At 66.6% G+C, this 57,671-nt stretch carries 44 protein-coding genes and 1 other RNA gene (2 of these 45 cut by a window edge); 19 read left to right on the forward strand and 26 right to left on the reverse strand.

The window, feature by feature from the left end:
* Positions 1-3,220: the 5' portion of a DEAD/DEAH box helicase gene (locus LL962_RS08835; protein WP_228316631.1), read on the reverse strand. The gene continues 1,175 nt to the left of window position 1, outside the view; only the first 3,220 of its 4,395 coding nucleotides appear in the window; its start codon is at positions 3,218-3,220; its stop codon lies beyond the left edge, outside the window.
* Positions 3,221-3,684: 464 nt separating this feature from the next.
* Between LL962_RS08835 and LL962_RS08840 the strand changes: the two genes are divergently transcribed.
* Positions 3,685-4,050, forward strand: coding sequence for a DUF3301 domain-containing protein (locus LL962_RS08840; protein ID WP_104586903.1), 366 nt, complete (start codon positions 3,685-3,687; stop codon positions 4,048-4,050).
* A gap of 169 nt (positions 4,051-4,219) precedes the next feature.
* Here the strand turns inward: LL962_RS08840 and LL962_RS08845 are convergent, their stop codons facing one another.
* The 8 genes from LL962_RS08845 to LL962_RS08880 all read right to left on the reverse strand — a co-directional run bounded on the left by LL962_RS08845 (position 4,220) and on the right by LL962_RS08880 (position 11,384).
* Entirely contained in the window at positions 4,220-4,552 is a 333-nt protein-coding gene (locus tag LL962_RS08845; RefSeq protein ID WP_104586902.1) for a hypothetical protein, read from the reverse strand.
* Positions 4,553-4,574: 22 nt separating this feature from the next.
* A complete protein-coding gene (locus LL962_RS08850; protein ID WP_104586901.1) occupies positions 4,575-5,015 on the reverse strand; it encodes a ClpXP protease specificity-enhancing factor in 441 nt (146 codons plus the stop codon).
* 78 nt (positions 5,016-5,093) lie between these two features.
* A complete protein-coding gene (locus tag LL962_RS08855; protein ID WP_104586900.1) occupies positions 5,094-5,729 on the reverse strand; it encodes a glutathione S-transferase N-terminal domain-containing protein in 636 nt (211 codons plus the stop codon).
* Between the two features lie 652 nt (positions 5,730-6,381).
* Complete coding sequence (locus LL962_RS08860) at positions 6,382-7,140, reverse strand: cytochrome c1 (RefSeq protein WP_167395278.1); 759 nt, start codon at positions 7,138-7,140, stop codon at positions 6,382-6,384.
* The gene (locus LL962_RS08865; RefSeq protein WP_228316632.1) at positions 7,133-8,392 is read right to left on the reverse strand and encodes a cytochrome b; all 1,260 of its coding nucleotides are present in this window, start codon (positions 8,390-8,392) and stop codon (positions 7,133-7,135) included. The genes LL962_RS08860 and LL962_RS08865 overlap by 8 nt, the downstream gene beginning before the upstream one ends.
* Complete coding sequence (gene petA, locus LL962_RS08870) at positions 8,392-9,036, reverse strand: ubiquinol-cytochrome c reductase iron-sulfur subunit (RefSeq protein WP_104586897.1); 645 nt, start codon at positions 9,034-9,036, stop codon at positions 8,392-8,394. The genes LL962_RS08865 and petA overlap by 1 nt, the downstream gene beginning before the upstream one ends.
* A 350-nt stretch (positions 9,037-9,386) precedes the next feature.
* Positions 9,387-10,370 carry a lytic transglycosylase domain-containing protein gene (locus LL962_RS08875; RefSeq protein ID WP_228316633.1) on the reverse strand — a complete coding sequence of 328 codons (984 nt, stop codon included), beginning with the start codon at positions 10,368-10,370 and terminating at the stop codon, positions 9,387-9,389.
* Between the two features lie 48 nt (positions 10,371-10,418).
* Positions 10,419-11,384, reverse strand: coding sequence for a helix-turn-helix transcriptional regulator (locus tag LL962_RS08880; protein WP_228316634.1), 966 nt, complete (start codon positions 11,382-11,384; stop codon positions 10,419-10,421).
* Between the two features lie 100 nt (positions 11,385-11,484).
* Here LL962_RS08880 and LL962_RS08885 point away from each other — a divergent pair, with 100 nt between their 5' ends.
* The 8 genes from LL962_RS08885 (at position 11,485) to LL962_RS08920 (ending at position 19,691) form a co-directional block, all read left to right on the forward strand.
* A complete protein-coding gene (locus LL962_RS08885; protein ID WP_104587153.1) occupies positions 11,485-12,126 on the forward strand; it encodes a glutathione S-transferase family protein in 642 nt (213 codons plus the stop codon).
* Between the two features lie 40 nt (positions 12,127-12,166).
* The gene (gene miaB / locus LL962_RS08890; protein ID WP_228316635.1) at positions 12,167-13,621 is read left to right on the forward strand and encodes a tRNA (N6-isopentenyl adenosine(37)-C2)-methylthiotransferase MiaB; all 1,455 of its coding nucleotides are present in this window, start codon (positions 12,167-12,169) and stop codon (positions 13,619-13,621) included.
* A gap of 685 nt (positions 13,622-14,306) precedes the next feature.
* Positions 14,307-15,293, forward strand: coding sequence for a PhoH family protein (locus tag LL962_RS08895; RefSeq protein WP_228316636.1), 987 nt, complete (start codon positions 14,307-14,309; stop codon positions 15,291-15,293).
* 123 nt (positions 15,294-15,416) lie between these two features.
* Complete coding sequence (gene ybeY, locus LL962_RS08900) at positions 15,417-15,902, forward strand: rRNA maturation RNase YbeY (RefSeq protein ID WP_104586891.1); 486 nt, start codon at positions 15,417-15,419, stop codon at positions 15,900-15,902.
* The gene (locus LL962_RS08905) at positions 15,902-16,420 is read left to right on the forward strand and encodes a hypothetical protein (RefSeq protein ID WP_228316664.1); all 519 of its coding nucleotides are present in this window, start codon (positions 15,902-15,904) and stop codon (positions 16,418-16,420) included. Before ybeY ends, LL962_RS08905 begins: the two co-directional genes overlap by 1 nt.
* Positions 16,421-16,516: 96 nt before the next feature.
* Complete coding sequence (locus LL962_RS08910) at positions 16,517-17,395, forward strand: HlyC/CorC family transporter (RefSeq protein ID WP_104586889.1); 879 nt, start codon at positions 16,517-16,519, stop codon at positions 17,393-17,395.
* Positions 17,392-18,675 (forward strand): lipoprotein N-acyltransferase Lnb domain-containing protein, encoded by a 1,284-nt coding sequence (locus LL962_RS08915; RefSeq protein ID WP_228316637.1) that lies wholly within the window; start codon positions 17,392-17,394, stop codon positions 18,673-18,675. Before LL962_RS08910 ends, LL962_RS08915 begins: the two co-directional genes overlap by 4 nt.
* A 14-nt stretch (positions 18,676-18,689) precedes the next feature.
* Positions 18,690-19,691, forward strand: coding sequence for a magnesium and cobalt transport protein CorA (locus LL962_RS08920; RefSeq protein ID WP_104586887.1), 1,002 nt, complete (start codon positions 18,690-18,692; stop codon positions 19,689-19,691).
* A 279-nt stretch (positions 19,692-19,970) separates the two neighbouring features.
* On the opposite strand, the gene LL962_RS08925 is transcribed toward LL962_RS08920, so the two are convergent.
* Entirely contained in the window at positions 19,971-21,362 is a 1,392-nt protein-coding gene (locus tag LL962_RS08925; protein WP_425509942.1) for an NAD-dependent succinate-semialdehyde dehydrogenase, read from the reverse strand.
* 236 nt (positions 21,363-21,598) lie between these two features.
* On the opposite strand from LL962_RS08925, the gene LL962_RS08930 reads away from it, so the two are divergent.
* A complete protein-coding gene (locus tag LL962_RS08930) occupies positions 21,599-22,009 on the forward strand; it encodes a hypothetical protein (RefSeq protein WP_228316639.1) in 411 nt (136 codons plus the stop codon).
* Between the two features lie 153 nt (positions 22,010-22,162).
* Here the strand turns inward: LL962_RS08930 and LL962_RS08935 are convergent, their stop codons facing one another.
* From LL962_RS08935 to LL962_RS08975, 9 genes are all read right to left on the reverse strand, one after another.
* A complete protein-coding gene (locus tag LL962_RS08935) occupies positions 22,163-23,011 on the reverse strand; it encodes an ABC transporter permease subunit (RefSeq protein WP_228316640.1) in 849 nt (282 codons plus the stop codon).
* Positions 23,008-23,919 (reverse strand): ABC transporter permease subunit, encoded by a 912-nt coding sequence (locus tag LL962_RS08940; RefSeq protein WP_228316641.1) that lies wholly within the window; start codon positions 23,917-23,919, stop codon positions 23,008-23,010. Before LL962_RS08940 ends, LL962_RS08935 begins: the two co-directional genes overlap by 4 nt.
* Positions 23,911-23,986, reverse strand: a non-coding RNA gene (locus LL962_RS08945) — sX9 sRNA. Before LL962_RS08945 ends, LL962_RS08940 begins: the two co-directional genes overlap by 9 nt.
* A gap of 61 nt (positions 23,987-24,047) precedes the next feature.
* On the reverse strand, positions 24,048-25,178 hold the full coding sequence (locus tag LL962_RS08950) for an ABC transporter ATP-binding protein (RefSeq protein ID WP_228316642.1): 1,131 nt from the start codon (positions 25,176-25,178) through the stop codon (positions 24,048-24,050).
* 172 nt (positions 25,179-25,350) lie between these two features.
* Complete coding sequence (locus LL962_RS08955) at positions 25,351-26,841, reverse strand: efflux transporter outer membrane subunit (RefSeq protein WP_228316643.1); 1,491 nt, start codon at positions 26,839-26,841, stop codon at positions 25,351-25,353.
* A gap of 4 nt (positions 26,842-26,845) precedes the next feature.
* Positions 26,846-28,432 carry an MDR family MFS transporter gene (locus LL962_RS08960; protein ID WP_104586882.1) on the reverse strand — a complete coding sequence of 529 codons (1,587 nt, stop codon included), beginning with the start codon at positions 28,430-28,432 and terminating at the stop codon, positions 26,846-26,848.
* On the reverse strand, positions 28,429-29,619 hold the full coding sequence (locus tag LL962_RS08965; RefSeq protein WP_228316644.1) for an HlyD family secretion protein: 1,191 nt from the start codon (positions 29,617-29,619) through the stop codon (positions 28,429-28,431). Before LL962_RS08965 ends, LL962_RS08960 begins: the two co-directional genes overlap by 4 nt.
* Positions 29,620-29,941: 322 nt before the next feature.
* Positions 29,942-31,057 (reverse strand): polyamine ABC transporter substrate-binding protein, encoded by a 1,116-nt coding sequence (locus tag LL962_RS08970; protein ID WP_228316645.1) that lies wholly within the window; start codon positions 31,055-31,057, stop codon positions 29,942-29,944.
* A 452-nt stretch (positions 31,058-31,509) separates the two neighbouring features.
* Positions 31,510-32,895, reverse strand: a complete 1,386-nt coding sequence (locus LL962_RS08975; RefSeq protein ID WP_228316646.1) for a glutamine synthetase family protein — start codon at positions 32,893-32,895, stop codon at positions 31,510-31,512.
* Positions 32,896-33,280: 385 nt separating this feature from the next.
* On the opposite strand from LL962_RS08975, the gene LL962_RS08980 reads away from it, so the two are divergent.
* The 3 genes from LL962_RS08980 to LL962_RS08990 all read left to right on the forward strand — a co-directional run bounded on the left by LL962_RS08980 (position 33,281) and on the right by LL962_RS08990 (position 37,367).
* Positions 33,281-34,660 carry a glutamine synthetase family protein gene (locus LL962_RS08980; RefSeq protein WP_228316647.1) on the forward strand — a complete coding sequence of 460 codons (1,380 nt, stop codon included), beginning with the start codon at positions 33,281-33,283 and terminating at the stop codon, positions 34,658-34,660.
* Positions 34,660-35,970, forward strand: a complete 1,311-nt coding sequence (locus LL962_RS08985) for an NAD(P)/FAD-dependent oxidoreductase (RefSeq protein WP_228316648.1) — start codon at positions 34,660-34,662, stop codon at positions 35,968-35,970. Before LL962_RS08980 ends, LL962_RS08985 begins: the two co-directional genes overlap by 1 nt.
* Positions 35,971-36,068: 98 nt before the next feature.
* Positions 36,069-37,367 (forward strand): diguanylate cyclase, encoded by a 1,299-nt coding sequence (locus tag LL962_RS08990; protein WP_167395275.1) that lies wholly within the window; start codon positions 36,069-36,071, stop codon positions 37,365-37,367.
* Positions 37,368-37,535: 168 nt separating this feature from the next.
* Here the strand turns inward: LL962_RS08990 and LL962_RS08995 are convergent, their stop codons facing one another.
* The 5 genes from LL962_RS08995 to LL962_RS09015 all read right to left on the reverse strand — a co-directional run bounded on the left by LL962_RS08995 (position 37,536) and on the right by LL962_RS09015 (position 44,564).
* A complete protein-coding gene (locus tag LL962_RS08995) occupies positions 37,536-38,816 on the reverse strand; it encodes an MFS transporter (protein ID WP_228316649.1) in 1,281 nt (426 codons plus the stop codon).
* Between the two features lie 603 nt (positions 38,817-39,419).
* A complete protein-coding gene (locus tag LL962_RS09000) occupies positions 39,420-39,698 on the reverse strand; it encodes a hypothetical protein (protein ID WP_054593001.1) in 279 nt (92 codons plus the stop codon).
* Positions 39,688-42,036, reverse strand: a complete 2,349-nt coding sequence (locus tag LL962_RS09005; protein WP_228316650.1) for an FdhF/YdeP family oxidoreductase — start codon at positions 42,034-42,036, stop codon at positions 39,688-39,690. The genes LL962_RS09000 and LL962_RS09005 overlap by 11 nt, the downstream gene beginning before the upstream one ends.
* Complete coding sequence (gene fdhD, locus LL962_RS09010) at positions 42,033-42,878, reverse strand: formate dehydrogenase accessory sulfurtransferase FdhD (RefSeq protein ID WP_228316651.1); 846 nt, start codon at positions 42,876-42,878, stop codon at positions 42,033-42,035. The genes LL962_RS09005 and fdhD overlap by 4 nt, the downstream gene beginning before the upstream one ends.
* Positions 42,879-42,884: 6 nt before the next feature.
* Positions 42,885-44,564, reverse strand: coding sequence for an OFA family MFS transporter (locus LL962_RS09015; RefSeq protein ID WP_104586872.1), 1,680 nt, complete (start codon positions 44,562-44,564; stop codon positions 42,885-42,887).
* 367 nt (positions 44,565-44,931) lie between these two features.
* On the opposite strand from LL962_RS09015, the gene LL962_RS09020 reads away from it, so the two are divergent.
* The 6 genes from LL962_RS09020 to LL962_RS09045 all read left to right on the forward strand — a co-directional run bounded on the left by LL962_RS09020 (position 44,932) and on the right by LL962_RS09045 (position 56,276).
* A complete protein-coding gene (locus tag LL962_RS09020) occupies positions 44,932-46,284 on the forward strand; it encodes an aspartate aminotransferase family protein (protein WP_228316652.1) in 1,353 nt (450 codons plus the stop codon).
* Between the two features lie 243 nt (positions 46,285-46,527).
* Positions 46,528-47,400 (forward strand): plasmid replication/partition related protein, encoded by an 873-nt coding sequence (locus LL962_RS09025; RefSeq protein WP_228316653.1) that lies wholly within the window; start codon positions 46,528-46,530, stop codon positions 47,398-47,400.
* 146 nt (positions 47,401-47,546) lie between these two features.
* On the forward strand, positions 47,547-48,851 hold the full coding sequence (locus LL962_RS09030) for a DUF445 domain-containing protein (protein ID WP_228316654.1): 1,305 nt from the start codon (positions 47,547-47,549) through the stop codon (positions 48,849-48,851).
* 144 nt (positions 48,852-48,995) lie between these two features.
* The gene (locus tag LL962_RS09035; RefSeq protein ID WP_228316655.1) at positions 48,996-53,090 is read left to right on the forward strand and encodes a CHASE domain-containing hybrid sensor histidine kinase/response regulator; all 4,095 of its coding nucleotides are present in this window, start codon (positions 48,996-48,998) and stop codon (positions 53,088-53,090) included.
* Between the two features lie 36 nt (positions 53,091-53,126).
* Entirely contained in the window at positions 53,127-54,119 is a 993-nt protein-coding gene (locus LL962_RS09040) for an HD-GYP domain-containing protein (RefSeq protein ID WP_228316656.1), read from the forward strand.
* A gap of 729 nt (positions 54,120-54,848) precedes the next feature.
* Positions 54,849-56,276, forward strand: a complete 1,428-nt coding sequence (locus LL962_RS09045; protein WP_228316657.1) for an MFS transporter — start codon at positions 54,849-54,851, stop codon at positions 56,274-56,276.
* A 238-nt stretch (positions 56,277-56,514) separates the two neighbouring features.
* Here the strand turns inward: LL962_RS09045 and LL962_RS09050 are convergent, their stop codons facing one another.
* Together LL962_RS09050 and LL962_RS09055 are read right to left on the reverse strand one after the other, a co-directional pair.
* Positions 56,515-57,138, reverse strand: a complete 624-nt coding sequence (locus tag LL962_RS09050; RefSeq protein ID WP_228316659.1) for a hypothetical protein — start codon at positions 57,136-57,138, stop codon at positions 56,515-56,517.
* Between the two features lie 40 nt (positions 57,139-57,178).
* Positions 57,179-57,671, reverse strand: part of the annotated coding region (locus LL962_RS09055; RefSeq protein WP_228316660.1) for a hypothetical protein (this coding region is incomplete at its 5' end). Its footprint extends 2,400 nt past the window's final position; 493 of its 2,893 annotated nt are in view.

Here is a 57,671-nt window from a genome sequence, read left to right on the forward strand (position 1 = left end):
CGAACAGGAAGCGCGCATAGTCGCGTTGCGACACCGGCTCGATCTCGCGCCGCAACCGCCCCAGGGTATAGCGATGGATGCGCGCCAGCAGGTGGCGCTCGCACCACTCTTCCTGCGGCGCCTGAGCCGTGAAACGCCCGGCCATGACATAGCCCTCGCGCTGCAGGGCCGCCAGCGCAGGCACGATCTCGCTCTCGGACAGGCGCAGGGCGCGCGCCAGGTCCGACACCTGCGCCGGCCCGACCGCCGCCATGCGGCCGCGCAACACTTCGCGCACCGCCCGGTCGCGCTGCCAGTCGGTCACCTGGCAATCCGTTGGTGCCTGCAGCGGCGGCTGCGCCGATGCATCCGGATACAACGGCATGCACCACGCAATACGCTCCGCACTGACCCACAGTGCGGGCGCCGCACCGATCGTCAGGCAGCTCGCGCGGCCATCGGCGGCAAGTGCGGCCAACCAGCCCTGCCACGACGGATCGGTGGCTTCTTCGATCGGCAACACGCCAAGGCCGACCAGCGCTTCGTGCATTTCCTCGGCATCGCGCGGTTGCGGCCAGGCCTCTTCGCGGACCGCGTCGATCGCCTGTGGATCCAGTCGGCCGAGATCGTCGCTGCTCTGCGGCGTGTAGCGACGGCCCTGCACGGCCTGGGTGCGTCGCTCTTCCAGCGGCGCATCGTCCAGAAACGCATACGGGCGTGCATTCAAGGCCTCGGCCGCCAACGGCGAGGGCGCGGCCAGATCGCGTGCCAGCAGCGTGATCGCGCCGGACTCCAGACCGCGCAACACCTGCAGCCACCCCTCGCTGTCCATGGCCTGATGCAGGCAGTCCTCCAGCGTCTGCGCCACCAGCGGGTGGTCCGGCACCTCGCGTTCGCCGACCAGGTTCTCCGCACACGCCACCTGGTCCGGAAACACGGTGGCCAGCAGGTCTTCCGACTTCATGCGCTGCAGCTGCGGGGCCACCTTGTTGCCGCCGGTGAAGCGCGGCAGCGCCATCGCATTGGTCGCGTTCCAGCGCCAGCGCACTCCAAACAAGGGCGCATCCAGCAGCGCCTGGATCAGTACATGCTCGGCCGAGGACGAATGCAGGTAGCGGCCCACGTCCTCCAGCGCGAAACTGTGGCTGGTGGACAGCGACAACACGATCGCATCTTCGGTGGCGGCCGCCTGCAGCTCGAAATTGAAGGTGCGGCAGAAGCGCTTGCGCAGCGCCAGCCCCCAGGCGCGGTTGATGCGGCTGCCGTAGGGCGAATGGATCACCAGCTGGGTACCGCCGCTGGCATCGAAGAACCGTTCCATCACCAGACACTGGCGTGTGGGCATGGCGCCCAGCGCCGCGCAGGCCTGCGCCAGATAATCCACCAATTGCCGGGCCACTTCCGGCGCCGCACCCAGTTCGCCGCACAGCCAATCGCGTGCTGCCTGATGTGGGCCGTGATCGAGCCGGACCGCGATCTCACCGCGCAGGCGCGACACCGCCACCGACAGCTCATCGCTGCGGCCTGGCGCCTCGCCCAACCAGAACGGAATGTTCGGCGGCGCGCCCTTGGCGTCTTCCACGCGCACGCGCCCGGCTTCCACCCGCAGGATGCGGTAGCTGGCATTGCCGAGCTGGAATACATCGCCGGTGAGGCTCTCTACCGCAAAGTCCTCGTTCACGGTGCCGATCTTGTCGGCCTGCGGCTCCAGCACCACGCTGTAGTCACCGGTTTCCGGGATGGTGCCGCCAGAGGTCAGAGCGGTCATGCGCGCACCGCGCCGCGCATGCAGCCGGCGATGCACGGCGTCGCGATGCAGATAACCCGCGCGTGGGCCAAGCCGGGTGCTGAAGCCCTCGCACAGCATGCGCACCACGCTGTCGAAGCTGGCGCGGCTCAGCTGCGCGAACGGCCATGCCCGCCGTACGAGCGCAAACAGCGCATCTTCGTCCCAATCCTGGCAGGCGGCTTCGGCCACGATCTGCTGGGCCAGCACATCCAGCGGCGCTAATGGCACACGCAAGGCATCCAGTTCGCCGCGCCGCACGCTGTCCAGCAACGCGGCGCATTCCACCAGCTCGTCGCGGGTCTGCGGAAACAGACGCGCCTTGGGCGTACCGCCGACCTTATGGCCCGAACGACCGGCGCGTTGCAGGAAGGTGGCGATGGAACGCGGCGAGCCGAGTTGGCAAACCAGATCGACATCGCCGATATCCAGCCCCAGTTCCAGCGAGGCAGTGGCCACCAGCACGGTCAGTTCACCGGCCTTGAGCCGTTGTTCGGCCAGCAGGCGGGTCTCGCGCGACAGGCTGCCGTGGTGCGCGGCCACCCACTGCTTGCCGAGCAGATCGCCCAGATGCCGCGCGGCGCGTTCGGCCATACGCCGGGTGTTGACGAACACCAGCGTGGTGCGATGCTGCTGCGCCAGCGCGGCCACGTCGGCGTAGACCTGCAGCCATTGATCGTTGGACATCACCACACTCAGCGGCGTGGGCGGCAATGCCAGGGCCAGGTCGCGCGCACGCGCATAGCCGATGTCCACGATCTCGCACGGCGGCGCCGCACCGTCCTCGCCCACCCCGACCAGGAACTGCGCCACCGTCTCGATCGGCTTCTGCGTGGCCGACAGGCCCACGCGCACGATCGGACGCTCGGCCAGGCGCTGCAGCCGCTCCAGGGTCAGGCTGAGGTGGCTGCCGCGCTTGTCGGCCGCCACCGCGTGGATTTCATCGACGATGACGGTGCGCACATGCCGCAGCGCATCGCGCCCGGATGCCGACCCCAGCAACACGTAAAGGGATTCGGGCGTGGTCACCAGGATATGCGGCGGCACCCGCCGCGCCTGGGCGCGCTCGCGCTGCGGCGTATCGCCAGTGCGCACCGCCGTGCGCACCGCCACATCCGGCAGCCCTTCGGCGGCCAAGGCCGCGCGGATCCCTCGCAGCGGCGCCTCCAGATTGAGGTGGATGTCATTGGACAAGGCCTTCAGCGGCGAGACGTAGACCACGCGGGTTTCGTCGGGCAACGCACCGCCGTGCGCCAGGCCGTCGCGGATCAGACCATCGATGGCGGCGAAGAACGCGGTGAGCGTCTTGCCCGAACCGGTGGGTGCGGCCACCAGCGTGTGCCGCCCGCCCTGGATCGCCGGCCACGCCGCAATCTGCGCCGGAGTGGGCGCGGCGAAGGTCTGCGCGAACCAGCCGGCGACCACGGGGTGAAACTGCTGCAGAACAGGATGCATGGACGGTACCGGTCGCGGATGGCCAGCCTGACGGCGTGGGACGGATGTCGACGCGAAGACGTGCCTGGGAAATGGCGCCGCCAGGGCATCGATGCAAGTCGGCGTTTGCGGCGGGAGTGAATGGATTCACGCGCGCTCGGCGGGGGCTCCATGGCGGCGCGCAGCCTTGCCCCGTCCACCAGATCCTGCCGAACAGCAAGTTGGCAGCATAACGACGCGTCCTGCGCCACCACGGGCCTGTCGATCGTTCCCCAGGCGCCGTGGCGAGCACTACGGCATCCGGCGTTGCATCGCCGTTGCAGGCTGATGCCATTTGACGACCATCGCCCCGACCATCGATGGCAGGCGAGCGTCCTCGCCGGCAGCGCAAAGCAGCATTCGCAAGGCGGCGCAGGCCATCGACGCCGAACAGCAGCCGCCACCACGCGGAGCGCATCGAGGCGTTCGCGATTGTCGTGCCAGCGATGGCGTGGCACATTGGCAGCATGCCTAGCCTCATCGTCTTCATGATCGTCGGCGCCGCGGTGGTCGCGTTGTGGAACGCGTCGCGCGCCGCCGCCGAGCGCGCCGAGATACTCGGCCGCAACGCCTGCCGCGCAGCCGATGTGCAGTGGCTGGACCAGAGCGTGCATGCCACCGGCATGCGCATCTGCCGGATGCCCAACGGCTGGCTGGGGTTCGAGCGTACGTTCCGCTTCGACTATTCCTATGACGGCGCGGACCGCCATAGCGGCAAGCTGGTATTGCGCGGCGACCAGCTGGTTGCCTTCACCGGCCCACAGGTGGCCACCGTGCGGGCGCTGCATCCGGACCAGCCGCGACTGGAATGATGGGGCATGCCGGGCAACGCGGCTTGCGTCCACGTCTTGAGTCCAGAAGTCTGGGCGTAGCAGCAGCAAGCGGACGCCCGACCGTAGCCCGCCGTTGAACGGCGCGTGGCTGCACGCGGGCGGCGGCGATAGACACCGAACGCTTGGCAGCTTCCCACATCGAGCCAGCTCACCGCTCCAGCGCGGAATCCCCGGGCACCGGCTCATAGCCATCGCCCCGGCCGCTCAGCCAGCGTATCTCCCGTTTGCCTTCCCGGCGCAGATACGCCTGCGCGAGTCCGCATAGCCGATGCGCAAGATCGGCTGGCTGCAACAGCCGCGACTTACCGGCTACCTCGATGCTGAGAAAATGCACTTCGGCCGGCGTGTCGGTATAGCTGCGCGCAACCAGGCACGTCGCAGCATCGCTGAAGCGGTAGATGTCGTATTCGTACTCGTAGTCGTACATGCCGGACGCGTCCGGCTCGCCGCGATCGACATGACGAACGCGCTCCACCTGCATCGGAGCGCCGCCGGGCATGCGCCTACTTGACCACGCGCAGATGCGGACGCTTGCCGCCACTGGGCGGCTCGTCCGGAGACGGCGTACTCGGCGGCGGCGCGCCGGGATCCGGCGGCTCGCTGCTGGTGCCAGGGATATCGTCCGGCAACGCCATGCCCTGCCCGGTCTCGCGTGCGTACACCGCCAGGACGGCCGCCATCGGCACCATCACCGGATGGCTCACACCGCCGAAACGCGCGGTGAAACTCACGCCTTCATTGTCGACCTGCAGCCCGACCACGGCACGTTCGGCAATGTTCAACACTACCCGACCGTCCTTGACGGCGCTTGCGGGCACCTGCACGCCGGGCAGTCCTGCATCCACCAGAACGTGCGGCGTCATGCCGTTGTCGTTGATCCATTCGACCAAGGCCCGCAGCAGGTACGGGCGATGGCTGGTCATGCGGGGGAAATCTTCGCTCATGACGTCATGTTACCCGGACACGACCTGCAACGGCGGCAATGCATGCGCACGCCGGTCTGTTGGCATACAGTCGTCGCATCAGCCCGGCAGGTCGCGCAGTTTCTTTTCTTGCTCGGTGAGGCTGCGGATGAAACCGGGATTGCGGAAGATCCGGTTGCCGTAGTCCTCGATCGCCTTGCCGTCCTTGGGCAGGCTGATCTCCAACGCCTCCAGTCGCCAGATGATCGGCGCCATCGCGCAGTCGGCCAGACTCATTTCCGGATTGAGGAAGAACTTGCTGGCCTTGAACAACGGGACCGATGCGGTCAGCAGCTCGCGCAGACGCTTGCGGCCCGCTTCTGCCTGGGTCTTGTTGCCGAGCTGGATCGCCTGCACCTGCGGCACCCAGTCGTGTTCGATGCGCAGCATCGCCAGACGCAGACGCGCGCGTGACAGCGGATCGACCGGCATCAGCGGCGGGTGCGGATAGCGCTCGTCCAGGTATTCGCTGACCACCGATGCGGCGTACAGCACCAGATCGCGTTCGACCAAGGTGGGCACCGAGTGGTACGGATTCAGGTCGATCAGATCTTCGGGAGGATTTTGCGGGTCGACCGGCACCAGGTCGTAGGTCACCCCTTTTGCCGCCAGGACCAGACGGACCCGGTGGCACAACACGTCATCGTTGGACGAAAACAAGGTCAAGGTATTGCGCATACGCACACTCGTCGCCATTCAAGGCTCTCCGACGACCGGAATCCGCCGGCCGCATCGGCGCGGCCGGCCCAACGCCGACCATCACCACGGTCCATCGAGTGTGCAATCACGTCACGCAAAAGCCAAGAGTGCTAGGGCCGATTCATGCCGGGGCAGCGTATCGACATGAGGAGCGCGCCAGGCATCGCTGGGATCCGGGCGGAGGCCGGCAGCGCATGCCTGCCAGGAGGCGAACGAGATGGCAGCAGCATGATGCGAAGCCCGTTGACCCGATACCGATGTCGCAACGATGCTGACAAAACGGCGAAGCGGGATCTGCCGGGCGTCAGGCCTGGACGTCAGCGCGCGCGCCGCGCAGACACGGTGTGGATGGCGGGGCACGGCGCATCGATGCGGATGCGATTGCCACGCATGGCTTTCGCCGCGATAACCGCCGGCCAATGCCGCCGGTCGCATTCGATGCGTCATGCAGGCACGCACCGGCACACGCGATCGCCGCGGTGTGACCGCATCGCGTAACAATGATGGGTCGGCAACGCCGGCCTCGTGCGCTGCCTTGCCCTCCCCCCTACCCCGTAGGGGAAAGGGGGAGGGCGATACCTGCCTGATGCACCTCACGTCCGTCACCCGTCGGCTGCTGCGCACATCCCAGGCTGGACGCCTGCGGCCATCAATGCACGTCCTTCCAGTACTCCTTCTTCAGCAGATAGGCGATGAAGGTGAGAAACGCCAGGAACAGCACCACCCACACGCCCATGCTCTGCCGCTTCAGCGCAGCCGGTTCGCCTGCATACTCGAGGAAATTGGCGATGTCGCGCACGGTCTGATCGAACTCCACCGGCGTCTGCCGCCCGGGCTGCCCCAGCTTCAGCGCCTGCACCGGCTTTTCGCCGGTGGCCTTGTCGACCGGACCGAACTGCGCCTGCTGCAGGCCCTGCATCTCCCACAGCGGGTTGGGCATCGAGGCATTGGGGAACAGTTGATTGTTCCAGCCCAGTGGACGGGTCTGGTCCAGATAGAACGACTTGAGGTAGGTGTAGACCCAATCGGTGCCGCGTACGCGCGCGATCAAGGTCAGGTCCGGCGGTGCCTTGCCGAACCACTTGGTGGCCGCATCGTGCGGCATGGTGCCTTCGATGTGCTCGCCGATCTTGGCGCCGGTGAAGTTGAGATTGGTCATGACCTCCGCTTCGCTCAACCCCAGATCGCTGGCCATGCGCGAGTACCGCAGATACTTCAGCGAGTGGCAGCCCGAGCAGTAGTTCATGAACAACTGTGCGCCGCGCTGCAACGACGCGCGGTCGCCCAGGTCGTTGCCTGCCTGCTGCACTTTTCCGCCTTCGGCCGCGATTGCTCCTGTGGCCAGGGTGAGGCCGCACAGCAGCGCGACCGCGCGCGACTTCCATGACGTCACGTTGGGATTAGTCATGCGTGGTCACCCGCTCCGGTACCGGCTTGGTCTTGTCCAGCCGTGTCCACACCGGCATGGTGATGAAGAAGGCGAAGTACAGGAAGGTCAGCGCCCGCCCGACGTAGGTCTCGTGCGCATCGGTCCCGGGACCAGAGCCGATCACGCCCAGCCATACGAAGCAGACCACCAGCACGCCAAGCGCCACCTTGGAGATCCAGCCGCGATACCGGATGGAGCGCACCTTGGCGCGATCCAGCCACGGCACCAGGAACAGGATGGCGATGGCCGAGAACATCACCAGCACGCCGCCGAGCTTGTCCGGCACCACGCGCAACATCGCGTAATACGGCGTGTAGTACCACACGGGTTTGATGTGCTCCGGCGTCACCAGGCGATTGGCTTCGGTGAAGTTGTCGTGCTCCAGGAACAGGCCACCGAAGGCCGGCGCGAAAAAGATGATGAAGGCCGCGATCACCAGCAGGAACCCGACCCCGACCAGATCCTTCACTGTGTAGTACGGATGGAACGGAATGCCGTCGGCCGGCTTGTGCGCATCCCAGCGATTGCCCTTGGGCCCCTTCTTGATCTCCACGCCGTCGGGATTGTTGGAGCCCACTTCGTGCAGCGCGCCGATGTGCAGCACGATCAGCAGCAACAGCACCAGCGGCAAGGCGATCACGTGCAGGGCGAAGAAGCGGTTCAGCGTGGCATCGCCGGGCAGGTAGTCGCCCATGATCCATTCGGTCAGCCCGTTGCCGATCACCGGAATGGCGCCGAACAGCGAGATGATGACCTTCGCGCCCCAGAACGACATCTGCCCCCATGGCAGCACGTAGCCCATGAAGGCTTCGGCCATCAGCACCAGGTAGATCAGCATGCCCAGGATCCACACCAGCTCGCGCGGCTTCTGGTAACTGCCGTACATCAGGCCGCGGAACATGTGCAGGTACACCACGATGAAGAACAGCGAGGCGCCGGTACTGTGCATGTAGCGGATCAGCCAGCCCCACTCCACGTCGCGCATGATGTATTCGATCGAGGCGAATGCATCGGCGGCGCTGGTCTTGTAGTGCATCGTCAGGAAGATGCCGGTGACGATCTGGTTGACCAGCACCACGATGGCCAGCGAACCGAAGTAGTACCAGATGTTGAAGTTCTTCGGCGCGTAGTACTCGCTGATGTGCTTGCGGTAGGTGGGCATCAGCCCGGGGGCGCGTTCGTTGACCCAATCGAGCACGCCGTTGGCGGTACGGACCAGGATATTGCTCATCACGCAGCCCCCGTACTATTGGCCGACTTGCCGGCAGCGTCCGGATCGACGCCGATCACCAGGGTGTTGTCGTCGACGTAGTGGTGTGGGGGCACCAGCAGATTGATCGGTGCCGGCACGCCGTCGAAGACCCGGCCGGACATGTCGAAGCGCGACTTGTGGCAAGGGCAGAAATAGCCGCCTTTCCACTGCGGGTCGTAGGGCTCGGGGCGGATCTCGGCCACCATCTCGGGCGAGCACCCCAGGTGCGTGCACAGCCCCACCAGGACCGAGATATCGGACTTGATGGAGCGGTACTCGGGGTTCTTCAGCACGTAGTCCGGCTGCTGGTCCTTGTTCTCGGACTTGGGATCCTTGAGCCGGTCGTCCAATGAGGGCAAGGCATCGAGCATCGCCTTGGAACGTTTGACGATCCAGATGGGCTGACCGCGCCATTCCAGAACCAGCCGCTGCCCTTCCTGCAAGGCGCTGATGTCGGCGGTCACCGGTGCGCCGGCCAGCTTGGCGCGTGCACTGGGATTCCACGACTTCACGAACGGAACTGCAACAAATCCTGCTCCGACCGCACCGACCACGGCGGTTGTCGCGGTCAAAAACCGACGACGCCCGGTATCGGCAGGTGCGTTAACCCCATCGTTGGCCATCCGGCTCTCCGATCTTGATTAGGTAGCGTGAGGCTGCCAACGGCTGGCGGGGGGTCCAGCCGCGATGAATCGACCGCAGTGTAGCGGAACGCTTAATGCACAGACAATGCAATGTACGCAGTCGGACCTGTGCGATGCAATGGCCGGTGTGCACGGCGCTGTGCAGGCCATGCATGACCGGGCGTGTGCGCGTGCGTGTGGCTGTGACGCAGTGCGCGCCGACGACCACCGCGACTGTTGCCTGCGCATCTGCAGATACCCGCAGCGATGACTCGGCCCGGCATCGCCACTGACGATCGCCGCAGCGCGTGGACGGCCTGCGGCGGCGATGCCGACAGCCCGCACGCCACTCAGTTGGCGGTGGCGACCTGCCCGCGATAGCGGCCGGCCAGCACGCCGACGCGTTGCACGTACCGCTGCGTCTCGCTATACGGCGGCACGCCGCCATAGCGATCCACGGCACCCTCGCCGGCGTTGTAGCCTGCCGCGGCCAGGGTGAGGTCGCCATTGAAGCGCTTCAGCAACCACGACAGGTATTGCACGCCGCCACGGATGTTTTGCGATGCGTCATAGGCATCGCTGACCCCGAAGCGTCGCGCGGTTCCCGGCATCAACTGCATCAGGCCCTGCGCGCCGGCACGGCTGAGCGCCAGCGGGTTGTAGGCGGACTCGGCATGAATGATGGCGCGCACGATGGCTTCTTCGACGCCGAACTCGCGCGCCGCCGAAGCGATCTCCTGTTGATAGGCGGCGGTGTTGAGCCGGATCGCGCCGAAGTTGACGCCCGGCTTTGCAGCGCAGGCGTAGCAGGTCTCGATGAAACTGTAGTGGATGGTGCGCAGGCCTTCGATGCTGGCGACCTGGCGTGGACGGGCGCTGGTGTAGTGGCGCACGCCGTCCTTCATATACGAGTAGACCTGCCCGCTGACCACCCGGCGCGGGTTGCCCCCGGTAGCCGGTGCCCGACTCGGCGCGATGGCAGTGGCGCTTTCGGCCGGAGGCACTGCGCGCGGCCCCGCCACAGCGGTCTCGGCCGCGCGCCGCGGCGGCTGGCTGATGATGGTGGCGGGCGCGCCGCTGTCGATCGTGGCGGCAGCACCGGACGCCGCATGCGACAGCGCAGGCGCCGGGGCAACGGTCGCGGGCGCTGCTCGCCGGGCCGAACGATCGGGGGTATAGCTGCTGATGACGCTGCAGGTCGCCCCGCTCTGGCGCTTGCTGAGGTAACTGGTGATGCCGTCGCCGCTGACGCATTTGTACAGGGTGCCCGCGCTGGCCGGCGCAGCCGACAACGTCACCAGCAACAGCCCCAGCGATCTTGACATCCCCTTCATGCGGCGGAGTGTCCCAGCTTGCCACGGGCTTGCCAAGAGGTGCCGCCCCTACCCCGACAGCCGGTCCAGTCGCGTCCGCAAGTCGTCCAGGGCATCGAGCAGCGGCTTGCGCATGTCGGCGGGCGCGAGGGTCTCGAACGGCAATTCGAGCAGCAGCAGGTTGGCCGCCAGCGCGGACATGCTCGGGGCGCCCAGTCCGAGCCAGCAATGCCCCGCTCCATCGGCTTCCAGCGCGCCCAGCCAGGGCGGGATCTGCGCCGCCAGCGTGTCCAGCGCCCCGCGCAGGCGCACGCGGGCACGGCAGGGGTACGGTGCTTGACCGATGGCCTGGCGCAGCAGCTGCAGCGGCTCTTCCGGCAGTGCGCGGGCAGCGAACCGCGCGCCAGTGGCCACCGCCCGATCCACGCGATCGGCACGCAGCGTCCGCCAGTCCTGGCGTTCGCAATCCCAGGCCAGCAGGTACCAACGCCGGCCATAGTTGACCAGCAACGCCGGCTCGACGCAGCGGACGATGGCCACGCCGGAATGGCGCCGATAGTCCAGCCGCAGCGTGGCACGGTCGCTGCAAGCGCCCGCCAGTTGCGCCAGCACCGCCGCGTCCACCAGGCCGTCCGGCTCGACCAGCGGCAGGCTCGCCGTGGCCGCATGTGCGGCGCTGGCGCGCTGGCCGCTCCGCCGCGGCAAGAGCGGATCGAGCTTGGTCAGCACGCGGGTGGCGGCCGCATCCATGCCGCGGATGGCGGGGGCAGCCGCGCGCAAGGCGATCGCCACGGTCAGCGCCTCTTCTTCCTCGAACAGCAACGGCACGGCTGCGGCGCCCTGCCCCAACCGGTAGCCGCCACCGGTTCCCGGTGCCGCATGGATCTGGTAGCCGAGGTCGCGCAGCCGGTCGATGTCCCGCCGCAGGCTGCGCGGATGCACCTCGAGGCGCTCGGCCAGCGCCGGGCCCGACCAACTGCGGCCACCTTGCAGCAATGACAGCAGACGCAGCAGGCGGGCAGCAGTGGAAGCCATGGCGCGACGGTATTGCGGACAGAATCTGTCCGCAAGCCCTCCGTAGCATCCGGGCTGCAGCCATCCCGATCACCCACCCGACGCAACCATGGAGACCGCAATGTCCGACGACCGCCACATCACCCTGTTCCACAATTCCCGTTCGCGCTCGCGTGGCGTGCTGGTGCTGCTGGAAGAACTGGGCGCCAGTTACAGCCTGCAGATCATCGATCTGGAGAAGGAACAGCAGCGCTCGCCGGAATTCCTGGCGATCAACCCGATGGGCAAGGTGCCGGCCATCGCCCACGGCACCAGCGTGGTCACCGAGCAAGGAGCCATTTATCAATATCTGGCCGAGCTGTACCCGGAAGCCGGCCTGTCGCCGGCGCCGGGCGACCCAGACCGTGGTGCCTACCTGCGCTGGCTGGCGTTCTACGGCTCGGCATTCGAGCCGGCGATCCTGGATGTCGCACTCAAGCGCCAGGCTCCGCCGCGCGCGATTTCGCCCTATGCCGACTGCGATACCGTGCTGGCGGTGCTGCATGCGCAACTGGCGAAGGGCGATTACCTGCTGGGCGCACGCTGCAGCGCCGCCGACGTGCTGTGGGGCAGCGCCCTGGCGTGGATGACGGAGTTCGGCGTGATCGACCCACCGGCCCCGACCCGCGCCTACATCGCACGGATGGCGACCCGCCCGGCGGTGGCCCGCGCCGAAGCCATCGACCGCCAGAACGTCGCGGACGCCGCCAGCCCGAACGGGTAAACTGCGCGGCTTCGTTCACCACCCGCCTGGAATAAGCGCCATGCCCGGGACATCCGTTTCCGACCTGTCCACGGCCGCCGCCGTGGACGCCCCCGCCCTCGTGCCACTGCCGGTCGCCCGCCCGGCAGCGCCTGCCGTGGTGCGCGGCAAGCTGTACATCAAGACCCACGGCTGCCAGATGAACGAGTACGACTCGGCGAAGATGGCCGACGTGCTCGCCGCCTCCGAAGGACTGGAGCTGACCGACAACCCCGAAGACGCCGACGTGGTGCTGGTCAATACCTGCTCCATCCGCGAAAAGGCGCAGGAGAAGGTGTTCAGCCAGCTGGGCCGCTGGAAGGCGCTGAAGGCCGGCGGCAAGCCGGTGATCATCGGCGTGGGCGGCTGTGTGGCCTCGCAGGAAGGCGAGGCCATCGTCAAGCGCGCTCCCTACGTGGACCTGGTGTTCGGCCCGCAGACCCTGCACCGGCTGCCGGAGCTGATCCGTGCCCGCCGCGAGTCGGGCAAGTCGCAGGTGGACATCAGCTTTCCGGAGATCGAGAAGTTCGACCGCCTGCCCGAACCGCGCGCGGAGGGGCCGTCGGCCTTCGTCTCGATCATGGAAGGCTGCTCCAAGTACTGCTCGTTCTGCGTGGTGCCCTATACCCGTGGCGAGGAAGTCAGCCGGCCGTTCGAGGACGTGCTGGTGGAAGTGGCGCAGCTGGCCGCGCAAGGCGTGCGCGAGATCAACCTGCTCGGCCAGAACGTCAATGCCTACCGCGGCGCCTATGGCGCCGATGCAGGCGAGGCGGCGCAGTATGCAGACCTGGGCCTGCTGATCCGCACCATCGCGCAGATCGAAGGCATCGGCCGCATCCGCTTCACCACCTCGCACCCGCTGGAGTTTTCCGATTCGCTGGTGGACGCCTACCGCGACGTGCCTCAGCTGGCCAACTACCTGCACCTGCCGGTGCAGGCCGGCAGCGACCGCATCCTGTCGGCGATGAAGCGCGGCTACACCGCGCTGGAATTCAAATCCAAGATCCGCAAGCTGCGTGCGGTGCGCCCGGATATCTCGATCAGTTCGGACTTCATCGTCGGCTTTCCCGGCGAAACCGAAGCGGACTTCGAGAAGACCATGAAGCTGATCGAGGACGTGGGCTTCGACCAGAGCTTTTCGTTCGTGTATTCGCGCCGTCCGGGCACGCCGGCTTCCGACCTGCAGGACGACACGCCCGAGGCGGTCAAGCAGGCACGCCTGGCGCGCCTGCAGGCGCACATCAACGCGCACGCGGCAGGCATCTCGCTGTCGATGGTCGGCAGCGTGCAGCGGGTACTGGTGGAGGGCCCGTCGCGGCGCGATCCGAACGAGCTGACCGGCAAGAGCGAGAACATGCGCCCGGTGAACTTCCCCGGCAATCCGCGCCTGATCGGTCAGTTCGTCGATGTGCTGATCACCGAGGCGATGAGCAATTCGTTGCGCGGGCGCATCCATCTGGACGACGCCGCCGGGTGAGACATGCGCGGCGCCGCAGCGCGCGCGCCGCGCCACTCGGGCTGATTCTCCATCAGAGAAAAACGGCCGAACCGGGAACAGGCGCGCATAGGCCTGCCCTCGATCCACGCGTTGCATGCCGGCCATGCCGGCGGCACCGGCCAGGTGCGCAATCGGACACCTTGCACAGACTGCACTGCCCGACACATCGTCCGCGCCTGCAACGGCACCGGCACTTCTCCGCGAATATGCAGCACCACGCAGGCCTCCCTGCGCGAGACTCGTGCTGCCTGCGCGGCAGCGGCTGCGCAAGCACGCACAAAGACGTGTCCGGCAACAACGCGTGCACCTCGAAAACGCGTTGATCAAATTTTCACCAAGCCGATGCAAGGCCTTGCTGCATCAGGCGCCATCGCAGTTGTCCACAGGCTTTGCCGAATTCGATCCACATCGGCTGTGGACAAGCGCACACGGCCTGGCGCTTTTTTCGCCACACACCCCGCAAGCCTTACGTCAGTAGGGCTGGCGCACTCTATCCACAGGTTAGTGATGCGCAACTCCACAGCCGGTGTGGAAAACCTGGCGGGGTGTCCGCCCGCACGTTTCCGCCATGCTGCGGCGGACATGTTGTTGGTGGGATCACGCCCTGCGCGCTACCCTCCTCTGCCGTCACATCAACGCCGCATGCGCGCTGTCCGATCCGACCATGAACGCACCTGCCTATCGCGACTTCACCCTGCTCCCCGAAGACACCGAGCGCCTGGCCAATCTGGCCGGACCGTTCGATGCGCATCTGCGCCAGATCGAGCTCAAGCTGGGCGTGGAGATCGCCAACCGCGGCAACATCTTTCGCGTGACCGGCCCGGAAGCTGCGGTCGCCGCGGCTCAACAGGTGTTGATCGCGCTATACGACGAGGCCGCGTCGGTCACCTTCGACAACCACGCGATCCACTTGCGCTTGAACGATGCCAATGTCGAGCGGGTCGCCGAGCGCGCCTATCAGCCCCAGGACGTGGCGATCAAGGTCAAACGCGGAACCGTGCGTGGCCGCGGCGCCAACCAGGCCAGGTACCTGCATGCCATCGCCACCCACGACATCAATTTCGGCGTGGGCCCGGCCGGTACCGGCAAGACCTTTCTGGCGGTGGCCAGTGCGGTGGAAGCCCTGAACGAATCGCGCGTGCAGCGGCTGATACTGGTGCGCCCGGCGGTGGAAGCCGGTGAGAAGCTCGGCTTCCTGCCCGGCGATCTCAGCCAGAAGGTGGACCCCTATCTGCGCCCGCTTTACGACGCACTCTACGAGATGCTCGGCGTGGAAAAGGTGGTCAAGCTGCTGGAGAAGAACGTCATCGAGATCGCACCGCTGGCGTATATGCGCGGCCGTACGCTCAACGACGCTTACGTGATCCTCGACGAAGCGCAGAACACCACCATCGAACAGATGAAGATGTTCCTGACCCGGCTGGGCTTCGGCTCCACCGCGGTGGTGACCGGCGACCTGACCCAGATCGATCTGCCCAAACACGTCAAGTCGGGTTTGCGTGATGCGATCGACGTGCTGCGCGATGTCGAAGGCGCCAGCTTCACCTTCTTCGAAGCGCGCGATGTGGTACGCCATCCGCTGGTGCAGCGCATCGTCACCGCCTATGAGAAGCGCGATCTCGCCGAAAAGCCTGCCGAACCGGCGGCGTGAGCCGCCGCTCCCAGGTACTGCGCCCGGGCCGGCACGCAGCCCTGTCGATCGCGGAAGAGTCGCAGCGAGACAACACACGCGCGATACTGTCGGTCCTGTCCGAACTGAATTGCTGGTGTTGCCATGACCAAAGGTCCGGTCCGCCTCGACGTCGCCGTCAGTTATGCGCTGCCGCGCGCCGGCCTGCCGTCGTCGGTGAGCTTTCGCAAGTGGGTGGCGGCGGCCCTGAAGGGACGCATCCGCGAGGCCGACCTGGCGGTACGTGTGGTCGACGAGAAGGAGGGCCGTTCGCTCAATCACCATTACCGCGGCAAGGACTACGCCACCAACGTGCTGAGCTTTCCGGCCGAGCTGCCGGAAGGCCTGCCCAAGGGGGTCAAGATGCCGTTGTTGGGCGATCTGGTGATCTGCGCACCGGTGGTAGCGCGCGAGGCGGCCGATCAGGGCAAGTCGCTGGCCGCGCACTACGCGCACCTGACCGTGCATGGCACCTTGCACCTGCTCGGCTGGGATCACGAGGACGACAAGGAGGCCGATGCAATGGAACAGCTGGAGCGCGAGATCCTGGCCGACCTGGGCATCGAAGACCCGTATGCGGAGGAGCGATGATGCGCGCCCTGCTCGCCGCCGCCTGTCTGCTGCTGAGTCCGGCAACCGCGCTGGCGCAGACCACGCCGGTACGCCCCGACCTGCCGGCGCTGATCGAATGCCGCCAGCGCATCGGCGATTTCAACGCGCTGGCGCCCGTGCTGGCCGACCCGCTCAAGGCGGTGGCGCTGGGGTGGACGCCGCTGGATCAGTCCAACCTGTTCATGACCGAGTACACGCTCAATACGCCGATCAGCGTGTTCGGCCATACCACCAACCACATCGCGTTTTCCGGCGCCAGCATCATGGCGATCCTGGACCTGCCCGATCCGCGCCCGCTGGCCAAGCAGCTGGCGCTGGAACTGGGCGTGGATAACGCCGACAAGGTCATGTACGGCCGCGAGCTGGTCAGCGACGACACCACCAACCCCAAGACCGGCGAGGCGATGATCGAATCGATCGTGCTCAGCGTGACCAACGTCAAATCCCACCCCGGCAAGACCGTGGTCGGCTGCGGCTATAGCCTGGACCTGCCCTGAGACCCGGGGCAGGCGCTGCCTCCACAGCGTGCGCGCTTGGCTTCCTGCTAGACTGCCGGCCAATGCCTGGTTCTCCGGGTGCCGTTCCCCGTCACGATGTCCGAAGACGACAGTAGTTACAGCTCAGATCCCCCAGAAAAACGCCGCAGCTGGCTCGAACGCCTGAGCGCGGCCTTCTCCGGCGAACCGCACACCCGCGACGAACTGGTCGCATTGCTGCGAACTGCCGAACAGGACGGCCTCATCGCCGCCGACACCCTGCGCATGATGGAAGGCGCGATCGCCGTCGCCGAACTCACGGTGGGCGATGTGATGATCTCGCGCTCGCAGATGGTGTCGCTGCCGGTGGAGGCGCGCTTCATCGACCTGATGAAGCAGGTGGTCGAATCCGGGCATTCGCGCTTCCCGGTACATGGCGAGAACAAGGACGAGGTGCTCGGCATCCTGCTGGCCAAGGACCTGCTGCGCGGCGTGGTCGCCGACAACGGGCCCGGTAACATCCGCGAGCTGCTGCGCCCGGCGGTGCTGATTCCCGAGTCCAAGAAGCTCAATGTCCTGCTCAAGGAGTTCCGCCTCTCGCGCAACCACATGGCGATCGTGGTGGACGAATACGGTGGCGTCGCTGGCCTGGTCACCATCGAAGACGTGCTGGAGCAGATCGTCGGCCAGATCGACGACGAGCACGACGATGCCGAGGAAGAGAATTCGCTGATCGCGATCCAGGCCGACGGCCGCTACGTGGTCGATGCGCTGACCCCGATCGAGGACTTCAACGAGCGCTTCGGCGCCGAATTCCCCGACGACGAGTACGACACCGTCGGTGGCCTGGTCACCGATGCGATCGGGCATCTGCCGGAAACCGGCGAGGAACTGACGCTGGGACGGTTCGCATTCCGCGTGGCCAAGGCCGACGCGCGCCGCGTGCACGCCTTCCACGTCACCATCCTGCCGCCAGACCCGCAGGACGACGCTTGAACCAGCCCACCCGCAGTACCTGCACGGCGCCGCAGCGCGCTGGCGCCTGGCGATGGGCCGCTTGCTGCGCGCTGCTCCTGCTGACGCTGCTGGTGACCCCGCTTGCCCTGGCCCAGGCTGCCCAAGGCCAGACTGCGCAAGGCGTTGCTCCCGCCCCCGCAGCGACACCACGCGTCGGCGTGCTGACCATGCAGCCGGGCGAAGTGTTCTTCGAGCGCTTCGGACACGACGCCATCGTGGTGATGGACCCGGTCAGCGGGCAGGCCACTTCGTACAACTTCGGCTTCTTCGACCCCAGTGAGCCGGACTTCGTGCCGCGCTTCGCGCGTGGCGAGATGATGTATTACCTGGTGGCGCTGCCGCTGGAAGAAGACCTGTCGCAGTATCGCAACGCCGGCCGCGGGGTCAGCATCCAGTGGCTGGATCTGCCACCCGAGCAGGCACGCGCGCTCGCCGATGCCCTGGCGGTGCGCAGCCGACCCGAAAACGCGCGCTACCACTACGACTACTTCGAAGCCAACTGCGCCACGATGGTGCGCGATGCGCTCGATCGCGCCATGGGCGGCTCGCTGCAATCGCAACTGGCCGGCCGCTCGCGCGGCAATACCTACCGCAGCGAAGCGGTACGCCTGGCCTCCCCCGCGCCGTGGATGTGGCTGGGCTTCGATCTCGGGCTTGGCCCCTACGCCGACCGCCCGCTATCGCGCTGGGAAGAGGCCTTCGTGCCGATGCGGCTGGCCGACAGCCTGACCCAGGTGCACAACAGCGCCGGCCGGCCGCTGGTGCAATCCACCCAGGTCCTGCTGCCGCACCGGATCGCGCCCGAGCCTGCCGAACAGCAGCGGCACTGGTGGCCTTGGCTGCTGGCCGGCACGCTGGTCGCCGCCGGCGTGCTGGCATTGCGCCGCCGGCAGCGGCTGCTGGCCGGGCTGGCACTGCCGTTCTGGCTGTTGTGCGCCGTCGGTGGCGGCCTGCTGGTGTATCTGTGGGGCTTTACCGCACATCAATCCGCGTGGGCCAACCGCAACCTGTTGCTGGTCAACCCGCTGTGCGTGCTGCTGTGGTTCGGTGGCATCCGGCTGCAGTTGGGCCACCGGCCGGGACGCTGGTTCAATGTGCTGTCCTGGCTGGTGGCAGCCGGGGCGCTGCTGGCATTGGTGATCCACTGGCTGTCGTTCCAGGCCCAGGACAACCTGCAGTGGGTGATGCTGCTGTTGCCGATCCACGCCGCGCTCGCGATCGCCCTGCGGCCGCACGCATTGCCGTTGCGCGGGCGCTGATCCAGGATGCGCCCATGAACAGCCACGGCCGCCATCCGGACAACCCGTCCTGCGTCATCACCTGCGCCTACTACGACGGCGAGGGCAAGCGCCACGACATCAGCCTGGAACAGATCAGCGATGTATTGCAGCTTGCCGACGGCTTCGTCTGGGTGGGGCTGTACGAGCCGCAGGAATCGGTGCTGCACAAGCTGCGCGACGAATTCGGGCTGCACGATCTGGCGATCGAGGATGCGTTGAAGGCGCACCAGCGGCCCAAGGCCGAGAGCTATGGCAACTCGCTGTTCGTGGTGGTCAATACCGCGCAGCTGGTCAACGAACGCATCCGCTATGGCGAAACGCATGCGTTCCTGGGCAAGCGGTTCCTGCTGACCGTGCGCCACGGCGCATCGCTGTCGTACGCGCCGGTACGTCATCGCGTGGAACGCGAGCCGGCCATGTTGCACATGGGCGCATCGTTCTGCCTGTACGGCGTGCTGGATTTCGTGGTCGACAACTATCTGCCGATCATGGACGAGTTCCGCGACACGCTGGAGCGCCTGGAAAAGGACATCTTCGCCGACGACTACAAGCGCGAGACGGTGGTACGCCTGTACGAGCTCAAGCGCGAACTCAACAAGATGCGACTGGTGGTGGCGCCGCTGCAGGACGTGCTCTCGCACCTCAAGCGCAACCCTGGCTCGCTGATCCACGCGGAGGTGGGCATCTACCTGCGCGACGTGCTCGATCATGCAGTGCGCATCAACGACGCCATCGACACCCTGCGCGAAATGCTGGGCACCGCACTCAGCGTCAATCTGTCGATGGTGACACTGGCGCAAGGCGAGACGGTGAAACGTCTGGGCGCCTGGGCTGCATTACTGGCCGCGCCGACCCTGATCACCAGTTGGTACGGCATGAACTTCACCCACATGCCCGAACTCGACAAGCCCTACGCCTACCCGTTGCTGGTTGGCGGCATCGTCGCCTCCTGCCTGGTGCTGTATCGCCTGTTCAAGCGGGCGCGGTGGCTTTAGGGCCGCTTTGCGGCCCGGGATTTGGGAGTCGGCATTCGGGATTGGTTGAGCGGGCTTGCTGATCGCGGATCCAGCTTGAGCGACGGTTGTGTTTCGATCGCTGTTGCATTGATCGTTTCGCCCAGACTATTCAATGTCTGCTGGTTTCTTTTTGCCCAGGCGTAAGCCAAGCAGCGCCTCATGCGCCCCTCATCCGCCCTCCGGGCACCTTCTCCCGGCAGGAGAAGGAAGCGCACTGGCCTTTGCGAATCCCGAATCCCGAATCACCAATCCCGGCCCTCAAGCCACATAGATCGTCTTGATGTTCATGAACTCATGAATGCCGTGGTCGGCCAGTTCGCGGCCGAAGCCCGAGCGCTTGATGCCGCCGAACGGTAGGCGTACGTCGCTCTTGACCACGGAGTTGACGAAGGCGGCGCCGCATTGCAGTCGCTGGGCCACGCGCTCGCCGCGCCCGGCATCCGCGGTCCAGACGCTGCCCCCCAGGCCGAAGCTGGTGTCGTTGGCCACGCGCACCGCTTCTGCTTCGTCGGCAACGCGGATGATCGACGCCACCGGGCCGAAGAATTCCTCCTCGTACGCCGGCATGCCCGGCGCGACGTGGTCGAGGATCGTGGCCGGATACCCTGCATGCGAGCCGGCCACCGGTTCGCCGCCCAGCAATACCTTGGCGCCCTTCTCCACACTGGCCTGTACCTGCTTGTGCAATTCGTCGCGTAGGTCGGCCCGCGCCATCGGTGCCAGGGTGGTGCTTTCCTGCTGTGGATCGCCAACCACGCGCCGAGATGCCGCGGCGACGAAGCGTTCGATGAAGCGGTCGGCGATGGCGTCCACCACGATGAAACGCTTGGCCGCGATGCAGGTCTGCCCGCTGTTGTCGAAGCGCGAGCTCACCGCCGAGTCCACCGTGTGCTCCAGCTGCGCATCGTCGAGCACGATGAAGGCATCGCTGCCACCCAGTTCCATCACGCACTTCTTCAGTTGATCGCCGGCATTGGCGGCGAGCGAGCGTCCCGCGCGCTCGCTGCCAGTCAAGGTCACCGCGGCGATGCGCTCGTCGCGCAGGACGTCCGCGGCCTGATCGTTATCGATATGCAGGACATCGAACACGCCTGGCGGAATACCGGCCGCATCCAGCACGTCCTTCATTGCATCGGCGCAGCGCGGGACATTGCTGGCGTGCTTGAGCAGGGCGACGTTGCCGGCCATCAAACCGGGGGCCAGGAACCGGAATGCCTGCCACAACGGAAAATTCCACGGCATCACCGCGAACACGCAGCCCAGTGGCTCGTAGCGTACGTAACTCGATTGTGCTTCGGTGGGAATCTGGCGCGGCGCCAGGTAGTCGGCCGCGTGCTCGGCATAGTACGAGCAGGCCTGCGCGCACTTGTCCACCTCGGCCAGGGCTTCGGCGCGCAGTTTGCCCATCTCCGCAGTCATGATGCGCTGCAGGTCTTCGCGCCGCCGGGTCAGCTCTTCTCCTACACGGCGCAGCAGCGCGCCGCGCTCGGCCAGCGGCAAGGCCGCCCAGGCGGGGAATGCCTGCGCCGACGCGGCCAGGCGCGCTTCGATGCCCGCAGCGTCCAGGGTGTGCTGGGTGTGCTCGACCTGGCCGGTGGCCGGGTTCACGGTGTCGTAGGACATGGCGGTCTCCAGTAGCAAGGCCGCCATGCTAGTCGCCGGAAAGTTGCAGCCGCGTCACAACCGCCTGAAATCGGTGCAACGCTGTGTTTGTCGGCGCCGCAGCGCGCGGCCGCACCTCCAGCGTGCAACGCGAGCCTCATGGGCATCCGGATGCCACTTCCAGGACGACGTCACCGAGCGAGGCCAGACCTATCCATGTTCCGACCATGCAAAGTGTTCTAGCATCGCGCTATCGGCAGATCCATTCATGGAAGTCCACCACGATGCGCCGGAATCTCGTTGCCCTGGTCGTCCTTGGCACCAGCACCTACCTGCCTGGATGCGCCTTCGTTCAGGACCTCTTGCGGGGCCCGCGGCCCGGCCCGGCCGGGTTTGTGACGGTCAGCTGTACCAGCCTGCAGCCGGATCCCGGACACCCCTGCGAGGAAGAGGCACAGCGTGCCTGCGCGGACACCGCGATCCGCCAACTCATCGCTGCGCGTTCGTCGCCGAACATGGTCGCGCTCTTTCCCGAAAAGCGAAAGTCCAAGGACGACGACAAGAACAATCGTAAGGACCGCGCCGACGAGCAACCCGGATTCGAGCAGCACGGCTACGCCATCAGGGCCGAGTATCAGTGCTACCTGGCCAAACCGCAGCCCTGGGACAACGGCTATACGCCACCCGCCAAGTAGGCGCCGCCGATCGAATGGTCGCGCTCATCGGCCGGCAAGCACAGTCGGCATTCGGAACCGACCTGCCGCCTTCGTGCATGCCGGTGGCTCAGGCACTGCGTCCATCTGGTGGCCGACTGCCGGAGTGCATTCGGTGCCCCAAGGCTGGCGCGCTCAGCCAATGGCTTGTTGCGCCAGTTGCGCATCGCGCAGGCGGCGTTTTTCGCTGCGCGCCAGCAGCCACCAGCCGATCACCGCTGCGATCGAGACCGCCAGCACCATGACTGTGGCCAGCGCATTGATCTTGGGGCTGATGCCCAGCCGCACCGAGGCGAACACCTTGATCGGCAGTGTGGTGGAACTGGGCCCGGCCAGGAAACTGGCGATCACCACGTCGTCCAGCGACAGCGTGAATGCCAGCAGCCAGCCCGAGGCCAGGGCCGGTGCGATGATCGGCAAGGTGATCAGGAAGAACACCTTCAGCGGGGTGGCGCCCAGATCCATCGCCGCCTCTTCGAGCGAGCGATCCAGTTCCCGCAGCCGCGAAGAGATCACCACCGTCACGAACGACACGGTGAAGGTGACATGCGCCACCCAGATCGCCACCGCACCGCGCGGGGCGATGCCGAGCACGCCACCCATCGCGACCAGCAGCAACAGGGTCGACAGGCCGATGATCACCTCCGGCATCACCAGCGGCGCGGTGATCAGCGCGCCGAACAGCGTTTTTCCCGGGAACCGACGCAGACGCACCATCGCCATCGCCGCCAGCGTACCCAGCACCGTCGCCGCGCATGCGGTCCAGAACGCCACTTCCAGGCTGACCCAGGCCGCGTCCAGCAACTGCCGGTCGCGCAGTAGCTCGCCGTACCAGCGGGTGGAAAAGCCGCCCCACACCGTGGCCAGACGCGAGCCGTTGAACGAGTAGACCATCAGCAACAGGATCGGCAGATACAAGAATCCGAACCCCAGGGCGAGGATGCCGCCCCCCAGTACGCGCCCGCTGCGCGAGGCGCGCATCATGTCAGCCGCCCTTCCAGCTCGCGCTGCTGGTAGCGGTGGAAGATCACGATCGGCACCAGCAATACCGACAGCATGACGGTAGCCACCGCCGCCGCCACCGGCCAGTCGCGGTTGTTGAAGAACTCGCCCCACAACACACGACCGATCATCAAGGTATCCGGGCCGCCAAGCATTTCCGGAATGACGAACTCGCCTACCGCCGGAATCATCACCAGCATGCAGCCGGCCACGATGCCGTTGCGCGACAGCGGCAAGGTGATGCGCACGAACGCCTGCCACGGCCGCGCGCCCAGGTCGTAGGCCGCCTCCAGCAGGCGGCGATCGTGCTTGACCAGGTTGGCGTACAGCGGCAGCACCATGAAGGGCAGATAGCAGTACACGATGCCGATATAGGCCGCGACCGGCGTGTACAGCAACTGCAGGGGCTGTTCGATCACGCCGGTTGCCAGCAACGCCCGGTTGAGCAGGCCAGTGCCATCGAGAATGCCGATCCAGGCGTAGACGCGGATCAGGAACGATGTCCACGACGGCAGCACCACCAGCATCATCGCCACGTTGCGCGTGGCCGGCGGCAGGCGCGCGATCACATACGCCATCGGGTAGCCGATCAGCAACGCCAGCGCGGTGGAGATGGCCGCGATCCTGATCGAACTCAGGTAGGCGGCCACGTACTGGCTGTCGCGCAGCAACGCCAGGTAGTTGCCCAGGTGCAGCTTGACGCTGAGCGCACCGTCGGCCGCGTACGCGAACAACGGCGTGTACGGCGGCATCGCGGTGACGCGCTCGGCGAAGGAGATCTTCAGCACGATCAGGAACGGGACCGCGAAGAACACCAGCAGCCACAGATACGGTGCGGCGATCACGCCCCAGCGCGCACCCGGCAACCCGCGGCGGAGAGTGGTTAGCAAAACGTAGCGAGCAGTCGCCAGGGGGGTGCGGACGGCGCGGAGGAACCGCAGTGTACGGTTGGTACATGAGGATTCCGAGCACCGGCTGCGCCCTTCTGGCGGCTGCGCAGTAGTTTTGCTGGCCGCTCTCATGCGGTGAGCACCACGCCGTCGTCTTCGCCCCACTCCACCCAGACCGCATCGCCCCAGCGCAGCGCCTCGCTGGCCCAGCGCTGGCGATTGGCGACATGGACCATCAGCTTGATGCCGCTGGGCAGACGCACGTGGTACACCGAATGGCTGCCGACATAGGCGATGTCCTCGATCGCGCCCTGCGCCTTGTTGCAGGGCTGCAGCGGCTCCTCCTTGGCGATGGCGAGCTTTTCGGGACGCAGCGCGAATGCCACCGCCTGACCTTCGAAACCGGTGATGCCATGGCCGATGCGGATGGGGGCGGCGAATGCGGGCGTCTGCAGGACGACGTGATCCGGCGCATGGTTGGCGATCACTGCATCGATCAGGTTGACCGACCCGATGAACTCGGCCGCAAAGCGGTTGGCCGGCTGTTCGTAGATTTCGTCCGGCGTGCCGACCTGCCGGATCCAGCCCTGGTCCATCAACGCGATGCGCGTGGCCATGGTCATCGCCTCTTCCTGGTCGTGGGTGACCATCACGCAGGTGACGCCGGAGCTTTCGATGATAGTGACCAGCTCCAGCTGCATCTGCGCACGCAGCTTCTTGTCCAGCGCGCCCATCGGCTCGTCCAGCAACAGCAGCTTGGGTCGCTTGGCCAGCGAGCGCGCCAGTGCCACCCGCTGCTGCTGGCCGCCGGACAGCTGATGCGGCTTGCGCCGTGCCAATGCCCCCAGTTGCACCAGCTCCAGCATTTCGCCGACGCGCGCAGCGATGGCAGCCTTCGGCAACGCTTCCTGCTTCAGACCGAATGCGATGTTCTGCTCCACGCTCATATGCGGAAACAGCGCGTACGACTGGAACATCATGTTGATCGGCCGCTCGTAGGGCGGCAGCGCGTCGATGCGCTGACCATCGAGTGCGATGCGCCCGCTGGTGGGACGCTCGAAACCGGCCAGGCAGCGCAACAAGGTGGATTTGCCGCTGCCCGACCCGCCCAGCAGCGCGAAAATCTCGCCCTTGCGGATCTGCAGGCTGACATCGTCCACCGCGACGACGCCGTCGAACTCCTTGCGCACCGTATCGATGGACAGGTAGCTGGCATCCACAGGGCTGGAAGGTGACGACATGGCCTCGGGCAGTGACATGGGTGCTCTTCGATTGCGGCAGAGGCAGGCGCCCTGCACGGAGTCTGCGCGCCATCATGACAGAGCCGGGGTCGGCTGCAGTGTCCGCTGTCCGAGTACGGCGCGCGAGCAGCGTATCGCCTACCGCTATCGACGGCCAGACGCAACCGCGCGACGAGCGGCGGCCAGCGCCTCAGCGTCGCTCCTGCGACGCCTCGCTCCAGCCCAATCCCAGACTCTTCTGCAGGGCCACATAGTTCACCAGCAGCTGCACCTGCGCCTGGGCGGCGGCATCCTGTGCCGACAACTGCTGACGCTGCACGTCCAGCAGATCGATCGACGAGGTGGCACCGGCATCGCGGCGCTGCTGCATCAACCCGGCCGAGCGCGTGGCCGAGGCCTCGGCCTGACGCGCCACCACCAGCTGCTTGCGTGCCGAGCCGAACCGCGACAGCGCAGCATTGGCATCCTGCAAGGCGCCCAGCACGGCCGCCTCGTAGGCGGCCTCGCGCCCGGCATTGCCTGCGCGCGCCTGTTCCACCTGTGCACGCGTCTTGCCGAAATCGAAGATCGACCAGCGCAGCATCGGTACCGCCAGGATGGTCCGCGCGTCGGAATTGAAATCGCTCGGCGAACCGGCCACCCAGCTCAGGCCGCCCAGCAGGGTCACCTGCGGGAAGTAGCCATTCAGCGCCTCACCGATCTGGGCACTGGAGGCGGCCAGCTCGCGCTCGGCCTTGCGCACGTCCGGGCGACGGCGGATCAGCGCGCCGGCATCGTCCACATGCACCTGGGTCGGCAGCATCGGCAGCGGCTGGGGTGCGCTCAGCTGTGCATCCAGCGCGCCGGGCTCGCGACCGACCATCAAGGCCAGTTGATCCAGCGCTTCCTGCGCCTGCATCTCCAGCGGCAGGCGCTGTGCCTGCTGCTGCTGCACCTGGGTGGCGATCTGCTCGACCTGCAGATCCGACGCCGCGCCCTGGGTCCGGCGTTGCTGCATCAACTGCAGCGATTGGCGGATCTTGTCCAGGTTGTTATCGGCGATCGCCAGCCGCGCCTGCAACCCGCGGTAGTTGAGGTACACCTGCCCCACTTCGGCGGCCAGCTGCACCTGCGCGTCGGCCAATTCGGCTTCGGACGCCTGCGCCTGGGCCAATGCGCCTTCGGCGGCGCGGCGGCGGCGGCCGAACAAATCCAGCTCCCAACTGGCATCGAAGCCGGCGCTGTAGATCTCGGTCTTTTCCAGATCCAGCGCCTGGCTGTCTTGCGCGGGCGGCTGCCCCTGCTGACCGTTCTGCAGGCCACCCAGCGTGTCCACGATGGACTGCGGCGGTTCGGCATATGCATACACCGCGCTGGCATTGAGCTTGGGAAGGCGTTCGGCGCGACGCTGACGGGCCAGGGCACGATTGGCGCGCAGCCGTGCCTGCGCGGCGCGCAGGTTGGGGCTGTCGGCCAGCGCCTGGGTCACCAGTTGGGTCAGGGTCGGATCGTGCAGCTCTTCCCACCAGTGGTTCAACGGTGCAGCAGCCACCACCTCGGCGCCGCTGGCGCGGTGCAGGGCCGGCGCCTGCATGGCCGCGTCGGCGACGGCCGGTGCCTTGGTGTAATTGGGGCCGAGCATGCAGCCGCCTAGGACGACGGCGCTCAACGCCGCGGCCAGCGGCATGCGGAGCAGGCGCATGGAATCAATGCATCGCAAGGTGCGTCCCCTTCGGTAACGGCTTGAGCAAAAAGGCCAGCGGGATCGTGCACACCACGATCATGCCGAAGATCCAGAACAGATCGCTATACGTCATCACCAGCGCCTGCTGTTGCACCACGCGCGCAAACTGCGCGACCGAGCGGATCGCCGCCTCGCCGCCCGCGCTGCCCTGCATCTGCGCGCTCAGGCCGGCCAGCGCTTCCTGTGCACGCGGGGCGTTGGCGGTGATCGAGCTGCCGATGGTCTCGGTGTGGAAGGTCATGCGGCGCTCCTGGAAGGTGGAGATCAGCGCCAGGCCCACCGAACCACCCAGGTTGCGGCCGGCGTTGAACAGGCCCGATGCGTCACCGGCCAGTTCCGGCGGCACCGAGGAGATCGCGGCCTGGTTGAGCGACATCATCGCCAACGCCAGCCCGCAGCCCTGCAGCAGCTGTCCTGCGACGAAATGCATGCCCACCGTGTCGGCGGTCAGCTCCAGATTGACGAAGCAGGCGGCAGCGAAGCACAGCAGCCCGGCGATCACCAGGATGCGTACATCCACCACGTCCAGCAGCTTGGGCATCATCGGCATCAGCAGCACGGTCGGCAGCCCGGACAGCAGCAGCACGTAGCCGGCCTGCTCGGTGTTGTAGCCGGAGATCACCGCCAGGAACTGCGGAATCATGTACATCACGCCGAACAGGATCATGCCAACCGCCATGATCATGATGAACACCGCGCCGAAGCTGCGATGCAATAGCAGCGACAGGTGGATCACCGGCGCGCGCTTGCGGAACTGGCCGACCACCAGCGCGATGAAGCCGCTCAGCGCGATCAGGCTCAGCGTGTTGATCTCGCTGGATTCGAACCAGCGCTCGCGCTGGCCTTCCTCGAGCACCACGGTGAGCCCGCCCAAGCCGGCGGTGAGCCCGTAGATGCCCAGCCAATCGGCGTCGAGCAGGCCGGCCCAATCGCCTTTCTCGTGTTCCAGCCCCAGCAGCAACAGTGCCACCAGGCCCGCGCAGATCGGCACGTTGATGAAGAACGCGTAGTGCCAGCTGACGTTCTCGGTCAGCCAGCCGCCCAGCAACGGCCCGATCACCGGGCCCATGATCACGGTCATGCCGAACAAGGCGGTGCCCATGGTCTGCTGGCTGGGTGGCAGGCGGGTAGCCACGATGGTGAGCGCGGTGGGAATCAGCGCGCCACCGGCCAGGCCCTGCCCCACCCGCCCGATGATCATCATGGTCAGCGTGGTCGACAACCCGCAGACCACCGAAAAGGCGGTGAACATCACCGCGCAGATCAACAGGAAGTTGCGCAGGCCCAGCGTGCGCACGAACCAGCCGGTCAACGGGATCATGATGATCTCGGCAACCAGGTAGGCGGTGGAGATCCAGGTGCCTTCGGTGCCGCTGGCGCCGACCTCGCCCTGGATGGTGGGCAGGGCCGCATTGACGATGGAGATGTCCAGCGTGGCCATGAACGAGCCGATGGTGCCGGCCAGCACCGCCAGCCATGCGCTCATATCGGCCTTTCCGCGGCCCACCCTGCCGCCGGCGCCATCGCCGGTGGCGGCCGCTGCGTTCATCGCGCGTGCTCCTGCTCCTGCACGCGCTCGGACTCCTCTTCGGCGCGCTGCTTGGTGTCCTTGGCCGAGCGGGTGTCGACGGTCACCTCCACCGACATGCCCGGCACCAGTACCTTGCGTGCCTCCTCGCCGGCCAGCACGCGGATGCGTACCGGCACGCGCTGCACAACCTTGGTGAAGTTGCCGGTGGCATTCTCCGGCGGCAGCAGCGCGAACTGCGAGCCGGTGCCCGGAGACAGGCTTTCCACCTGACCGTGCAGCTTCACACCCGACAGCGCGTCGACCTCGATCTCGGCCGGTTGGCCCGGGCGCATCAGGCCGACCTGGGTTTCCTTGAAGTTGGCGACCAGGTACAGCGATTGCTGCGGCACGATGGTCATGGTGCGGGTACCGGCGGCAAGGAACTGCCCTTCCTGTACGGTCTTGTCGCCGACGCGGCCGCGGATCCGGCTGGTCAGGCGGGTGTCCTCCACCGCGACACGGGCCTGGTCGGCATCGGCCGTGGCCTGCTTCAGTCCGGCCTGCGCCTGCTCCAGCTGCGCGGTGCTGGCCTGGATCTGGCTCTGCGCGCCGGCGGCCTGCGCCTGCGCCGCATCGTACTGGGCGCGGGCGCGCGCCAGTTCGTGTTGCAGGCTTTCCTGGTGTTCGTGGGTGTCGGCGCCGGAGGCGGCCAACGGCGCGAAGCGCTTCACTTCGGCCTGGGCGAATTTCAGACTGGCGGCGGCCGCGCTGACCTGGGTGCGTGCCTGCACCAGCGCAGACTCCTGCGCGGCGACATTGGCGGTGGCGGCGGCGATATCGGCCTGGCGCGCGGCGATCGCCGCTTCGGCCTGTTGCAGGGTGGCCTGGTAGGTGCGGTCGTCGATCTGCAGCAGCGGCTGGCCGGCCTCCACGATCTGGTTGTCGCCCACCAGCACCTTGGTCACATAGCCGCTGACGCGCGGCGCCACCGCCACCGAGTCGGCCTGCAGGTAGGCATTGTTGGTGTCCTGCATGTAGCGGCCCTTGATCAGGTAATAGGCCAGCCAGATCGCCAGCAGCGCCAGCACCACCACGCCCACCAGGATCAGCGTCCATCTGACCTTGGGATTCTTCAACGGCGACGGCTTGGGCGGTGCTGCATCGTCGGTTTGCGCGCCGGTCGCGGGCGCATGGCCGTCATTGGACTGCTGATCGTGGTTGCTCAAGGGAAGCGTCCTGTGTGTCGTGGGCGTAGCGCGCGAGGGATGCCGCGACTGCGAATCCCGGAAGGCGGCGCAACCATACAATCATTTGAACTGCCCGGTACAGATTGTGTGACGACCCCGGTCAGCAGCCGCTTGGGTTTGCAGGACGCGGCACTGCGAGCGGCCGGGACGAATGCCCACCCGGCATGGGCAACGACCCGCATGCGCCGCGGCGGGGAGTGTGCTGAGGCCGCACGCACGTCACCACGCGGCCATTCGACGCGACCCGCCCGACCGGCGACCAGCGTGCCGCTTCGCCAATGCACAAAGCGCTTCACTCAGCTCAACGGCCGGTCTTGATCTCCGTCCATAGCCGCGTATACAAGCGGTCTACCTCGGGCGGATTGATCGCATAGGTGAACATCTTTGCGGTGACCTCCGGCGGCGGGTAGATGGTGGGGTCGTTGCGGATCGCCGCATCCACCAGCGGCGTGGCGGTGCGCACCGGGTTGGCGTAGTGGATGAAGTTGGTGTTGGCCGCGGCCACGTCGGGCGCGAGCAGATAATTGATGAAGGCGTAGGCGTTTTCCGGATGCCTGGCATCCTTGGGAATGGCCAGCATGTCGAACCACTGCGGGGCGCCTTCCTTCGGGATGGCGTAGGCCACCTTGATGGTGTTGCCGGCTTCCACTGCGCGATCGCGCGCCTGGATGATGTCGCCTGACCAGCCCACCGCCAGACAGGTATTGCCGTTGGCCAACGCGCTCACGTACTGGCTGGAGTGGAAGTTCTGTACATACGGGCGGATGGTCTTGATCAGGGCGGCGGCCTTCTCGATCTCTGCCGGCGCGGTGCTGTGCGGATCCAGTCCGAGGTAGTTCAGCGCGATCGGAAGCATGTCCGAGGGCGTGTCCAGGATGGTCACGCCGCAGTCCTTGAGTCTGGACAGATTCTCCGGCTTGAATACCAGATCCCAGCTGTTGGCCACGTCGGTGGTGCCGAAGATCGCCTTGAGCTTGTCGACGTTGTAGCCGATACCGGTGGTGCCGATCATGTAGGGCACGCCGTAGGCATTGCCCGGGTCCTGCGCCGCGATGCGGCGCATCACGTCCGGATCGAGATTGGCCAGGTTGGGAATCTTGCGCTTGTCCAGCGGCAGGAACACACCGGCCTGGATCTGCCGGCCGAAGAAGTTGAGCGTGGGCACCACCACATCGTAGTCGCTGCCGCCGGCCAGCAACTTGGCTTCCACCATTTCGTCGCTGTCGAACACATCGTAGGTGACCTTGATGCCGGTGCTCTTCTCGAAGGCCGGAATGGTGTCTTCGGCGATGTAGTCGGAATAGTTGTAGACGTTGAGGACCTTGGCCTGCGCATCCGCGTCGCCTTGCGCGTCACGACGGCCACAGCCGGACAACAGGGTGATGGACAGCAACAGGGCGAGCAATCGCAGCGTCATACGGATCTCCAGAGCGGCGGGGCGGTGCGGCCGGCATGCGGCCCATCGTCCAGCCTACGCATGGCGCACGGGTTTGCCCAGCATGGTTCGTGCGGCGGGCAGGCGCGCCGTGTGTGCCGGGGGCGGAAGCGTGCATGCGGCTGGCGCAACGATCGCACCGTCGCGCCATCACCGCCATCGACTGCGCGCGCCTTGCGTAACGGCCCGGCGCTGCGCCAGAGACGGGGCACGCTGCGTCCGCGCGGTGTCCACGCTGCCTTCGTCCTGCAGCAGGCGCAGGTTCTCCAATGCCACTGCCGTACACACCGGGTGCCGTGCCACTTGCGTCGCCCTCATCCGCCCTTCGGGCACCTTCTCCCGCCGGGAGAAGGAAACATCTCGCCACCTCCGCAGCCCGCACATCCTCCCGGCGGAAGAACGGAAACGCCTGGCACGGGTCTCGACCACAGCGCTCACACATTCAACAGCAAGAACTCCCGCTCCCACGAACTGATCACCCGGAAATACGTTTCGTACTCCTTTCGCTTCACCGAGATGTAAGCCCGCACGAACCGTGCGCCCAATAATTCCTGCAACGCCTCGCAGCCTTCCAGGCCATCCAGTGCTTCTCCCAACGATCTCGGCAAGTCGTAGCCCTGCTCTTTTCCGTTGCTGTCGATCGGTGGCGTCGGCTCCAGCTTCTCGCGGATGCCCAGCAGCCCGCAGGCCAATGTCGCCGCCATCGCCAGATACGGATTGGCGTCGGAGCCGGCGAAGCGGCTTTCCACCCGCATGTTCTGCGGCGCATCGATCGGCACCCGCAGCCCGCAGGTGCGGTTGTCGAAACCCCACAGCACATTGCTTGGCGATACTTCGCCGAACATCAGCCGCCGGTACGAATTGACGTTGGGCGCCAGCAGCCCCATCGCCAGCGGAATGTATTTCTGCAACCCGCCCAGATAATGCGCAAAGGTGTCGCTGAACCCGCCGTCGCGTTTGCCGCTGAACACATTCTTGCCGGTGCCGGCATGCAGCAGGCTCTGATGGATGTGCATCGCGCTGCCCGGCTCGGTTTCCATCGGCTTGGCCAGGAATGTCGCGTACACGCCATGCCGCAGCGCGGCCTCGCGCATGGTGCGTTTGAACAGGAACACCTGATCCGCACGCGACAGGGCGTCGGCATGGGTGAAATTGACTTCCAGTTGCGCCGCACCGGATTCGTGGATCAGGGTATCCACGTCCAGCTGCATGGCGTCGCAGTAGTCGTACATCAGGTCCAGGATGGGATCGAACTCGTTGACCGCGTCGATGGAATACGACTGCCGCGCGGTTTCCGGCCGACCTGAGCGCCCGGCGGGCGGCAGCAGCGGGAAATCCGGGTCGGTATTTTTCTGCACCAGGAAGAATTCCAGCTCCGGTGCCACCACCGGCTGCAACGCGACCTGCGCATACGCGTCCAGCACACGCCGCAGCACATTGCGCGGCGCCAGTTCGTGCGGCTCGCCGCCCTTGGTATAGCAGTCGTGGATGACCTGCGCGGTGGGGTCCGCGGCCCACGGCACCATGCGCACGGTGGAGGCATCCGGGCGCAGCTGCATGTCCGAGTCCGACGGCGAGGTCAGCGCGTAGTAATCGTCCGGGAAGTCGCCGGTGACGGTGGTGGCGAAGATGCCTTCCGGCAGCCGGGTGCCGTAGTCGTGCGAGAACTTGTCGGCCGGAATGATCTTGCCGCGGGCGTTGCCGGTGATGTCAGGCACCAGGCATTCGACTTCGGTGATATGGCGTTCCTTGAGCCAGCGCCGCAAGGCGCTTTCCGGCTGCTTGGGCGTGGCGATGCGCGAACGTGTGCGAAGCGACATACGACCTCACTGGCCGCGCTGGGCGGCATGATGGCGACAGGCCTGATCGACGTCCCCTGAGCGTATCAGGCACGTCGAACAGAGGCATCGGTCGTCAGCGGCAGCGCGGCGCCCGCCTGGTACGCCACTGACTGCCTCGCCCTGACCCCCCGGTGCATGACACGCGCCAAGATGGCACGGTAGAGCGCTGACTGTGTGACACGCGATATCGAATGCCCTCGCATGGCCGGCAGATCCGGGCCAGCGAAGACCAGGATCGGGCCGTCCGGTGTGGCAGATGCGTGCCAGTGTCCTCGCCTGCGACCATTGCCCGCAACACGATGCATCCCCTGCCCTGCTCACACCCGCTTTGCTAGGCTGGGCGGCGACTTTGCAGGTGGTGTCCATGGCTTCCGAGAACTCCGTTGCATCCCTGCCCGCTGCCGATGCCGCGACCCTGGCGCGCATTCCCGGATGCGTATCGGTGGATCTGGTGCTACCCGATACCAACGGTGTGCTGCGCGGCAAGCGCATTACCGCCGACGCGCTGGGCAAGGTGTATCGCGATGGCGTGTGCCTGCCGATGTCGCTGATCGCCACCGACATCACCGGTACGACCGTGGAAGAAACCGGGCTGGGGTATGCAATCGGCGATGCCGACCGCATCTGCCGGCCGATCGCCGGTTCGCTGCGGCCGGTGCCGTGGGCCCCGCAGCCGATGGCGCAGCTGCTGCTTGCGATGCACACCCCGGAGGGCCAGCTGTTCGAGGTGGCGCCGCGCGCGGTGCTGCAACGGGTGTTGGCCGGCTTCGCCGCGCTCGGCTTGACCCCGGTGATTGCGGTGGAGCTGGAGTTCTACCTGTTCGATGCGCTGCCCGATGCGCAGGGCCGCCCGCAGACGCCGCGCGACCCGGTCACCGGCATCCGCAGCGCCAGCACCCAGGTGTATGCGCTGCAGGACCTGGACGATCAGCGTGGCTTCACCGATGCGGTCACCGCCGCCTGCCGGCTGCAGGGCATTCCGGCCGACACCGCGGTGGCCGAGTACGCGCCTGGCCAGTTCGAGATCAACCTGCAGCATCGCGCCGATGCGCTGCTTGCCTGCGACGAGGCGATCCTGCTCAAGCGCACCATCAAGGCCATTGCGCAGCAGCAAGGCACGCTCGCCAGCTTCATGGCCAAGCCCGTTTCCGGCCAGGCCGGCAGCGGCCTGCATCTGCATGTAAGCCTGCTGGATGGCGAAGGCAACAACGTGCTGGCCGGCCCCGCGCACGCGCCCGCCGCACCGCTGCGGCATGCCCTTGCCGGACTGCAGCGGCACGCGGATGCCTGCCTGCTGCTGTTCGCCCCGCATGCCAACAGCTACCGCCGCTTTGTCAGCAATGCGTTCGTGCCGCTGGATGCCAGCTGGGGCGTCAACAACCGCACCGTGGCGCTGCGCATCCCGCATAGCGATGCGCGCAACACCCGTATCGAGCACCGCATCGCCGGCGCCGATGCCAATCCCTACCTGGTGGCCGCCGCGGTGCTGGCAGCCATGCTGGATGGGCTGCAACACCCCGGCGAGCCCACTGCCCCGGTGACCGGCAATGCCTACGCGCAATCGGTATTCCGGCCGCGCACCTGGCAGGGCGCGGTGGATGCCTTCCTGGCCAACGCGTTCATCGGCTCCCGGTTCGGCACGCAGTTCCAGCATGTGTTCGGCCAGCAGAAGCAACGCGAGTTGCTCGACTACCAGGCGCTGGTGCCGGACCTGGATTACGCCCGGTACCTGCGCACCGTGTGATGGACAGCCCGGCCGCAGCGTCCAGCGACACGCCAGGTAGCGGCTATCCGGACAGCTGGTACGCACGCAGCACGCCGGCCCTGCCCACCCAGCCGCGCCTGCAGGGCGATCGGCACGCCGACGTGTGCATCCTCGGGGCCGGCTACACCGGCCTGAGCGCCGCCCTGGCCCTGGCCGAAGCCGGCTACCGGGTGGTCGTGCTGGAGGCAAGGCGCATCGGCTCGGGCGCGTCCGGGCGCAATGGCGGCCAAGCCATCGTCGGCTATGGCTGCGAGCAGGAGACATTGGAAACGCTGGTCGGCGATGCCGATGCGAGGCTGCTGTTCGACTTCTCGCGCGAGGGCATGCAGTGGCTGCGCCAGCGCATCCAGCGCTACGCCATCGCCTGCGACTGGCGCGACGGGCACGCCCATGTGCCGTTGAAGCCGCGCCAGGTGCGCGCCCTGCAGCACGGCATCGTGCGCATGGCCGAGCGCTACGACTACCCGCTGGAATGGTGGGACCGCGCGCGTCTGCGGCAAGTGCTGGACAGCCCGCTGTACCTGGGCGCGATGTTCGATCCCGCCAGCGGCCACCTGCATCCGCTGGCCTACGCGCTCGGCCTGGCGCGCGCCGCGCTGGCCGCCGGCGTGCGCATCTTCGAAGATTCTGCGGTGACCCGGCTCAAGCACGGCGCCCAGGTCGTCATGCAGACCGCCCACGGCGACGTCACCGCAGACTTCGGAGTGATCGCGGGCAATGCCCTGCTGCATGGCGTCGCCCCGCAGCTGGAGCGGCGGATCATGCCGGTGGGCACTTATGTCGGCGCGACGCCGCCGCTGGGCGCGGCGCGCGCACGGGCACTGATCGGCAACGACATGGCGGTGGCCGATACCAACTGGGCGCTGGACTATTACCGCCTCAGCGCGGACCACCGGCTACTGTTCGGCGGGCGCGCCAGCTACTCTGCGCGCCCGCCGCTGCGGCTGCATGCGCTGATGACCCGGCGCATGCACACGGTGTTCCCGCAGCTGCGCGAGGTGTCGCTGGACACCGTCTGGGGCGGCTACGTGGACATCACCCGCAACCGCGCCCCGCACTGGGGCCGGCTCGCACCGAACCTGTATTTCGCACAAGGCTTCTCCGGCCACGGCGTCGCCGCGACCGGCCTGGCCGGCCAGGTGATCGCCGAAGCCATCGCCGGCCAGAGCCGGCGGCTGGACGTGTTCGCGCGCATCCCGCACCGGCCCTTCCCCGGCGGACAACGGCTGCGCGCCCCGTTGCTGGTGGCGGCCATGAGCTGGTACCGGCTGCGCGACGCACTGTGGTGACGACCGCCGCCGGCACCGTGCAGGCTGCGACAAGGCGCTCAAGTTTTTGCGGGCCGAGCCGTTAGCTGGTCTGACGGTTCGATCCACACGGCCAACCGATGTCCCCAGGCACCCTAAATCGCAACAGTGAAAGCGCAGTCCTGCCGCAGCGCGTGCTGCTTGTGGAGAACTCGCGTACGTTCACCAGCATGCTGCGCGAAGCCATCGAGCAACGCGTGGAACTGCCGGTCACGGTCGTTTCGACCCTGGCCGAAGCGGCGCGTGTCCTGGACGAGGAAGACGGCTGGTTCCTGGTCCTGACCGGCCTGGTGCTGGTAGACGGCGATCGCGACAAGGTGGTGGAGTTCTTCCTGTCGCGCAACCTGCCCACCGTGGTGGTCAGCGGCGTCTACGACGAGGATCTGCGCCAGCGCGTACTGCAGCAGCAGATCATCGACTACGTGCTCAAGAACGCACCGGGCAGCATCGAGTACCTGGCCTGGCTGGTGCAGCGCCTGGAACGCAATCGCCGCATCGGCGCACTGGTGGTGGACGATTCGTTGTCCGCACGCACCTATGCCGCCGCGCTGCTGTCGATGTACGGCTACCGGGTGGTGCTGGCGGCCGACGGTGCGGCCGGCCTGGAGGCGATCGAGCGCGATCCGGGCATCCGCCTGACCATCGTCGACCAGGAAATGCCCGGCATGGAAGGGGTGGAATTCACCCGCCGGCTGCGTGCGATCCGCTCGCGCGACAAGGTGGCGGTGATCGGCATCTCCGGCAACAGCGATTCGTCGCTGATCCCGCGCTTCCTGAAGAACGGCGCCAACGACTTCCTGCGCAAACCGTTCTCGCGCGAGGAATTCTTCTGCCGCGTTTCGCAGAACGTGGACCAGCTGGAATTGATCGGCACGCTGCAGGACCTGGCCACGCGCGACTTCCTCACCGGCCTGCCGAACCGGCGCTACTTCCTGGAACAGAGCCAGCGGGTGATCCCCAAGCTGCTGTCGCAGGAACAGACCGTCACCGCGGCGATGCTGGATATCGATCACTTCAAGCACATCAACGACACCTGGGGCCACGAAGCCGGCGACCAGGCCCTGCGTGCGGTGGCCGCTTCGGTCTCCGGGCATGCGCGTCCGCAGGACCTGGTGGCACGCTTCGGCGGCGAGGAATTCTGCCTGCTGGTGCCGGGGCTGGATGCGGCCAACGCCGCCAGCTATTTCGAAACCCTGCGCGAACGCATCAGCGCGCTACGCGTGCGCATCGGCGATGAAACGCTGAGCATGACGGTGAGCATCGGCGTCTGCATCGCGACCGAAGGCGACCAGTCGCTGCATCACCTGTTGAACGAAGCCGACAAATATCTCTACCTGGCCAAGGCCGGCGGCCGCAACCAGGTCCGTCTGGCGAGCTGATCGCCGCCGCAACGGCACTGCGCTTTCAAGCGCACCTCGGATCGGCTCCGGCTGGGCACAGCGATCGCCTTGCAGGAGCGCTCCCGGGCGCGATGAAGCTCTTCCGACAAGCCCGCCGCGCCCGTGTGCGTTCCTGCGAATCCATAGACGCGTCCACGCAAGACCCTCTCAACGACGCGAGCTGCGCGCCACCATCAGCGCGAACAGGCTCAGCACCGCCGCACCGCCAAGGTAATACCCCACCGCCTGCACTCCGTAGCGCGCTGCCAGCTGGGTGGCGACATACGGCGCCGGCGCCGCGCCCAGGATGCTCGCCAGATTGAACGACAGCGAGGCACCGGTGTAACGCACCTCGGTGGGATACAACTGCGCCAGCAGTGTTCCGCACGGTCCGTAGGTCAGGCCCATGAAGAAGAATCCCAGCGACAGAAAGGCCAGCACCTGCAGCGGATGGTCGGCCTGGAACAGCGGTGCAAACGCCAACCCGAATGCGACGATGGCGATGCTGGCCAGCATCATCGCCAGTGGCGCGCCGTGCCGGTCACCGAACTTCGCCGACAACGGGATGCCCAGCGCGAAGAACACGATGCCAGCCATCTGCAGCAGCAGGAACTGCTCCTTGTCGTAGCCCAGGCTCTTGGTGCCGTAGCCCAAGGCAAACACGGTCATCAGATAGAACAGCACGAAAGTGGCGAACGCGCCCAGGGTGCCGACGATCAGGGCTGGCCAATGTTGCGAGATCACCGTGCCCAGCGGCAGGCGCACGCGCGTGTCGCGATCCAGGGTCTTCTGGAAATCCGGTGTCTCGGTGATGCTCAGGCGGACCCACAGGCCGACGATCACCAACAGGGCGCTGGCCAGAAACGGAACCCGCCAGCCCCAGGCCATGAAATCGGCATCGTCCAACAATGCCCCCATGCCCAGAAAGGTGCCGGTGGACAACAAGAAACCCAGCGGCGCACCGAGCTGCGGAAACATGCCGTACCACACGCGCTTGCCGGGCGGTGCGTTCTCGGTGGCCAGCAACACCGCTCCGCCCCATTCGCCGCCCAGGCCCAGGCCCTGGCCGAAGCGGCACACCGCCAGCAACGCCGGCGCCAGTACGCCGATCTGCGCATAGCCTGGCAGCAGGCCGATCGCCACCGTGGACAGGCCCATCGTCAACAGCGCCGCCACCAGGGTGGCCTTGCGGCCGATGCGGTCACCGAAATGCCCGAACACCGCCGAGCCCACCGGCCGCGCGATGAAGGCCACCGCGAAGGTGGCCAGCGACTGCAGCATCGCCGCGCTGCCGTCGCCCGCCGGAAAGAACAGCGTCGGGAACACCAGCACCGCGGCAGTGGCGTAGATATAGAAATCGAAGAACTCGATGGTGGTGCCGATCAGGCTGGCGAACAGCACGCGCGCAGGCGAATTGATGGGAGCAGCAAGCGGCGCAGCAGCAGTCATCGTTGATCGGTATCCAGACAAGACAAGTCAGCCGATTTTGGCAGATAGCAGCAACGGTTTGCGCAAGCCAACCTGCTCGCGAAAAGTTACAGCCGTGATTGCTTGCCTTTCGGACCGAATCAGCTTCTCGTCGGATAATGATCGGGAGAGCAAAGCGGACTGTCGTCAGCTGATGATTGACCGCGCTGAGAATGCGTCAGTTTCAGAGCCTCGGGTCTGCGGTTTGGTAGCAGGACCTTTGCCCACCCATCATCGCGGGGCACGTCGCAAGCATGTCCTCAGGCACCGCCAACACTCGGAATCTCGTTTGCTTTGGAGCCGTCGGACAGTGTTGATAGATTATTTGTAGAGCGGATGATCTGCAGTTTTGCTGCAAGGTCCTTGCCCGCCCACCATCGCGGGACACGCCGCAAGTACGTCCGTGTAGGCTCTTACGCGGCATCCATGCCGCGTAAGGTCCCGCGACGGTGAGCGGCCAAGGACCTGTCGAGGTGGTCGGTGCGTTTGGTTGCAAGCAAAGCATGGACTGCGCTGTTCGGATCAGGTTGCATCTGATCGAGCTTCCCGTGCAGGTGAAGCAGCCGGGAAGAACCAGCAAGTTGCTCAGTCGCCCTGCTGCGTTTGCGTCATTGCACGTTGCGCATGCGCTGCCAGTCCGAGATCCGTCAGCACTGCGAATTGGCGCTCGCCGCGGTCTTCTACCTGGATCCAGCCCGGACCGGGCTGACCGTCCAGACTGGCGTTACCCAACCACGCCAGGGTGCGCAGCAGCACGCTCATGCGCACGCCCAGTTGCTTGCACAGGCGCGCCAGCGACACGCCCTCTGGCGTGTCGGCCAATGCGGCAAGCAGCAGCGCGGTGAGCTGTGGGTCAGCGGACAAGCACCGCTCCGATGTCGCGCGGCGCCGCATCGGCGGTTTCGGCCCGGTGCGGCAGCACGATCACCGGAATCGACTTGGAGGTCGGCGTACGCGCTTCGTCGGCGAAGCTGGACAGCGGCACCAACGCATTGGTTTCCGGGTAGTACGCCGCCAGACAGCCGCGCGGAATGTTGTAGTCCACCAACAGGAAGCGCCGCGCCTCGCGGCGTACGCCGTCCTCGCACAGGCTTTCCAGGTCCACCCAGTCGCCGGCCTTCATGTTCAAGGCCGCGATGTCGGCGCCGTTGATGAACAGCACCCGGCGCTCGCCGAACACGCCGCGATAGCGGTCGTCCAGGCCATAGATGGTGGTGTTGTACTGGTCGTGCGAGCGGGTGGTGGCCAACGTGAACACCATCCGGTCGTCACGGCTGCGGCGCGCCCGATGGATGGGGTTGTCGGTGGGCACCGCATGCGGCTTGAACACCGCGCGTTGCTCGGGCGTCACCCACTTGCGGTCGCGTGCGGTGTTGGACAGGCGGAAGCCGCCCGGCACGCGTACCCGCTGGTTGAAGTCGGCGAAGTCCGGAAACACCTGCGCAATGAGATCGCGAATGCGATCGTAGTCCCCCACCAGCCAGCGCCAGCGGATCGCACTGCGCGCGCCCAGCGTGGCTTCGGCCATGCGCGCCACGATCGCCGGCTCGGACAGCAGGTCCGGCGAGGCCGGCGGATTGATGCCCGCCGACAGGTGCACCATGCTCATCGAATCCTCCACCGTCACACCCTGCGAGCCGGCGTCCTGGATATCGATTTCGGTGCGCCCCAGGCAGGGCAGGATCAGCGCATCGCGTCCATGCACCAGGTGGCTGCGATTGAGCTTGGTGGTGACGTGGACGGTGAGCTCGCAGTTGCGCAGTGCGCGGTGGGTGGCATCGGTATCGGGCGTGGCGGCGGCGAAGTTGCCGCCCATCGCGAAGAACACCTTGCCGCGGCCGTCCAGCATCGCCTCGATGGCACCGACGGTATCGAAGCCGTCTGCGCGCGGCGGGGCGAAACCGAACACCGTCTGCAGCTTGTCCAGAAACGCCGCCGGCGGCTTTTCGTAGATCATCATGGTGCGATCGCCCTGCACGTTGCTGTGCCCGCGCACCGGGCAAACGCCCGCACCCGGGCGGCCCAGGTGGCCACGCAGCAGCAACAGGTTGGTGATCATGTGGATGGTGGCCACCGAATGCTTATGCTGGGTGATGCCCATGCCCCAGCAGGCGATCACGCGCTCGGCCTTCAGATAGATCTCGCCGGCCTTGCGCAGCGCCGCCTCGTCCAGGCCGGATTCCTCGACGATGGTGTCCCAGGATTCCGCTGCCACGTCCGCAGCGAAAGCGTCGAAATTGGCGGTGTGCTCGGCGATGAAATCCAGGTCCAGCAGGCGTGCTGCGCCCTCGTGCTGGGCCTGCGCATCGCGCTCCAGCACGTGCTTGATGATGCCCTTGATCGCGGCCAGATCGCCGCCGATCTTGAGCTGGAAATAATCCGAGGCGATGCGGGTGGAGCCGTTGTGCAGCATCTCCAGCTTGTCCTGCGGGTCGGCAAATTTTTCCAGCCCGCGCTCGCGCAGCGGATTGAACGCGGCGATCGCCGCACCGCGCTTGGAGGCCTGGCGCAGCTCGCCCAGCATGCGCGGGTGGTTGGTGCCCGGGTTCTGGCCGAAGATGAAGATGGCATCGGCCAGCTCGAAATCGTGCAGCGACACGGTGCCCTTGCCCACCCCGATCTGCGAACGCAGCGCAGTGCCGGAGGGCTCGTGGCACATGTTGGAGCAGTCGGGGAAGTTGTTGGTGCCGAACTCGCGTACGAACAATTGATACAGGAACGCCGCTTCGTTGCTGGTGCGCCCGGAGGTGTAGAAGATCGCCTCGTCCGGGCTCGCCAGGCCGTTGAGATGGCTGGCGATCTGCGCGAACGCCGCGTCCCAGCTCACCGGCACGTAGTGGTCGGTGGCCGCGTCGTAGCGCATCGGCTGGGTCAGGCGTCCCTGCCCTTCCAGCCAGTAATCGCTGTATTGCGACAACAGGCTGACGCTGTGCGAGGCGAACAGTTCCGGCCCGGCGCGGCGCGCGGTGGATTCGGCCGCCACGGCCTTGGCGCCGTTCTCGCAGAACTCGAAGGTGGAGGTGTGATCGCGGTCGGGCCAGGCACAACCAGGGCAGTCGAAGCCGTCCGGCTGGTTGGCATGCAGCAGCGTCTTGGCGCCCTGCACCGCGATGTCCTGTTCCATCAGGTGCTTGGCCACCGAGCGCAAGGCGCCCCAGCCGCCAGCGGGATTGTCGTATTGCTTGATGGTCTTCTTGCTCATGCGGGCTCTCCCACCGCCACGCCCAGGTTCAGGCGCTGCGGATGGCTGTAAACGACACAATCGTGATCGCGGGCAAACCCGATCAGGGTCAGGCCCGCACTGTCGGCCAGGCTGATCGCCAGCGCGGTCGGCGCGGAAATCGCTGCGAGCAGCGGTATCCGGGCCTGCGCGGCTTTCATGGCCATCTCGTAACTGGCGCGGCTGGTGACCACCGCGAATCCGTGCGATGCATCGATGCCTGCGCGCGCCAATGCACCGATCAACTTGTCCAGGGCGTTATGCCGGCCCACGTCTTCGCGCACCAGCTGCACCTCGCCCCGTGCATCCGCCCACGCGGCGGCATGCACCGCGCCGGTCTGTGCGGCGATGGGCTGCCGTGCGTGCAGCGCATCCAGTGCATGCGCCAGTGCGTCCACCTCGATCTGCAGCGAAGACTGCAGCACTGGCGGCACACGCAGCACCGCCTCGATCGATTCATTGCCGCACACCCCGCAACCGCTGCGGCCATCCAGGTTGCGCCGCCGCCGGTCCAGCGCGGCTGCCCGCTCGGGCGGGATCTCGATCTGCAACGAAGCGCCTTCCAGGAACGTCTCCACCGCGATCATGCGCAGATCCTGTGCGTGATCGACGATGCCTTCGCTCAGCGAGAACCCGAGTGCGAAGTCCTCCAGGTCCTCCGGCGTGGCCATCATCACCGCGAACGGCACGCTGTTGTAGACGAAGGCGACCGGCATTTCGGCCGCCACCATGTCCTGCACCGTGGCGCTGCGGCCGCCGCGATGGCGACGGACCGTGCGCACCACACTGCCGGGGCGCACGGAGCGGGAAGACGGAGTGGTCATCTCACCTCAATGGAACAGCACGAAGGCTTTCTGCAGCGTCACCCAGATGCCGAACAGCATCGGGATACCGACCGCCAACCAGGCGAACGCCACCAGCGCGGGGTTGCCGCCATGACCGATGCGCGCCATCTGCTCCGGCGGCAGCACTGCATGCCCGCTGCGGTCGACCTTTTCGTGCGCCAGCTGCTTTTCACGCGCCAGTTCGTCGGGCGTCATGAAATGACGCGCGGCCACCGGGCGCACCAGCAGGTTGCAGATCAGGCCGAGTACGAGCATTCCGGCCAGGATGTACATGGTGGTGTTGTAGACCTGTGACGGCGGGCTGCCGTGCGCCAGCTGGTACTCGCGCATATAGCCCACCACCACCGGGCCGAGGATGCCCGCGGTGGCCCAGGCGGTCAGCAGGCGGCCGTGGATGGCACCCACCATCTGGGTGCCGAACAGGTCGGCCAGATACGCGGGAATGGTGGCGAAGCCGCCGCCGTACATCGACAGGATGATGCAGAAGATGCCCACGAACAGCGCGATGCCGCCCACCCCACCGGCAGACGGCGCCGCCGCGTACAGGCAGATGCCGAGCAGGAAGAACACCGTGTAGGTGTTCTTGCGGCCGAGCTTGTCGGACATGCTGGCCCAGAAGAAGCGGCCGCCGATGTTGAACAGGCTCAGCAGGCCGGTGAACCCGGCCGCGATGGCGGCGATGCTGGCCAGCTGGGTCGGATCCAGGCTGCCGAAGCCGGCATCCACGCCGATCAGCCGGCCGCCGAACACTTCCTGCAGCATCGGCGAGGACATGCCGATCACGCCGATGCCCGCCGACACGTTCAGGCACAGCACGCCCCACAGCAGCCAGAACTGCGGGATGCCCCAGACCTTCTTCACGTGCACGTGGTTGGAGGTGATCATCGTATTGGTGCTGGCCACCGGGGCGGTCCAGCCGGCCGGGGTCCAGCCGCTCGGCGGCACGCGGTAGCCGAAGGCACCGGCCATCATGAAGACGAAATACAGCGCGGCCATGACCAGGAAGGTTTCCATCACGCCCACCGAGGTGGGGGTGGCGAAATGGCGCATCAGCGCATCGGCCAGCGGGCTGCCGATCATCGCGCCGCCGCCGAAGCCCATGATCGCCATGCCGGTCGCCATGCCGCGGCGGTCCGGGAACCACTTGATCAGGGTCGAGACCGGCGAGATGTAGCCCAGGCCCAGACCGATACCGCCAATCACGCCCGAGCCCAGCCACAGCATCCAGATCTGGTGGAAGTGGATGCCCACCGCCGAAATCACCAGGCCGCCGCACCAGCACAGCGCCGAGACCACGCCCGCCTTGCGCGGGCCGGCGCGCTCCAGCCAACCGCCCCAGATCGCCGCCGAACAGCCCAGCAACACGAAGAACAGCGTGTACATCCACTGCAGTTCGCTGATCTTCCAGTCGCAGGTGGTGGCCACCATGCGGGCGAACAGCCCCATGTCGGCCGGGCACGCGATCGACTCGGTAATGCCCAGCGCCTTGGACAACGGCAACCAGAACACGCTGAAGCCATACGCCATGCCGATGCACAGATGGATCGCCAACGCCGCCGGCGGTACCAACCAACGATTGAACCCTGGACGCGCAACGATGCGCTCCTTGGACAGCAGACCGGCATCGGTGCCGCTGGCTGTCGCCACGGTGGACCCTTGCGTCATTCCCATTTCCCCAAGATAGAAGTGCGATGAATACGATTGACGGCTGCGCTGGATTGGCAAGACGCGACGGCCGGCGACGGCAATCAGACCCGACAGGCATCGGTCTGGCGCATCATCGGCGATCCCGGCATCTTTGCAATGCTCCGTCTCGCCCCGCAGCGTTCCATCGCGCCGCCACGCCCGCGCCACGCAAGCCTTCCTTGAGATTAGCGGCCGGCACTGCGACTAATTGACTAGTCCTTATCGATTAGGCCGGGCGGGTGCACCTGCCTTCTGACGCGGTGCGGCGCCACACCCGTGCGCGACCCGGGGTGACGCAGACAGCGCCAGCTGCGTAGAGTCGGTCATCCCCGTCCCGGAGCCCGCGATGCACGACCGTCCTTCGCACGCCCCCGCGCATGCGCTGCACAGACCGGAGCAGCTGGACGCGTTCTGGATGCCGTTCACCGCCAACCGGCAGTTCAAGGCGCGCCCTCGCCTGCTGGCCTCGGCGCATGGCATGTACTACCGCGACGTCGAAGGACGCCAGATCCTGGACGGCACTGCCGGGCTGTGGTGCTGCAATGCCGGGCATGGCCGCGAGCGCATCGTGGCGGCGATCCGCGAGCAGGCCGGCACGCTGGATTTTGCGCCCACCTTCCAGATGGGCTCACCGCTGCCGTTCGTGCTGGCCCAGCGCCTGGCGGCGATCGCCCCGCCGGGGCTGGGGCACGTGTTCTTCACCAATTCCGGTTCGGAGGCGGTGGATAGCGCGATGAAGATCGTGCTGGCCTATCACCGGCTGCGCGGCGAGGGCCAGCGCACCCGCTTCATCGGCCGCGAGAAGGCCTACCACGGGGTGGGCTTCGGCGGCCTGTCGATCGGCGGGCTGCCCAACAATCGCAAATGGTTCGGCCCGCTGCTGGCCGGCAGCGATCACCTGCGCCACACCCTGGATCTGTCGCGCAATGCCTACGCGCGTGGGCTGCCGGCACATGGCGCGGAACTGGCCGACGATCTGGAACGGCTGATCGCACTGCACGACGCCTCCACCATTGCCGCGGTGTTCGTCGAACCGGTGTCCGGTTCGGCCGGGGTGATCCTGCCGCCGGAAGGTTATCTGCAGCGGCTGCGCGCGATCTGCGACCGCCATGGCATCGTGCTGGTGTTCGACGAAGTGATCACCGGCTTCGGTCGGGTCGGCGAGGCGTTCGCGGCGCAGCGCTTCGGCGTCACCCCGGACCTCATCACCGCCGCCAAGGGACTGACCAGCGGCACCGTGCCGATGGGCGCGGTGCTGGTGAGCGACGCCATCCACGACGCCTTCATGCACGGGACGGAGGCGGCGATCGAGCTGTTCCATGGCTATACCTATTCCGGCCACCCGCTGGCCTGCGCGGCGGCACTGGCCACGCTGGACACCTATGCCGAAGAAGGCCTGTTCCAGCGCGCGATCACGCTGGGCCCGCAGTGGGAACAGGCGCTGCACGGCCTGCGCGGGCTGCCGCATGTGATCGACATCCGCAACATCGGCCTGATCGGCGCGATCGAGCTGGCGCCGCGCGCCGATGCGCCCGGCGCGCGCGGCTACGCCGCGTTCGAGCGCTGCTTCCACGAGGGCGGCCTGCTGGTGCGGGTCACCGGCGATGTCATCGCGCTGTCGCCGCCGCTGATCGTCACGCCCGAACAGATCGGGCAGATGGTCCAGATCCTGGCCACGATCCTGCGCACGCTGGACTGAGCCCGCCATCCGCTGACGGCGCCGCGCCTGCGCAAGCACCGGCTGCGATCGGGCGATCGTGCCGATCGGCCGCGTGCGATCGCCCTGCCCGGCCCGCCCGAAGCCTGCGCGCGAGGCTGCGCCAACCAATGGCAGGCCACGCACCAGGCCTATGCGTGTCATGCGTACGGATGCCGCGTCAAGCGCGCAAAGCCTGAGCAGGCTCACTACAATGCCGGCCCCGTACTCCCCCGCAGTTGCCGCATGCACATCGTTGTCAAAGAAGAACTCAAGGCCTATATCGACCCGCTGACCCCCGACGAGCACGAGGCGCTGGAGCGCAGCCTGCTGGCCGAAGGCTGCCGCGACGCACTGGTGCTATGGGGCGATGTGCTGGTGGACGGCCACAACCGCTACGGCATCTGCCAGAAGCACGGACTGCCGTTCCAGACCGTGCAGAACCCGCGCTTCCAGTCGATGCAGGACGTGCACCTGTGGATGATCGAGCAGCACCTGGGCCGGCGCAGCGTGTCCGACTTCCAGCGCGGCGTGCTGGCGCTGCGCAAGCGCGAGATCCTGGCCGCACGTCAACGTCCCCAGCGGGAGGCCGATGCCGCCGCCGCAGCGCCTGGCCTGGCCGCCACCGCTGCGCCCGACGGCAGCGACGAACCCGCCGTGCGCGACAGCGGCACGGTGCAGGCGATCGAGGACACCGACAGCCCGCCGTGGGAAGAGACCTCCACCCCGGTCAGCCGTGCCGAGCTGGCCCGCGAGGCGCGGCTGAGCAGCAACCAGGTGGTGATGATCGAACGCATCCACAAGCAGGCCGCGCCCGAGGTGGTACAGGCAGTGAAGGCCGGCGAGATCTCGATCAGCGCTGCCGCCGCGGTGGCCACCCTGTCCGAGGACGAGCAGCGCGCTGCGGCGCAGGCCGGCAAGGCCGAACTCAAGCAGGCGGCCAAGCGCGTGCGCGACGCCAAGCGCAAGCCCAAGCCCGACGACGCCGAAGGTGGCGAAGCCGAGCGCCGCGACCTCAAGGCCTTGCAGCGCCGCGTCAACGAGCTGGAAAACGAGAATGCCGCCTTGCAGTCCAAGGTCGCCGCGTTGCAATCGCAGCTGGAACGTCTGCGCGGCTGAGTGCCAGACGGTGCATCACCCGTAGAAGCGCACCCGGGCGCGACGCGGCTTTCCCGGTGACCCCATCGCGCTCGGGCGCGCTCCTACCGGGCCATTACGCCCGGCCGTGGACATGCCCTGCTCCAGCGACTGGGTACACTTCGGGGATGGACCCAAGCCTCAGCACGCCCCGCCCCGTCGATCCCCGCCGCGCCCAGTTGCAGCGCATGAAGCTGCTCGCTGCAGCGCTGTTGCTGGCCATGTTCGCCGGCTTCGTGATCAGCCACCTGATGGGCGAACAAGGCATCTGGGCCTGGGTATCGGCCTTCTGCGAAGCGGCCACGGTCGGCGCGCTGGCCGACTGGTTCGCGGTGGTGGCCCTGTTTCGCCACCCGATGGGCTTGCCGATTCCGCATACCGCCATCCTGCCACGCGGCAAGGAGCGCCTGGCCGACGGGCTGGCGGTGTTCGTGCGCGACCAGTTCCTCGCCCCGGATGCGCTGATGGAAAAACTGCGCGTGTTCGATCCCGCCAGCCGCCTCGGCGAGTGGCTGGCCAAGCCCGAGCAGGCGCGCATGCTCGCGCAGATGGCACGCGGCTGGATGTTGCAGGCGATGGAACTGCTGGATGAGGCCGCCGTGCGGCGCGCGATCCAGCGCTTCGTGGTGGACCGGCTGCGCAAGTGGAACGCGGCCGCCACCGTCGGCGACGTGATGGCCCTGCTCACCACCGACGGACGCCACCAGAAACTGCTCGACGAGGTGCTGCTGCGCCTGGGCGACTGGCTGGGCCAGGAACAGGTCAAGACGCGCGCATCGGCGCTGATCGTGCGCTACGCGCGTCGCGAGTGGCCCAAACTGGTGGGCACGGTCAATTGGGTCAAGCCGATCGAAGAAATCGGCGACTCCCTGGCCGACCGCATGGCGCGCGCGGCAATCGAAGAACTGCAGGACATCCTCACCACGCCCGAGCATCCGATCAGGCGCGACTATGAAACCTGGTTGCAGGGTTACATCGGACGCCTGCGCGACGAGCCGGAGATGGCCGCCCGGGTCGAAGCGCTCAAGCAGCGGATGATCGAGCATCCTGCCCTGCAGGACTACGTGCAAGGGCTGTGGGGCGAGATCCGCGACGCGCTGCGCAACGACCTGGCACGCGAAGAGTCGTCGGTGGCCGCGCACATCGAGCGCTCGATGCAATCGCTCGGCCAGGCACTGGCGCAGGACCCGTCGCTGCGCGAAGCACTCAACCAGCACATGCTGCAGGCCGCCGACAAACTCACCTCACGGTTGCGCACGTCAGTGACCGACCATATCGCTTCGACGATGAAAAGTTGGGACGAACGTCACCTCGTCGAACAATTGGAATTGGGTGTTGGACGCGATCTGCAATACATTCGCTTCAACGGAACGTTGGTCGGTGGATTGATCGGCCTCATCCTTCACGCGTTGTCGATCTGGCTCTCGTTCTGATGCGCTGACACCAGATCGATCGCCCACCGACAGGCGCGCAGGCAGGGGCTACGCACGCAATCGCATCGACACTCGCGGCATACACGGTCGGCGTCGGCGCCGGCCACATACCGGGCACGCAACAGGCAAGGCGAAGGAACGAACATGCCGAATGGCCGCTGGAATCTGCGCAGGAAATACGGGCGCCGGGCGTTTCTGTGTGCTGCGCTGATTCTCGCAGCCGGCCTGCTCGCCGCCGTTCTTGCCGGCGTCTGGTTGCAACGGCACAACGAACTGGAGCGCGAACAGCGCTTCCAGTACGTGGTGCGCGCACTGGCGCGCAACATCGGCGAACGCATGTACACCTTCGAACACGGCCTGCGTGGGGCGCGCGGCGCGGTGATCGGCGCAGGCAGCGACGTGATCAGTCGGGAACGCTTCACCCTGTACAGCCGTTCGCGCGACTATGCGCGCGAGTTTCCCGGCGTCCTGGGCTATGGCTACATCCATCGGGTCGCACCCGCCGACGAGGAGCGGTTTCTGCAGACCGCACGCGCCGATGGCGCACCGGATATCCATCGCCGCGCCTTGGCGCCGTGGGACGGCGAACGCTACCTGGTGCTGTATTTCGAGCCGGAATCCTCGGGCAACCGTCCCATCGGCCTGGACATCGCCTCCGAACCGCGGCGCCGCGCCGCCGCCCTGCAGGCTGCACGCAGTGGCGAGCCCATCATGACCTCGCCAGTGTCGTTGTCCGGCTACCGCATTCCCAACGAGAGCGGTTTCCTGGTGCTGCTGGCGGTGTATCGCGAGGGCATGCCGTTGCAGACCCCGCAACAACGCATGGCAGCGACCAGCGGCTGGGTATATGCGCCTTTCAGCGTCGAACAGATGGTGCAGAGCGCGCTGGGCGAACGTAACGACGTGGCGCTGGACCTGTCCGATCGCGACGAGCCCACCCATACGTTCTACCGCAGCGGCATCGCCGCCCACGACAGCGCCCGCCGCCGCCCGGTCGTGCAGTCGCTGCCCATCTATGGCCGCACCTGGATCATCACCGCCCATCCCACCGACAGCTTCGTCGCCTCGCTCAACCAGACCTCTCCCTGGCTGATCGGCGGCCTGGTGATGGGCACGGCGGCACTGCTGGCGGCGTTGTTGAGCCTGTATTTCAGCAACGGCCTGCGTCGCGAGGAAGTGTTGCGCAAGCAGATGGAACTGGCCGCTCTGGTGAGTCATTCCAGCGAAGCGATCGTGGCCGAGACCCCGGATGGGCGCATCACCCACTGGAACCCGGCTGCCGAAGCGATGTTCGGTTACCCGGCATCGGAAGCAGTCGGCCAGAACCTGAACTCGCTGCTGTCGCCACAACCCTATGCGATGCCGGAGATCGACCATTCCGAGCAGGCGCCCGCAGCCAACGCCTCTGCAGCGCTGAGCATGCGTCACCGCGATGGCCACCAGGTCCATGTGCTGGCCAGCAAGGCGCCGATCATCGAAGCCGACGAAACGCTCAGCGGCCATTCGCATTTCTTCCGCGACATCTCCGAACGGGTCCGCTCGCATCAGCGCATCGTCGACCTCAATGCCTCGCTCGAGCACCAGGTGGCCGAGCGCACCAGCGAGCTGGTGAAGTTCTCGGTGCTGCAGCGCGCGATCCTGGCACATGCCGGCTACGCCATCATCGCCACCGACTCGGCTGGGTTCGTGACGCTGTTCAATCCCGCCGCCGAGAAACTGCTGGGTTACAACGCCGACGATGTCATCGGTCGGCGCAAGGCCAGCCAGTTCGTCGAGCACGACCAACTGCAGGAACGCGCACAGCGGCTGTCCGAACAGACCGGCGTCCCGGTGGCGCCTGCACTGGAGGCGGTGGCGGCGTTGACCAGCCTGGGCCGCAGCGACACCAGCGAATGGACCTACGTCAGCCATGATGGTCGCCGCCTGCCGGTGTTGCTGACGCTGAGCACGCTGCGCGACGACAACGACCAGGTGATTGGCTATCTGGGCGTGGCGGTCGATCTCACCGAGCAGAAGCTGCACGAAAAACAACTGCGGCTGGCGATGGACGCGGCCAAGAGCGCCAACCAGTCCAAGTCCGACTTCCTGGCCAACATGAGCCACGAGATCCGGACCCCGATGAACGCCATCCTGGGCATGCTCTACCTGCTCCAGCGCAGCGAGCTGGGCGGCGCGGCCCAGGACATGGTGGCCAAAATCGACCGCTCCGCGCGCAACCTGCTGGAGATCATCAACGACATCCTGGACTTCTCCAAGATCGAGGCCGGGCGTATCGATCTGGAACGCGCGCCATTCGATCTCAATCAACTGTTCGACAATATCGCCGACCTGATGCGCTCCTCGCTCAGCGCCAAGCCGGTGGAGATGATCGTCGAGCCGCTGCCGCGCGACAGTCGCTGGCTGTTGGGTGATGCGCTGCGCATCAACCAGGTGCTGGTCAACCTGGTCGGCAACGCGATCAAGTTCACCGAACAGGGCGAGGTGGTGCTGTCGGTACGGCGCTTTCCCAGCGGCGATCCGAACAGGGTCAAGCTGCTGTTCTCGGTGCGCGATTCCGGCATCGGCATTTCCAAGGAAAAGCAGAGCCTGATCTTCTCGCCGTTCCTGCAAGCTGATACCTCGACCAGCCGGCGCTACGGCGGCAGCGGCCTGGGCCTGACCATCAGCCGCCGGCTCATCGAGCTGATGGGCGGCGAGCTGGAGGTGGAAAGCGTGCCCGGCCGCGGCAGCGAGTTCTACTTCGTGGTGACGCTGGAGAAGGCCGAGCCGCCAGCCACACAGACCGAGCTCCCTGCACTGCCGCCCGAAGCGATGCCGCGGGTATTGATTGCCGACGACCACGACGCGGCGCTGAACAACCTGGTGCGTATCGCCACCGATCTCGGCTGGCAGGTGGATGCGGTGACCAGCGGGCAGGCCGCACTGGCCGCGATCGAACAGGCCGGGAAGCCCTACGACATCTTCCTGCTCGACTGGCGCATGCCCGACATCGACGGCGTGGCGATCGCCCGCCAGATCCGCGCACGCGCGGCCCCCGGGCCGCATCCGGTGATCGTGATGGTCACCGCCTACGAACGCCGCCTGCTGGAGCAGCATCCCGAGCAGCAGGACCTGGATGCGGTGATGACCAAGCCGGTGACCAGCGCCGCGCTGCACCGCCTGGTGCAACAGCTGGCCGACGCGCGCCTGGACGCACGCCCGGCAGCGCCGACCTTCGTGTCGCGACGGCTGGAAGGAGCGAACCTGCTGCTGGTGGACGACAGCGAAATCAATTGCGAGGTGGCGCAACGCATCCTCGAAGGCGAAGGCGCGATGGTGACCGTCGCCCACGACGGCGAGCAGGCGGTGAACGTGCTGCAGCGCGCGCCGGAGTTGTTTCAACTTGTGTTGATGGACGTGCAGATGCCGGTGGTGGATGGTTACGAAGCCACCCGCAGGCTGCGCCAGATCCCTGCCCTGGCCAGCCTGCCGGTGATCGCCCTGACTGCCGGCGCGTTTCGCCCCCAGCAGGAAAAAGCCCTGGAAGCCGGCATGAACGGTTTCATTGCCAAACCGTTCAACGTGGAGGAACTGGTCACCGCGATCCGTCACTTCATGCACCCGAACATGCGCCGCATCCCCTCGCTGCCGCACGAGGCCGATGGCGGCGAAGGCCCGGAATGGCAGCACAGCGATCCGGAATTGCTGGACGCCGCGCGCGCGCGCAGCCTGTGGCGCGAACGCGAGCCCTATGTGCGCTACCTGCTCAAGCTGCTGCGCGAAAACCCCGACCCGGCCGCCACCGCTGCCGAGCATCTGCAGCGCAACGATCTGCCGGCCATCGGCGCGATGGCGCACAAGTTGCGCGGTGCAGCCGGGTCGCTGGCGCTGCCGGCGCTGGCCGGCGCGGCAGGCGAGCTGGAGAGCTGCGTCGAGGACGGCCACGACCTCACTGCCGCGATGGTGACGCTCAAGGACATCATGCAGCGCACCGCCGATGCGATCCACGCCTTCGTGCAGCACGACGCGGTGGAGGCGATCGGCGATGCCGCCGGAGGCGCGATCGACGCCGACAGCGTGCAGATCCTGGAAGCGGCCTTCGCCAGCGACGACGCCGACAAGATCGACCACGCGCTCTTGATCTGCGCACCGCGTCTGCCCGACGGCTTGCGCCAGGAATTGCAGCGCGCGGTGGAGGATTTCGACTTCCGTGGCGCCGAAACCATGCTGCGCCAGTGGCAGACCACCCACCCATCATGAAGGCCACCTTCCCAAGCCATCGGTAAGGAAATACGCATGCCGTCCCGCCCCCTGCTTTGCGTCGACGACGAATCCAGCAACCTGGCCACCCTGCGCCAGCTGCTGCGTGACGAGTTTGCGCTGGTGTTCGCCAAGTCCGGCGGTGAAGCGCTGGAGGCGGTCGGCCGCCATGCGCCGGCACTGATCCTGCTGGATGTCGAATTGCCCGACATGGACGGCTACGCGGTGGCGCGCGCGCTCAAGCGGGATCCTGCAAGCAGTGCGATCCCCATCCTGTTCGTGACCTCGCGTAGCGGCATGCGCGACGAGCAGGCCGGCCTGGACGCGGGCGCGGCCGATTACGTCAGCAAACCCTACTCGCCGGCCCTGCTCAAGGCACGTATCGGCACCCAGTTGAAGCTGGCCGAAAGCCTGCGCCTGGCCGAGCAGTACCACGCTGCGATCCATCTGCTGGGTACCGCCGGCCAGGGCCATGACATGGATACGGGCGCGCATATCTGGCGCATGGCGCTGTATGCGCGCGTCCTGGCCGAGGCGGCGGGCTGGTCACCGCAACGGGCGCAGCTGCTGCAGGACGCCGCGCCGCTGCATGACGCCGGCAAGATCGCCGTGCCTGCCAACATCCTGCACAAACCCGACGCGCTGGACGAATACGAACGTTCGGTGGTGCGGCAGCATCCGCAAGCCGGCCACGACCTGCTGCGTCACGGGCGCGGGCCGGTGTTCCAGCTGGCGGCCGAAGTCGCGCTGCATCATCACGAATGCTGGGACGGCAGCGGGTATCCGCAGGGTCTGGCCGGCGACGCCATTCCCGAATCGGCCCGCATCGTCGCGGTGGCCGACGTGTTCGACGCCCTGTGCGGGCGGCGCGCCTACAAGGCGCCGTGGCTGGTGGACGATGCGGTACGCAAGCTCGACAGTATGTCCGGCAAGCAGCTGGAACCGCGCCTGGTGCAGCATTTTCATGCGGCGCTGCCGCAGCTCATCCAGATCAAGGACGCCTGGGACAGCCGTGCGGCGCCCGGTTGATGCGCGCAGACCAGCGCATGGCGACAGCGGGTAGACCGGCCACCAGGCGCGGACGCTGGCGGCTGTGTTCCTCCTCACGCCCGTTTCGAGCCCGCGTCGCGTCGCGTCCAGGCTTATGTTGCAAGGCACAGCCGCCAGCGGCAGGCAGGCCGCGCCTCTCGCTTCGGCGGAAAACGGCCAGGCCGTGCAGCCCTGGACCATCACCCTTCTCCCGCCGTGAAGCCACAGGTTCCAGCAGAGCGTGGGCCGCGCCTCTCACTTTGCGGGAATCGGCTCCACCATGCAGCGTGGACCATCACCCTTCTCCCGCCGGGAGAAGGTGCCCCGAAGGGGCGGATGAGGGGACGTGCCGCACCTGGCATCGCCCAATCACTCGAACACCCAGCGCACTGCAACGGAGCCGCCACCGCCGGCATGCCCTCATCCACGTAGCGAAGGAAGGACGGCGCGTAACCGGCCAATGATGCAACGCGAAGATATCGCACGGGTGGCACGAGGGTTTGTGCAGACCGTTCCCCACAGCATTCTCCTCTTCGGCAGGCCGACCAAGGCTTAAGACGTCGCAAGCCGTCATCTGCGACACGCTGTGCACGCAGCGTTGCCATCTTGCGCTTGAACCGCCCGGCACGCGGGCGGACAATACCAATGTTGCGCCGCACAACACCGTGCGACGCGGGTCGATCCGGCTGCCGCTGCGGCGCCGTCGATGGCCCGGCAACCGAGAATCCGATGTCATCCAGCGTGCCCGAGACCGACACCGCGCCGCCGTCCTATCCCGATTACCGCATCATTTCGTTGATCCTGGCCTGCGCCATCTTCATGGAGCAGATGGACGCCACCGTACTGGCGACCGCGCTACCTGCCCTGGCGCACGAGTTCGGCGTCGCCGCGCCGGCCATGAGCATCGCCATGACCAGCTATCTGCTGGCATTGGCGGTGCTGATCCCGGCCAGCGGCGCGATCGCCGACCGCTTCGGCCTGCGCCGCGTCTTCGGCGCGTCGATCTGGGTGTTCGTCGGCGGATCGATCCTGTGTTCGCTGGCCGACAGCCTGCCCGCGCTGGTCGCCGCGCGCGTGCTGCAAGGCGCCGGTGGCGCGATGATGGCACCCTTGGGCCGGCTGATCCTGCTGCGCACCGTCGAACGCCGCCACCTCGTGTCGGCGATGGCCTGGACGCTGGTGCCTGCCTTCATCGGCCCCATGCTCGGCCCGCCGCTGGGCGGCTTTTTCGTGTCGTATCTGGACTGGCGCTGGATCTTCTACATCAACGTCCCGATCGGCGTGGCCGGCTTCTTCCTGATGCGTCGCTTCATCCCGGAGATTCCCGCCGAATCGGCGCCGCCGCGCTTCGACCTGCGCGGCTTCGTGCTGTGCGGCGTCGCCCTGGGCTGCCTGTTGTTCGGGTTGGAGATGGTCAGCCAGGAACAGGGCGCCGGCAAGGCTGCCGGATTGTTGGCCATCGGCGGTAGCGCGGCCCTGGGCTATCTCTGGCATGCGCGCCATCACCCTGCTCCGCTGCTGGATCTGACCCTGCTGCGGATCGAGTCGTTCCGGCTATCGGTGATCGGCGGCGCGCTGATGCGCATCACCCAGGGCGCGCATCCGTTTCTATTGCCGTTGCTGTTCCAGATCGGCTTTGGCATGAGCGCCGCGCACAGCGGCCGCCTGATCCTGGCCACCGCGCTGGGCGCGCTGCTCATGCGCAGCATCACCCCACGGCTGCTGCGCCGCTTCGGCTACCGCAACAGCCTGATCGGCAACGGTGTGCTGGCCAGCCTGGGCTACATGGTGTGTGCGCTGTTCCGCCCCGATTGGCCGCAGCCGCTGATGTTCGGCCTGCTGCTGTGCTGCGGCGCCTTCATGTCGTTCCAGTTCGCCGCCTACAACACCATCGCCTACGAAAACGTGCCGGCAGCGCGCATGAGCCGCGCCAGCAGTCTGTACACCACCCTGCAGCAATTGATGCTCTCGGTGGGCGTCTGCGCCGGGGCGATGATCCTCAAGCTGGCGATGCTGGCCGGCGACCATGTCCAGCCGCAACAACGCGATTTCTCGCTGGCCTTCTGCGTGGTCAGCCTGATCTCGCTCAGCGCCACCTGGTGGCATCTGCGCTTCGACACGCATGCCGGACAGGAAATGAGCGGGCATCGCGCTTAACGAGTCGGTTCTGATCGACGACATCATCAGCGTCACCGACGGCGTCGCATTTCACATCCACCGCAGTGGCGCGAAGCTGCACCAATCTCCGGCAGGGCAAGCCGAATCTGCGTCAGCACACTCCAAGCCACTGCGTGGCGAGAGGCCCAATACCCGAAATGGCCAGGGATCGAGCCTGGACCCAACATCGCACGACGTGTCGATCGCTCCATTTCCTCGATCGTGCATTACCGCAGTGTCATCGACGCTCAGCGACCACGCGATACTGACCTTTATCGCCATAGCGTGGCCCTTTCCTGTCGATCTCGGCGCATAGCCTGTCCTTGCCACAGGCAACCAGATTGGCACGCACGACACGATCCAGAAAGGTGATTTCCGCCCTGAGTTGGGCGGCTTCCGCGATAGCCGCTTTTGTACTGTAGAGCGCGTAGCCGGCGACGACCACGCTGAGGACACCCGCCACCAGCAGGGCAATCGATGCGATCCACATGCGCCGCGTTATCGCTGTTTCCAGGGAATGCCGTGCGTGGGCGTAACGCTGGGTGGACTGCTGGACCGTCTGCTCCGCAGTTGCCATCTTCTTGTTGAATCGCTCAGCCGCCGGTTCCAGCGTTTGTGTCAGCGCCTGATTGCTCAGTTGCGTCAGCCTGGGTAGCGCGCTCTCCACCACACGATCGATGCGCTGATCGGCACGATTGACCGCGCTCTGCAGAAGCTGCAGCTGCTCCCGGATCAGATCTTCCAATGCTTTCTCCCGCCGCTGCAGCGTCCCGATCATCGCCGCCATGGCCTGGGTCGACTCTTTCAGCGTGCGTTCGGAACCGTTGGCATCGGGCTGTGCGGAGGTGTTGTGCATGTCCATAGTGCTCTCTCGATAACTCAGTTTGCTGCATGCGTTCCAGCTATCCACCGCCACCTCCGCCACCGCCTCCGCCACCGCCTCCGTCGCCACCTCCACCGCCGTCGCCCTCTGGTCCTTGCATCGCCGGGCCCCTGGCGAACTGCGGTAGCGTCATCACCATCACCGGGCCACGGCTGGTCTGCACCTCTGTCGAGACGTCCATGTTCAACGCCTGGCGCGTGTTCGCCTGCTCTTCGGCCTCCTGCAGGGCCTGCGCATCCAGGAATTCATGGCCCCGTTTGGCAAGGGCCTGGCTGTAGGGGCTGTTGGCGACCCGTTCCAAGGCCTGCTCGATCGCCAGCTCGTTCTTGCAGTCGATGGCGTACAGCAACTCGTCCACATCCGGATCGCCGGTGATGTTCTTGCGCTGGGGCGGCGGCCGATCTTCCTGCTCGCCAGCGGCAAGAGATTGTCGCGCCGTGTCTGCCGGCGGGGCGCGTGGGTGTCTTAGGCCAGAGGGACCATCGGGATCGTACCCTTCACGCAATTCCAGC

Origin of the sequence: Xanthomonas sp. NCPPB 1067, assembly GCF_020783795.1 — a bacterium.
Taxonomy (GTDB): domain Bacteria; phylum Pseudomonadota; class Gammaproteobacteria; order Xanthomonadales; family Xanthomonadaceae; genus Xanthomonas; species Xanthomonas melonis.

Coding starts and splice junctions, on each gene's coding strand:
- LL962_RS08840 (WP_104586903.1), top strand. CDS start 3,685: ATGGCGTGGCACATTGGCAGCATGCCTAGCCTCATCGTCTTCATGATC.
- LL962_RS08905 (WP_228316664.1), top strand. CDS start 15,902: ATGCGCGCCCTGCTCGCCGCCGCCTGTCTGCTGCTGAGTCCGGCAACC.
- LL962_RS08950 (WP_228316642.1), bottom strand. CDS start 25,178: ATGTCACTGCCCGAGGCCATGTCGTCACCTTCCAGCCCTGTGGATGCC.
- LL962_RS08875 (WP_228316633.1), bottom strand. CDS start 10,370: ATGAAGGGGATGTCAAGATCGCTGGGGCTGTTGCTGGTGACGTTGTCG.
- LL962_RS08880 (WP_228316634.1), bottom strand. CDS start 11,384: ATGGCTTCCACTGCTGCCCGCCTGCTGCGTCTGCTGTCATTGCTGCAA.
- LL962_RS09050 (WP_228316659.1), bottom strand. CDS start 57,138: ATGGACATGCACAACACCTCCGCACAGCCCGATGCCAACGGTTCCGAA.
- LL962_RS08925 (WP_425509942.1), bottom strand. CDS start 21,362: ATGGCGGCCTTGCTACTGGAGACCGCCATGTCCTACGACACCGTGAAC.
- LL962_RS09005 (WP_228316650.1), bottom strand. CDS start 42,036: ATGAGCAAGAAGACCATCAAGCAATACGACAATCCCGCTGGCGGCTGG.
- LL962_RS09035 (WP_228316655.1), top strand. CDS start 48,996: ATGCCGAATGGCCGCTGGAATCTGCGCAGGAAATACGGGCGCCGGGCG.
- LL962_RS08935 (WP_228316640.1), bottom strand. CDS start 23,011: ATGATGCGCGCCTCGCGCAGCGGGCGCGTACTGGGGGGCGGCATCCTC.
- LL962_RS09015 (WP_104586872.1), bottom strand. CDS start 44,564: ATGACGCAAGGGTCCACCGTGGCGACAGCCAGCGGCACCGATGCCGGT.
- LL962_RS08920 (WP_104586887.1), top strand. CDS start 18,690: ATGAACAGCCACGGCCGCCATCCGGACAACCCGTCCTGCGTCATCACC.
- LL962_RS09045 (WP_228316657.1), top strand. CDS start 54,849: ATGTCATCCAGCGTGCCCGAGACCGACACCGCGCCGCCGTCCTATCCC.
- petA (WP_104586897.1), bottom strand. CDS start 9,036: ATGGCCAACGATGGGGTTAACGCACCTGCCGATACCGGGCGTCGTCGG.
- LL962_RS08885 (WP_104587153.1), top strand. CDS start 11,485: ATGTCCGACGACCGCCACATCACCCTGTTCCACAATTCCCGTTCGCGC.
- LL962_RS09020 (WP_228316652.1), top strand. CDS start 44,932: ATGCACGACCGTCCTTCGCACGCCCCCGCGCATGCGCTGCACAGACCG.
- ybeY (WP_104586891.1), top strand. CDS start 15,417: ATGACCAAAGGTCCGGTCCGCCTCGACGTCGCCGTCAGTTATGCGCTG.
- LL962_RS08975 (WP_228316646.1), bottom strand. CDS start 32,895: ATGTCGCTTCGCACACGTTCGCGCATCGCCACGCCCAAGCAGCCGGAA.
- LL962_RS08865 (WP_228316632.1), bottom strand. CDS start 8,392: ATGAGCAATATCCTGGTCCGTACCGCCAACGGCGTGCTCGATTGGGTC.
- miaB (WP_228316635.1), top strand. CDS start 12,167: ATGCCCGGGACATCCGTTTCCGACCTGTCCACGGCCGCCGCCGTGGAC.
- LL962_RS08990 (WP_167395275.1), top strand. CDS start 36,069: ATGTCCCCAGGCACCCTAAATCGCAACAGTGAAAGCGCAGTCCTGCCG.
- LL962_RS08995 (WP_228316649.1), bottom strand. CDS start 38,816: ATGACTGCTGCTGCGCCGCTTGCTGCTCCCATCAATTCGCCTGCGCGC.
- LL962_RS09025 (WP_228316653.1), top strand. CDS start 46,528: ATGCACATCGTTGTCAAAGAAGAACTCAAGGCCTATATCGACCCGCTG.
- LL962_RS08895 (WP_228316636.1), top strand. CDS start 14,307: ATGAACGCACCTGCCTATCGCGACTTCACCCTGCTCCCCGAAGACACC.
- LL962_RS08980 (WP_228316647.1), top strand. CDS start 33,281: ATGGCTTCCGAGAACTCCGTTGCATCCCTGCCCGCTGCCGATGCCGCG.
- LL962_RS08985 (WP_228316648.1), top strand. CDS start 34,660: ATGGACAGCCCGGCCGCAGCGTCCAGCGACACGCCAGGTAGCGGCTAT.
- LL962_RS09040 (WP_228316656.1), top strand. CDS start 53,127: ATGCCGTCCCGCCCCCTGCTTTGCGTCGACGACGAATCCAGCAACCTG.
- LL962_RS08930 (WP_228316639.1), top strand. CDS start 21,599: ATGCGCCGGAATCTCGTTGCCCTGGTCGTCCTTGGCACCAGCACCTAC.
- LL962_RS08955 (WP_228316643.1), bottom strand. CDS start 26,841: ATGCGCCTGCTCCGCATGCCGCTGGCCGCGGCGTTGAGCGCCGTCGTC.
- LL962_RS08845 (WP_104586902.1), bottom strand. CDS start 4,552: ATGCAGGTGGAGCGCGTTCGTCATGTCGATCGCGGCGAGCCGGACGCG.
- LL962_RS08860 (WP_167395278.1), bottom strand. CDS start 7,140: ATGACTAATCCCAACGTGACGTCATGGAAGTCGCGCGCGGTCGCGCTG.
- LL962_RS09030 (WP_228316654.1), top strand. CDS start 47,547: ATGGACCCAAGCCTCAGCACGCCCCGCCCCGTCGATCCCCGCCGCGCC.
- LL962_RS08960 (WP_104586882.1), bottom strand. CDS start 28,432: ATGAACGCAGCGGCCGCCACCGGCGATGGCGCCGGCGGCAGGGTGGGC.
- fdhD (WP_228316651.1), bottom strand. CDS start 42,878: ATGACCACTCCGTCTTCCCGCTCCGTGCGCCCCGGCAGTGTGGTGCGC.
- LL962_RS08910 (WP_104586889.1), top strand. CDS start 16,517: ATGTCCGAAGACGACAGTAGTTACAGCTCAGATCCCCCAGAAAAACGC.
- LL962_RS08850 (WP_104586901.1), bottom strand. CDS start 5,015: ATGAGCGAAGATTTCCCCCGCATGACCAGCCATCGCCCGTACCTGCTG.
- LL962_RS08970 (WP_228316645.1), bottom strand. CDS start 31,057: ATGACGCTGCGATTGCTCGCCCTGTTGCTGTCCATCACCCTGTTGTCC.
- LL962_RS08855 (WP_104586900.1), bottom strand. CDS start 5,729: ATGGCGACGAGTGTGCGTATGCGCAATACCTTGACCTTGTTTTCGTCC.